Consider the following 54,190-nt stretch of genomic DNA (forward strand, 5'->3'; position numbering starts at 1 on the left):
CAGGTCGTCTTGGTAGTTGGGGTCTGAAGGATCAAGCGCGGCAATGTCGTCGGCAATGTCGTCGCTGCTGCGGCCGTCATAGCTTTCGTTCAGTTCCCTCAGCTCGCGCCGTGCGTCATAGAGATCTCCGCGCAGGTCATAGTAGGTTTCCGCAGCGGCCTGATAGGTCGCGATCTTGCCGACATTGCTGTTGGGAGACGCGTTGCGAAACGCCGGAGCTGCCGCTTTCGATGCGTTCAGATTGCGCAACTTGTCCGAGCCGTACGGGGCGGTAATCGCAGCCACAAGCGGATCGCGGTATCTACGCTTGTCCAGGTTTTGTTCGTCGTATCGCTTGGTGCGATAGTCCGAGCGAGCAACTGGTCGCGGGGAGTATTCGACCGGAGCAATGGACGCTTTGCGGTAGGCTTTGTTTACGCGTTTTCCGCTGGCCTTGGGTTTCACGCGTGAGCGTTTGCCGAACAGTTCTTCTACATCGCGTTTGAACTCTCGCCCAACGTTCGCGAGGGTTGTTTTCTGAACTTTGCCGCTTCGCGACTTGTTGTTGGAAGGTTTTTGGGACTTCGCTTTCTGCTTGTTGCCATTTCCGAATATGTTGCGAGCGCGTTGAGTTGTGGACTTGGCTTTTTGTTTTTTGCTATTTCCAAATAGGTTGCCAGAGCGTTGGGTTTTGGACTTCGCTTTCTGCTTGTTGCTACTTCCGAATTGGTTGCGAGAACTCAGGGTTTTGGATTTGGCTTTTCCATGATCCTTACCGGCATTTTTTGCGCCGTTGCTTTTGCCAGATTTTCCCTTTTCGCCGCTCTTGCCCCCGTCTTTTCCTCCCTTACCGGAATTCCCCTTGCCACCTCCGTTGCCCCTTCCGTTCCCCTTGCCTTTGCCGTTGCCTTTATCGTTTTTTGCGTAAGCCGCATCCGGCGCAAAGGCAAAAGTCGCAACGGTACCGGACGCCAGCACCAATGCAGAAATGGTCAAAAAAGATGTCAGGTAATTGCGAAGTTTAGATTTGGTCATCTCAGCCCCCCAGCATCGATCCATCTGGTTTATACCACGAATCTCAAAAATGTGGGGAGTATCGCTTCGATTGTTTCCTCTGAAGCTATTTCGAGGGCAAAATCTATGACTTTGTCTTGTTTTTAGCAGCGTTGATCTACTTCGGCGCGCAGTGACGTCTAGCGAGTCAACTCTCGCATGCCCTGTTCCAACCCGGCCAGCGTCATTGGCACCATGCGGTTTTCGAAAATCTCTTGAATCATGCCGATGGAGTGGGTGTAGCCCCAGTATTTCTCGGGCACCGGGTTGATCCACAGGTTTGAGGTCCACTGCTCGCGCGCGCGCTGCAGCCAGACTTGGCCTGCTTCTTGGTTCCAGTGCTCGTTGGCGCCGCCGGGATAGGCGATCTCGTAGGGACTCATCGAGGCGTCGCCGACAAAGATGCATTTGTAGTCGCCGCCATAGGTGCGCAGCACCTCGTGCGTTGGGATCTGTTGGTCCCAACGGCGGCGGTTGTCGCGCCAGACGCCTTCGTAGAGGCAATTGTGGAAGTAGTAATATTCGAGATGCTTGAACTCGGTCCGCGCGGCCGAGAACAGCTCTTCAACCACCTTGATATGCGGGTCCATGGAACCGCCGACGTCGAGAAAAAGCAGGACCTTGACCGCGTTATGTCGCTCGGGGCGGGTTTTGACGTCGAGATAGCCGTGTTCGGCAGTGGCGCGGATTGTGCCGTCCAGGTCCAGCTCCTCCGCCGCGCCCTCGCGGGCCCAGCGGCGCAGGCGCTTCAGCGCGACCTTGATGTTGCGCGTTCCCAGTTCAACAGTGTCGTCTAAGTTCTTGAATTCGCGCTTGTCCCAGACCTTAACCGCGCGCTGGTGGCGGCTTTCCTTCTGGCCTATCCGCACGCCTTCGGGGTTGTAGCCATAGGCCCCGAACGGAGAAGTCCCCGCCGTGCCGATCCACTTGTTCCCCCCCTGGTGACGGCCTTGCTGCTCTTTCAGGCGTTCGCGCAAAGTGTCCATCAGCTTGTCAAAGCCACCAAGGGCTTCGATCTTGGCCTTTTCCTCGTCCGACAGGTGTTTTTCGGCCATCTTGGCCAGCCAGTCCGCGGGGATGTCGACCGCCTCCAGCACCTGATCGAAACTGATCTCACCCAGCCCCTCAAAACTGGCGGCAAAAGCGCGGTCGAACTTGTCGATATTGCGCTCATCCTTCACCATCGAGACACGGGCGAGGTAGTAGAACGCCTCGACATCATACGTGGCCAAGCCCTTTTTCATCCCCTCCAGAAAGGTCAGATATTCCCGCAGTGAAACCGGGATGCCTGCTTTTCTGAGGTTTTCGAAAAAGGGCAGGAACATGGGCTACACCAAGAACCGCACAAGGATCAGAGACAGGATCAGGCCCAAAAGCGCAAAGGCGATGCCGTAACCGGCCGCGTATTGCGCCATGTCAGCCCGGTTGCCGTTGCGCTTGCGCGCGGCCATTACGCCAAGGATCGCACCCAAAACAGCCATTCCCACTACTACGAGCATTCGTCTGTCATCCGCCTGTATTGTTTCTCGACGTTCCAGCGTCGCCCTCTGCCAGAGACCGGGCCACCAGATCCGAGCCAAACCCGTATCGCGCCCATCCGATACTGTCCAGCCTGACCGCACGTGCTTGCTGCTCCTGTCCGGCTTGTTTCAGAGCCTCGGATTTCAACAGCAGCAACGTCGCCAGAAGTGACGCGTTCTCGGCCCGTGTTATCACGTCAATTGCGGAGTTCAGGTCGGGCAGGATTTCGGGCCCTCTGTCCTGCGCCAGCGCAAAAGAGGCCGTTTGGGCCGTGACATGCGCGCGGTGAACCTCGGTTCCGGGGGTGGCGTTTAGGAATTGCAGCGCGATCTGATAGTTCTGCAAGGCGGCGGCGGGGTCGCGAAACTGGATCATGCGGCCCATCAGGTAGTGCGGATAGGCGCGGCGGTGGTCGGTCCAGCCCTGTCGGCGCCCGATTTCGGCCGCGCGTTTTGCGGCGCGCAGCTGTCGGGGGGATCCGGGACCGGGGCCGAGGGCTTTATTGATCGCGTCGACCCATTCGCGCGGGGTTTCGGTCAACGGCTGCACCGGCAGCCGGTCGCCGCGCGGGTTGAGGCGGTTGAGCAGGCCGGGGATCACGGTCTCGACCTGTTCACGGGTCATGCCCGAGCGCAGCTCCGGCGAATAGGCCGCCCGCAGGATCAACATATCGAACCCGGTCAGAACGGTGTGGATATTGTCATCGTTGAACACGGAATCGGGCAGATGATAAAGGTCGTTGAGCGGCCCCAGCGCCTGCGCCAGTTCCTCATGCAGGCAATCGCGAATTTCCTGCGGGCTGACATCTGCAGGGATGAAAATGCCCAGACGCTCGCGCTGTTGTAACTCGGTCCAGCTGCTTTTGGGCTTGCGGCGGTCGCGGCGGTATTCCTCAAGGCTCGATGAATTGGGGACCACAAAGCAGGCAGCATTGGGCAGGATGCGTTGAATATCGCGCTGAGTGACGGCCTCAATAGTGATGTTGGCCTGACCTTCGGGAATTTGCCGGATGTCGATCCTGGCCTCGCGCCGAATGCGGTTCAACAGGCTGGTCAGGTCGCGCTGCATGCTGGCCGTGGGCGTGCCCGTCAGGCGCACGGTGACGGGTGTTTCGAACCGGGTGAAAACCGGCAGCTCAACGCCGCTTTCCAACGCAAAATGCAAGTCTAGGAAATCGGCAGCAATGTTGGTATTGGACCGCGCAGGGGGCGTTGGCCGCGACGCCGAGAACGACTTGGTGGGGGGCAGGGATTGCTCAACGACCTTGACGTTGTCCGGCAATTCGATCCGTTCGACCGTTGTACAGGCTGACAGCGCCAACACTGCAACGAAGGCGACAAACCGCTTCATGCGCGATTGTACTTTATGAACGGCGTCAGGGTGCCAATCCGATCATAGAGCTGGCGTGCGGTGTGATTGAACTCTTGCGTTAGCCAATAGACTGCCGGAGCGCCTTGGCGATCGGCCTCATCATAGACCGCCTGAATCAGGGCGCGCCCGACGCCGGTTCCGCGCGCCTCGGGGCGGGCGAACAGGTCCTGGAGATAGCAGACATTCTCCACCTTCCAGCCATGACGGTGAAACAGGAAATGCGTCAATCCCACCAGCTTGCCGTCCTGTTCGGCAACAAAGCCCGAGAAATCCTGCGGGTCATCGCCCAGCAGACGTTCGAATGCCGTCTCGTAGATCGTGTCGGGCAGGGTGGTTTCATAGAACGCAAGATAATCACGCCACATCTCGGCCCATTGGGCCTTGTCCTCGGCGGTCAGTGGGCGGATTTTGAGGTCTTTGGCCAAGCGATGCGTCCTGCTTATATGGTTTCTGGGATGCTGACACCCGGACCGCCAAGAAGCAAGCCGCGCTCACACCCTGTTCAACGTCGACTGCGTGCCATGAAGGCCAATCGCTCGAACAAATGCACGTCCTGTTCATTTTTTAGCAGCGCGCCGTGCAGTTTTGGAAGCGCGTTAGCCCCTTCGCGTTTGAGGTCTTCGGCACTCAGATCCTCGGCCAGCAGCAATTTCAACCAGTCCAGAACCTCGGAGGTTGAGGGTTTCTTCTTGAGGCCCTGGGTGTCGCGAATTTCGTAGAATTGCGTGAGCGCGGTGGTCAGCAGCGCGTCCTTGATACCAGGATGATGGACTTCGACGATGCGGCGCATCGTGTCCTCATCCGGGAAGCGGATATAGTGAAAGAAGCAGCGGCGCAGGAATGCGTCGGGCAGCTCTTTTTCGTTGTTCGAAGTGATGATCACGATCGGGCGGTTCTTGGCCTTGATCGTCTCGCCGGTCTCGTAGACGTGGAACTCCATTTTGTCGAGTTCCTGCAGAAGGTCATTGGGAAACTCGATATCCGCCTTGTCGATCTCATCAATCAGCAGCACGACCTTTTCGTCGGCCTCAAACGCCTGCCAGAGTTTGCCCTTGCGGATGTAGTTCGAGACGTCATGCACACGCTCTTCGCCCAGCTGGCTGTCCCGCAACCGGCTGACAGCGTCGTATTCGTAGAGGCCCTGCTGCGCGCGCGTGGTGGATTTCACATTCCACTCGATCATGCGCAGACCCAACGCGCCGGCGACCTGTTTTGCCAATTCGGTCTTGCCAGTGCCGGGTTCCCCTTTGACCAGCAAGGGGCGCTCCAGCGTGACGGCGGCGTTCACGGCGATGGTCAGATCATCAGTTGCGACATATTCGGCTGTGCCTTGAAAACGTGCGGTCATCGGGTCCTCTTGCTGTTTCCGGCGAAACTGTGGTGTCCGGGTTACAGAGCGATGGGGAATTTGACAAGCCGGGCCGCTGCGTCGGTGAATCAAATTTACCTGCGACTCCAACCGCTTTTGCATGATTCGCAGGCAGGTGCCTTTCTCGAGGGTTGAACAATGCCCTGAAATTGCCTGTCGATTTTCACAGAAAAACAAGGATTTGTTGTTTTAAGTCTCATATTTAGATGAAGGCTTGCGACGGGGCGTCGGTTCTACGTTTGTGTAGTGACATTCCAGTGCCCGTCGGCTAAACGCTGCGCAGAAGGGAGAGCCAAATGTCTGGTGAAGCAACCGTGACCGACGTTACAGGCCATACCGAGGGAGCAAATATGAAGCAGGAAGTTTTTCTGCCGGAGGACTACCGTCCGGCCGAAGATGAGCCTTTCATGAATGATCTGCAGCTTGAGTATTTTCGCCGCAAGCTGCTGGACTGGAAGACAGAACTACTCGCAGGCAGCCGCGACACGATCGAAGGGCTGCAGGACAACACCCGCAACATTCCGGACGTCGCCGACCGCGCCAGTGAGGAAACCGACCGCGCGCTGGAACTGCGCACACGGGATCGTCAGCGCAAACTGGTGGCGAAGATCGACTCGGCCCTGCGCCGGATCGACGAAGGCGAATACGGGTATTGCGAAAAAACAGGCGACCCGATCTCGCTGAAGCGCCTGGATGCGCGCCCGATTGCGACCATGACACTCGAGGCACAGGAACGGCACGAGCGTCGCGAAAAGGTCCACCGCGACGATTGATCGTCCTGAAATGTGAATAATTCAAACGCCGGGGCCTGTTGCTCCGGCGTTTTTGCGTTAAGGCAAGGCCATGAAGATCAACGGTTTGAAGTTTTGCGTGGTGGGCGGCGGCATTGGCGGCCTTGCGGCGGCGTTGGCCCTGCGCCAGCGCGGGGCGCAGGTGACCGTGTTAGAGCAGGCCCCAGCGCTGACCGAGGTCGGAGCAGGCCTTCAGATAAGCGCCAACGGGATGTGCGTTCTGCGCGCTTTGGGGGTTGCGGGAGATCAGCCTGAAGCCGCGCAATTCTCGTACGGAACTACTCTGCGCGACTATCGCACGGGCCGAGTGATCAGTCGTATTCCAGCCCCGGCGGCGGGCCCGACATTCTACTATCACCGCGCCGATCTGCTAGAGCTGTTGCGACAGGCATCAGAGGACGCAGGTGTCGACATACGCCTTGGTGCGCGAGTGCAGACGGTTCGCAAACACCCGTCCGAGGCCGAGATTGTGCTGGATGATGGACAGCGCCTTCGCGCCGAATGTGTCATTGCGGCAGATGGTGGACGCAGCGCCTTTCGCCCGATCCTGAATGGCCCCGAGGCTCCTGCCTTTACCCACCAGATCGCCTGGCGCGCCACGGTGCTTTGGGAGGACCGGGTTGAGAGACCGCAAGCCTCACTGACTATGGGGCCGGGGCGCCATGTGGTCACCTATCCGCTGCGCGATCAACGCCTGATGAACATCGTCGCAATTGAAGAACGCTCGGACTGGCAGCAGGAAAGCTGGCGCGTTAAGGGCGATCCCGACGACTTGCGCACGCGGTTTGCCGATTTTGGCGGGCCGGTGAGGGACATTCTGACAAAGGTCGAAGAAACGCATCTGTGGGCGCTGTTCCTGCGTCCGGTGGCCGAGAGATGGCAGAACGGACGCTTGGCCCTGTTGGGCGATGCCGCCCATCCGACGTTGCCCTTCATGGCACAAGGGGCGTGTCTGGCGCTTGAGGATGCCTGGGTTCTGGCACACTCTTTCGACAGCCAATCGGGTGTGAAGCAGGCTCTTGCAGCCTACGAATCCGCGCGCCAGCGCCGCGCGCAACATGTGGTCGCTGCAGCATCCGCTAACGCGCGCAACTTCCATCTGCGGGGTCCGATGCGTCTGGCCGCGCAAGCGGTTCTGGCAGCGATTGGTCCGCGCCTGACGCGAAAATACGACTGGATTTACAACTACGACCCGACCGTCTGATCTCAGATGTCCAGATCGACCCAAACCGGCACGTGGTCCGAGGGTTTTTCGTGCCCACGCACTTCTTTGTCGATCTGACAGTCCCGCATCAAATCTGCGGCCTGCGGGGTCAGTAGAAAATGGTCGATGCGAATGCCGTCATCCTTGTTCCACGCTCCGGCCTGATAGTCCCAGAAAGAATAGTGGCCCGCACCTTGCACGCGGGCACGGAAAGCTTCGGTGAAGCCAAGGTTCAGGATCTTGCGGAACGCAGCCCGGCTTTCGGGCCGGAACAAGGCGTCCTCGCGCCATGCATCGGGGCGTTTTGCATCTTCTGCTTGGGGAATGATGTTGTAGTCGCCCGCAATTAACGCAGGCTCTTCGCTGGCCAACAGGGCACGGGCGCGATCGTACAGACGCTCCATCCACGCCAGTTTGTAGTCGTATTTTGGCCCGGGCGTTGGGTTTCCGTTCGGTAGATAAAGGCCACAGACCCGCAGCGCCTGCTTGCCGACAACAGTTGCTTCGATCCAACGCGCTTGTTCATCTTCATCGTCACCGGGCAAACCGCGCGTCACATCCTCCAAAGGTAGCTTCGAGAGGATTGCGACGCCGTTAAAGCTCTTCTGACCATGTGTCTCGACATTGTACCCGCGCTCTTCGAAAATTTCGCGGGGGAAGTTCTCGTCGATGGATTTGATTTCCTGCAAAAGAACCACGTCTGGCTGGGCATCATCTAGCCAACGTGGCAAGGCTTCGGCCCGCGCTTTTATGCCATTGATGTTGAACGTGGCGATTTTCATGCGCGATCCTCCGAAGCTGTTTGCAACCTATCGCCCAGAATGATCGCAGCGGCAAGGTGGTGGACGGGGTTGCGAGGCTCTGCCTCGCGCTCCGAGGTATTTTTGGCCAGATGAAGAAGCGGATCCTTAACCAATTTGGTTGTAGAAAAGAGATGCGGTACAAGCGGAGGCGCCGATGACCGCGCCAGGTGAAGCTCTCCGGCGTTCAGGTCGGAGAGTGGATCCCCGCTTCATCTGGCTGAAAATACCTTGGGGGTGTGGGGGCAAAGCCCCCACGTGGCTTACATGGAAAACGATGTTCCGCATCCGCAAGAAGACGTCGCGTTTGGGTTTTCGATCACGAACCGCGCGCCGATAAGTTCCTGGGTAAAATCAATGACTGCATTTTCCAGAAAGGGCAGGGAGATCGAGTCGACAATCACCTTTTGGCCTTTGCCTTCCAGCACAAGGTCGTCCTCTTTCGGTTCGTCCAGCGCGATTTCGTATTGAAAACCGGAACATCCGCCGCCTTCAACGGCGACTCGAAGGGCCTGACCCTGATTGGCAGCACCGATTTCAGCAAGGCGCTCAAATGCTCGTTCTGTGACTGTCGGAGGCAGATTCATGCCAGACTCCAAAGGTTTATTTCCCAACCAACGTACAATATATGAAACCTATCGACAGGCGACAAGGACCAGACTTTTGGACAGAGCGGGTTTTGCCTCGGATCCAGGCCGCGCACGGGGGCGGTTGGTGCCTGAGGAGGAAAGCAGTTTCCGGTCATGCTTTCAGCGTGATCGTGATCGCATCATTCATGCCAGCGCGTTCCGGCGGCTCAAGCATAAGACGCAAGTTTTTGTCGAACATGAAGGCGATAGCTACCGCACCCGCCTGACGCATTCGATTGAGGTGGCTCAGGTCGCGCGCACAATTGCTGGGGCTTTGGACCTGAACCCAGAGCTTACCGAGGCCATCGCGCTTGCGCATGACTTGGGTCACACACCTTTTGGTCACACGGGTGAGGACGCGCTGCATTCTTTAATGGCCCCTTACGGCGGTTTTGACCACAACGCGCAGGCCATCCGCATCGTCACCAAGCTGGAGCGCCACTATGCCGAGTTCGACGGCTGCAATCTGACATGGGAATGTCTGGAAGGGATCGCAAAGCACAACGGACCGGTGACCGGAGAGCTGCCTTGGGCTCTGGCCGAATGCAACGGCGGATTTGATCTGGAACTGCACACCCACGCCAGTGCCGAGGCACAGGTGGCGGCCTTGTCGGACGATATTGCCTATAACAACCACGATCTGCTGGATGGGCTTCGGGCCGACCTGTTCTTTGACGATGAAATCCAGCTACTCCCGATTGTGGGAGAGTGCTATGCGGCGGTTGATCGGGCCTATCCCGGACTTGACCCGTATCGCCGCCGGCATGAGGCGTTGCGGCGGGTTTTTGGTGTTATGGTCTCGGATGTGATTGATACATCGCGAGAGCTCATTGCCAGATCGGGGGCGCAGTCGGTTGAGGATATCCGGCACTATGGTGCTCCGGTCATTCAATTTTCTGACGGGCTTTGGGCGCAACTTAAGGAGATCCGCGCTTTCCTGTTCGCGCGGATGTATCGCGCCCCCAGTGTGATGGAGGTTCGGGAAAAAGTGGCGCGTGTGGTCGAAGACCTGTTCCCGATCTATCTGAATGATCCCAAACAGATGCCGACCCGCTGGCATAACGATATCGAAGCCGCGCAGGATGAGACCGCGTTGGCGCGGATCGTTTCAGATTACATTGCGGGCATGACAGATCGGTTTGCGCTGCAGGATCACAAGCGCCTGACCGGCCAGTAACTATTCGATCCCGATATAGGCCAGCGCCCAGACCTGCTGACCGGCCTGTTCCGCAGCCAGATCAGCGTCGTCGGTAGGCGGGAAGACGATCATGGTAGGACCGTAGCCGCCAATGCCCATCGGGCTGCCGTCTGCATGGGTCGCGACAATCGGGTTGTGGGCCTCAATACTGCTCCAAGGAATTTCGGCCTGATACCCGTCCAGTGCCATGGGTTTGGCGGTTCTTCCCTCAGCTCCGGCCATTGACATCACCGCCGACAGAAGAGGGCCAGAGAACGTGATCTCGCGTTTGTTGCCTTCGGGGCCGTAGGGGATCGTGATTTCGGTCTGATCAAGCGCATCCAGCATCGCGGTGTCGAAACCGGCGGCTCCGTTATGCGTGACCTCAAGATATCCAAGAAGACCGCCGTCATTCTCACCGCGTGCTGGCAGGTTGGTCTCAGAGACTGCGCCACCCAATGTCAGCAAAACGTGCCCCTTGGGCGCAGGCATCTCGGCCCATACGGGCGTCGCTAAGGCAAGGACAAGGGGCAGGACTAGGCGCATGGGTCGTCTCCGGTTTTGCAATCCTGCCCAAATTAGCCTTGTTCGGGGACAATCCAAGCCCAAACCGACGCCTTCCATTGACCTTGACGCTTTGCGTGGTAAACCGCCGGGCAAGCAAAAGGACATCCGAAATGAACCTGTTTTCCGAGATCCGCGGCCTTGTACTGGACGCGTTGGCGCAGATGCAGTCCGAAGGCGCTCTGCCCGAGGGGTTGTGCTTTGACAACGTGGCGGTCGAGCCGCCGCGCGATGCCGCGCATGGCGATATGGCGACCAATGCGGCGATGGTGCTGGCGAAGCCAGCCAAGATGAAGCCGCGCGACATTGCAGACGCTTTGGCATTCAAGCTGGCCGCCGATGACCGGATCACCAGCGCTGAGGTTGCGGGGCCGGGGTTCCTAAACCTGCGTCTGGCCGCGACGGTCTGGCAGGGCGTTCTTGCGCGCGTGTTGGAGATGGGCACGGACTATGGCCGCTCGACCATGGGGCAGGGGCAGAAGGTCAACGTGGAATATGTCTCAGCCAACCCGACCGGGCCGCTGCATGTGGGACATACGCGGGGCGCGGTGTTCGGGGACGCTCTGGCGAGTTTGTTGGCCTATTCCGGCCATGACGTGACGCGTGAGTATTACATCAACGATGGCGGCGCGCAGGTGGATGTGTTGGCGCGCTCGGCCTATGAACGATATCGCGAGGCCAATGGGCTGAGCCCCGAGATTGCCGAGGGTCTTTATCCTGGTGACTACCTGATCCCGATCGGCGAGGCGCTGAAAGAGAAATACGGCGACAGCCTGATCGACAAGCCCGAGAGCGAATGGCTGGAAGATCTGCGCAACTTTGCGACCGACGGGATGATGGACCTGATCCGCGCCGACCTGAAGGCGCTGGGCGTTGAGATGGACGTTTTCTTCTCGGAGAAATCCCTCTACGGCACGGGCCGGATTGAAGCCGCGCTACAGTCGCTGACCAACAAGGGACTGATCTACGAAGGCGTGCTGGAGCCGCCCAAAGGCAAAAAGCCCGAGGATTGGGAGCCGCGCGAGCAGACCCTGTTCAAATCGACCGAACATGGCGATGACGTCGACCGTCCGGTCAAGAAATCGGATGGTGCATGGACCTATTTCGCCCCGGATATTGCCTATCACTATGACAAAGTCAGCCGTGGTTTTGACGCTCTGATCGACGTGTTTGGCGCGGATCATGGTGGCTATGTCAAACGGATGAAGGCCGCTGTTTCGGCGCTGTCTGACGGCAAGGTGCCACTGGATATCAAGCTGACCCAACTGGTGAAGCTGTGGAAAAATGGAGAGCCGTTCAAGATGTCCAAACGGGCCGGGAACTTTGTCACCCTGCGCGATGTGGTCGATCAGGTTGGCCCGGATGTGACCCGTTTCGTGATGCTGACCCGCAAGAACGACGCGCCTCTGGATTTCGATTTCGACAAGGTGCTGGAGCAGAGCCGTGAGAACCCCGTGTTCTACGTGCAATACGCCCATGCCCGCGTTATGAGCGTGCTGCGCCGCGCAGCTGAAGCCGAAATTGCCGCCGATGATGCGACCCTTGTGGGCGCCGATCTGGGCAAGATCGATCATGCCTCAGAGTTGACTGTAGCCAAGAAGCTGGCCGAATGGCCACGCTTGGTTGAGATCGCGGCCCGCACCAACGAACCGCACCGCGTCGCGTTCTATCTGTATGAATTGGCCGGGGATTTTCATGCTCTGTGGAATAAGGGCAACGAAGAAACTCAGCTGCGCTTCATCCAGGATGGCGATGTTGCCACAAGCCAGTCGAAAATCGCATTGGCCCGTGCCGTTTCTGTTGTGATTTCAGCAGGCTTGGGTATTCTTGGCGTTACTCCGGCGCAGGAGATGCGGTAACCAATACCGCCCGAACCGCCGGTCTGAGGCAGACAAGAAATGACCCGCGCGCTTTAATTTCAGGCGCAATCGGGCGGTGAGGCGGACATGACGAGTTACGATTACTCGGGGCATCAAAGCCCCGGGCAGATGCATTACCCGAATCAATCCTATGCCGATGATGGGTATGATTACCCTGACGAAATGGCCGACCATGCCGCGCCGCGCCGCGGGTTTGGTGTTAGTAAAGCGATGAATGTGTTGGGGGCGGTCGCTTCTCTGGCGCTTGTCGCCGGGGTCGGTATATGGAGCTACAAGCTGGTGATGCGCGATGTCAGCGGCGTACCGGTTGTGCGCGCCGCCGAAGGTCCGATGCGCATTCAGCCCGAAAATCCGGGCGGGCGCCCCGCAGATCATCAGGGTCTGGCCGTGAATGCGGTTGCTGCCGAAGGCTCGGCAGCCGCCCCTGCGGATCGTCTGATCCTGGCTCCGCGTCCGGTCTCGCTGACGGATGAGGACCTGCCCGCCGGTGAATTGAAGCCGACCAAAGCTGTTCATGTCGTCGAAGAGCCTATCTCGAGCGAAGAGGCCGCGGCGCTGCGGCAGAACGCAGTGGACGCACTGGTAGCCGAACTCGCGGGCGAGGCGGCTCGTGCCAATGATGAACAAACCGAGGATGGCGTGCAGTTGGCGTCTCTGGTGACGCCCGAGGAAGAGCCTGCGATTGACCCGGCGGATTTCGCCGCAGCCCTGCCAGACCCGGCCATTGCCGAGCTTCCGGGCGTGCGCCGCTCGTTGCGCCCGCAGACCCGCCCGGCCCGCCGTGCGGAGGTCACCGATACGTCTGAGACAGCGATCAACGCGGCCGTCAAATCCGCCGTTGGGTTGGATGTAGACCCTGACACGCTGAGCAAAGGCACTCGTCTGGCGCAGCTTGGCGCTTTTGAGAGCGCGGATGTCGCTATATCCGAATGGGCGCGTCTGAACGGTCAGTTCGGTGAGTATATGGATGGAAAACAGCGCGTTATCCAGAAAACCTCAAGCGGTGGCCGCACCTTCTACCGGTTGCGCGTGCTTGGCTTTGATGACCTGAGCGACTCGCGCCAGTTCTGTGCGGCGCTCGTTGCGCAAGGGGCCGACTGTATCCCGGTGGCCGTCAGGTGACGTTCGGGGCCGCGATTTCTGACGCAGAAGCGCTGCGGCTGACCGATGACGAAAGGACCCTGTTCCGTGAGATGAACCCGTTTGGGTTCATCCTGTTCGCCCGCAACATCGAAAGCGCCGATCAGGTCCGCGCCTTGTGCGACGACTTTCGCGAGGCCGTCGGACGAAATTGCCCTATCACGATTGATCAGGAGGGAGGCCGTGTTCAACGTCTGCGCGCTCCTCTGGCGCGCGAATGGATGCCGCCGCTCGATCATGCTGAACGGGCCGGAGAGCATGCCGAACGCGCCATGTACTTGCGCTATCGCCTGATTGCGCATGAGCTATTTGAGCTGGGGATCGACAGCAACTGCGCCCCGATGGTGGATGTTGCGCGCCCGGAAACGCACGCCTTTCTACGCAACCGCTGCTACGGCAGCGATGCAGAAAACATCGCTCAGCTTGGGCGCGCCGTTGCACAGGGGCATCTGGACGGCGGGGTATTGCCTGTCGTCAAGCACATGCCCGGTCATGGCCGCGCCACGCTGGACACACATTTCGACCTGCCGCGCGTCGACCTGCCGCTTGAAGAGCTGACACAGACTGATTTTGCCCCGTTCGAGGCTCTGAACGACCTGCCAATGGCGATGACCGCGCATTTGGTGTTCGAACAGATCGATCCGACTCCGGCCACGATCTCGGCCCCGATGATGAAGGTCATTCGCGAGGTGATCGGCTTTGACGGACTGGTCATGACCGATGACATTACCATGAAGGCGCTCAGCGGGTCGGTGCCCGAGCGCGCGGCACAGGCCTTGCAGGCAGGCTGTGATGTCGTGTTGCACTGCAACGGCAGCTTCGCCGAGCGTCGTAATGTGCTTGCGGCCGCGGGCCAGATGACCGAGGCGGCGCAGGTCCGCGCAGATCGGGCCTTGGCCATGCGCAAAAAGCCCGCCGAACTTGACATCGAGGCCACTGAGGCTGAACTATCTGCCCTAATGGGCGGGCAGGTATATGAACGATAATCTTTTCAGCGAAGATCCGGTTTCGGTCGCTGACCGGCTGGCAGCCGAAGCGCTGATCGTTGACGTCGACGGGTTCGAAGGCCCGTTGGACGTGCTGCTGACCCTATCGCGGACGCAAAAAGTCGACCTCCGCAAGATCTCGGTTCTGGCACTGGCGCAGCAATATCTGGCTTTTGTCGAAAAGGCGCGAGCGCTGCGGATCGAACTGGCCGCCGACTATCTGGTGATGGCCGCTTGGCTGGCCTTTCTCAAATCCCGCCTCCTGCTGCCGCCTGACCCGGACGATGAGGGGCCTTCGGGAGAGGAACTCGCCGCGCATCTGGCGTTTCAGCTCGAACGCCTGCAGGCCATGCGCGATGCCGCCGCCCGGCTCATGGCGCGCGACCAGTTGGGGCGTGATTTCTTCAAGCGTGGGCAGGCCGAAGACGTCACCCGCATTCGCACTGTCACCTATTCGGCTACGTTGTTGGACCTGATGCAGGGCTATGCGCGCATCCGCACCCGCGATGAATTCCGCCCCTTTGTGATGGACCGCGACTCGGTGTTCACGATGGAGCAGGCGCTGGAGCGTATGCGCCCTCTGATCGGGTTTGCCGGTGCCTGGACCGATATGGAGACCTATTTGCCCGACGGATGGGACGGTGATCCGGTGCGGCGACGCTCGGCTACGGCGGCAACCTTTGCGGCCTCGCTGGAGCTGGTGAAAGAAGGACATATGGAGATCAAGCAAAGCGACACCTTTGCCCCGATCCATCTGCGCAAGAGGACCGAGACCCGTGACTGACGCCCCCGAAGAAACCGGCACCCTGTTCGAAGCGCCCCCTCTGGCCGAGCAGGAGCGGATGGTCGAGGCGGTGTTGTTTGCCAGCGCCACGCCGGTGACAAATGCCGATCTTGAGGCGCGGATGCCGCATGGTAGCAATGCGGCGCAAGCCGTTGATTTGCTTCAGAAACGTTACGAGGGCCGCGGTGTACGCGTGGTCAAGGTGGGTGAGGCATGGGCGATCCGGACCGCCCCTGACCTTGGCTTTCTGATGCAGAAAGAAACGGTTGAGACGCGCAAACTGAGCCGCGCGGCAATCGAAACACTTGCCATCGTGGCCTATCACCAGCCTTGCACGCGGGCCGAGATCGAAGAGATACGCGGTGTCTCCGTCTCGCGCGGGACAATCGACCAATTGCTTGAGATGGAGTGGATCCGACTGGGCCGTCGCCGCATGACGCCGGGCCGCCCGGTGACATTCGTCGTCACACCCGAGTTTTTGGATCATTTCGGGCTGGAAAACGCCCGCGACCTGCCGGGCCTCAAGGAATTGCGCGCCGCTGGCTTGTTGGAAAATCGCCCGCCGCCGGGTGCAATCCCGCTGGGTGAAGGGCGCGAAGACGAAGTTGACGAAGATCAGACCGAACTCTTCGAGGAAGAGTGATCAGACAGCCCTTTTGCCGCCGCATGGATACCCTATCTTTAGGCGCAGGAAACGGAGTTGAACAATGAATGCAAATCGGATCATCGACATGATCGTCCGCCAGGTCACGCGCCGTCTTGTCAACAAAGGGATCGACAAGGGGTTTGATATGGCTAGCCGTATGGGCGGTTCGTCGGATTCAGGCGATACCCAACCGAAAGGGAAACCGGGGCCGGCCCAGTCGCAGAGTATCAAACAGGCCAAGCAGATGACCCGTCAGATGCGGCGGTTCATGCGGTTTTAGGTAGCTGCCTTGAAGTGTTTGGACAGTTTCAGGCCCTGTCCCTGATAGTTCGAGGCAATGCCTGCGCCATATAGTTGCGTGGGCATTTCGGACATCTTCTCATAGACCAAGCGCCCGACGACCTGACCGTGTTCCAGCACGAACGGGGCCTCGTGGCAGCGGACCTCTAGCACACCGCGCGATCCGGCACCCCCTGCGGCGGCATGGCCAAAGCCGGGGTCGAAGAAGCCCGCATAGTGAACACGGAACTCACCGACCATGGCCAGATAGGGGGCCATTTCCGCCGCGTACATGGGCGGGATATGCACCGCCTCGCGACTGACAAGGATATAAAAAGCGCCGGGGTCGAGGATGATGCAGCCATCACTCGTGCGCACCTCTTCCCAGTAGTCCTGTGGGTCGTATGCGCCGATCCGGTCCAGATCAATCACGCCGGTATGCGGCTTTGCGCGGTAGCCGACCAGATCGGTGTCGGGCAATTGCAGATCGACCGAAAAGCCCAAACCGTCCTGAATGACGGCAGGTCCATCGACCAGCGGGGATTCGGTGTGCAGGGCGGTCAATTCCGCGTCGCTCAGAACGGCCTGACCTTCACGGAAGCGAATCTGGTTCAACCGCATACCGGGCCGGACAAGAACCGAGAAGGACCGCGGGCAGATCTCGGCGTAAAGCGGACCGGTATAACCCGCGGGCACCCGGTCGAACTCGGTGCCGCCATCGGTGATGGTGCGGGTCAGCAGGTCCAGCCGCCCGGTTGAGCTTTTGGCATTCGCCACCGCGCTGGTCTCGGCGGGCAGGGCGAGTGATTCCATCAACGGCACCAGATAGACGCAGCCTTTCTCGAGGACGGCCCCATCGGTGATATCGATCCGGTGCATTTCGAACTCGGCCAAACGGTCGGCGACCGATCGCCCTTCGCCCGCAAGGAACGAGGCGCGGACGCGGTAAGCCACTGTTCCCAAACGCAGATCAAGGCTGGCGGGTTGCACCTGTGCCGGGATCACATCCGGGCTGGCACTGATCTCGCCACGCGCAATCATCGCTTCGATCTGCTGGTTTGGGCATACACCTGTCATTTCGATCCCCCCTGATGCCAGAGCGGGATCTGGCCTGTCTGCCATAAACGTCGGTGTGATTTGGTCGGGCTAGCAGGACTCGAACCTGCGACCTTCCGTCCCCCAGACGGACGCGCTACCAGGCTGCGCCATAGCCCGACGTTGGAGTGTTCATAACGGTTTTCCCGGCAGGGGCAAGAGGAAAACATTGCCTTTTTTCTATCCTGCCGCCCGTGTTTCCACCCGGTTCAACCATGCGCGCAAATCCTTGGCCAAGGGCGCGATACGGCTGAGTAGTTCATCGTCGAATTCGGACCTATTCCATGCCAGTGAAGCGATGCCTCCAACCAAAGGCGCGGCATCCAACTCGGCTGGTTCGGCGCTTTCCTCTGGTGCCTCAGCCTCTCGCGGTGCGTCGAGGTCCATCGGGATTTGTTCGGTCTGAGGTGCAGGTTTGGCGGAAAAGGGAACAACGGTGCTGTCCGTTTCCTCGACTGCAGGCTCATCCAGAGACGGCGAGAGCGCTGCGACATGGGCGACACCCTGTTCGCGCAAAATCCGCTGTACGCCCTTGATGGTGATCCCATCCTCGTGCAGCAGCTTTTTGATACCGCCCAGCAGACGCATGTCATTAGGGCGATAGTACCGGCGCCCTCCGGCCCGTTTCACGGGTTTGACCTGGGTAAACCGGCTTTCCCAAAAGCGCAGGACATGGGCCTGTACTCCGAGCCAATCCGCAACTTCACTTATGGTGCGAAATGCGTCGGGGGATTTGCTCATGTCCGCGAGTTCCTAGGATTACTTGCGATTCCCGGCGGCGACGCGATCCTTCATCAGGTGCGACGGACGGAAAGTCAGCACGCGGCGGGGTTGAATGGGAACCTCTTCGCCGGTCTTGGGGTTGCGACCGATACGAGCGGTTTTGTCCCGAACGCTGAACGTGCCGAATGAGGAAATCTTAACCTGTTCACCGCGAACCAGCGCGTCGGACATGTGGTTCAGAACGCTTTCCACCAGCTGCGCGCTTTCGTTGCGTGATAGGCCAACTTCACGAAAGACGGCTTCGCTTAGATCCATTCGGGTCAGTGTTTTGTCGCTCATACCTTTTCCCCTGTTGATGTCAAAGCATAGGGCGGGGGCAAATTCACTGTCAATATCAATGAATTGCAGGTGGGGGCGTAAGCTGAATTGCGCCGGTTACCAGCGCAGAACAACCGCGCCCCAAGCTAGCCCGCCGCCAATGGCTTCGGTTACGATCAGATCGCCTTGCTTGATTTGCCCACGCTGTTTGCCAACCGACAGGGCCAGAGGGATCGACGCGGCCGAGGTATTGCCGTGATCCTGCACGGTGACCACAACATTCTCCATCGGCAGGCCCATCTTCTTGGCTGTGCCTTGAATGATGCGGATATTGGCCTGATGCGGCACGATCCAATCCACGTCCGAGGCCGTCAGCCCGGCGCGATCGAGTGCGGTGTTAGCGGTTTTGGCAAGCTTTTCAACGGCATGACGGAAGACCTGGTTGCCTTGCATCCGCAAATGACCGGTCGATTGCGTTGACACGCCACCATCCACATAGAGCAGGTCCTGATACCGCCCGTCCGAGTTTAGATCGGTTGCCAGAACGCCGCTGTCGTCCGACGTGCCGGTGCTTTCCTGTTCCTCAAGGATCAGGGCACCTGCGCCGTCGCCGAACAACACGCAGGTCGAGCGGTCGGTCCAATCCATGATTCGGGAAAACGTCTCGGCCCCGATGACCAGAACGCGTTTGGCCTGACCCGAGAGGATCAGCGCGTTTGCGTTGCTCAGCGCGAAAACGAACCCGGCGCAGACGGCTTGCACATCGAACGCAAAGCCGCGGGTCATGCCAAGGCGGGCCTGAACCATCGTTGCTGCAGAAGGAAAGGTCAGATCAGCGGTCGAGGTCGCAAGAACGATGGCGTCGATGTCGTCTGCCTCCAGCCCTGCGTCTGCAAGGGCGGCTTTTGCGGCATTGGTCGCCAGATCCGAGGTGGTTTCGCCTTCGGCAGCAAAGTGGCGGCGTTCGATCCCCGACCGGGTTCGGATCCATTCATCCGTCGTATCCAAAGTCTGTTCAAACTCGGAATTCGGGACAACACGTTCGGGCAAATAATGTCCGACACCTACAACGACTGAACGGCCTGCCATGTTTGAGGTACTGCCTTCTTTGTTATTTTTCCGCCTGCGGCGCGGCATGCGCGGCATCTTGTGCAAGCTGGGCCGTTGATGCAACCCGTGCTGCCAATTTTTCGGCAAAACCTGATTGGGCCAGCGTGAAGGCCAGCTTGACTGCGGCTGACACTCCGGTCGCGTCCGCGCCGCCGTGGGATTTCACCACAGTTCCGTTCAGCCCCAGGAAAACGCCTCCGTTCACCCGACGCGGATCGATGCGTTTTTTCAGGCGGTTCAGCGAGGTGATCGCCAGCACCGATGCAAGTCGAGAGAGGGGTGTGTATTTGAATGCTTCGCGCAGAAGATCGCCGATCAGGCTGGCCGTGCCTTCGCCGGTCTTGATCGCGACGTTGCCGGTAAACCCATCGGTCACAATGACATCTGCCTTGTCGCCAGGAATATCGCTGCCTTCGACAAAGCCCACGAAATCGAAATTCGCGGAGTCGGCGAAGTCGGTGATCATTGCATGCGCTTCTTTCAGCTCTGCCCGACCTTTATGTTCCTCGGTGCCGACATTCAAAAGCCCGATACGAGGGCGCTGCAGCGCCATACCGTTGCGCGCGTAAGAGGCGCCCATCAGCGCATATTGCAGCAGATCCTTGGCGTCGGCGCGTACATCGGCACCGACATCCAGCATCACGTTGAATCCCTGAGGGTTGCGCGAGGGCCACAGAATCGCAATCGCCGGGCGGCTGACACCGGGCAGCTTGCGCAGACGCATCATCGACAGCGCCATCAGCGCGCCGGTGTTGCCACAGGATACCGCGCCATGGGCATCACCCTGACGCACGGCCTCAAGCGTGGACCACATCGAGGTCTGTTTGCCGTTGCGCACAACCTGGCTGGGCTTGTCCTCCATCGTGACGACGTCAGGACAATCACGAAAATCGACGCGCCCATCAAGGACGCGCCGTTTCGCTACGAGCTTGCGCAGCTTGTCTTCCGGACCGTGCAGCAGAAACCCGATATCGGGGTTCTTCTTCGCCGATTGCGCCAAACCTGCAACAACGGCTACGGGACCATCGTCCCCCCCCATGGCATCAACGGAAATGATGATCCGTCCGGCGTGCGTGGGTTGTTCCGTCATGCGAAGGCTTGCGCTCGATCAGGCTTAGGCTGCGTCTTCGTCCAGGTCGATTTCGTCGGCCTGAGCGACGACTTCACGGTCGTCATAGTGGCCGCAGGATGCGCAAACGTGGTGCGGGCGCTTAAGCTCGCCGCAGTTCGGGCATTCGTTCGGGTTTGCAGCAACCAGAGCGTCGTGTGCGCGGCGGTTGTTGCGACGCGACTTGGAAACTTTGTTCTGTTGGACGGCCATGGTCTCAACCTTTGTCTACTGAGGGTCAGCAGAATCGCCGCCGACCGGGTTTCATATTTCGTTTATCGTGGTTTGACGCGCGTTTAGGGTACATGCCCCACGTTGTCCAACCCTAAATCCGATGAGCGCGCGAAAATACTGCGATTCTCGACATGTTCAAGCGATTTTTCTGACCGCTTGCTATGACAGGAAATCTCTGCCCTGTCACTCGTCTTTTTTCAGCGCATCGCGCAAACCTGCCAGTCCGGCGAAGGGTTTGGCATCTTCGTCCGTCATCGCCTGTTTGCCCGGCTCGGTATAGTCGGCCTGCTCCAGTTCCGCACCCTCTTTGCGTGGATAGAGGGGGAGGGCCAGCGACAGCGCCTCGATCATCACCTGGGTGGGGTCAATTTCGACGCCCAGAGCCTCGGTTTCGTCGCCTTCGGGGATTTCGAACTCTTCATCCTCGGGGTCTGCCCATTCGGCCAGAAAGGTACGAGTGACGGGGACGTCGATACGTGTGGTCACCGGTTCCAGCGTCACGACACAGGGTTGCACGACCGTTGCGCCCAGTTTGGCGGTTAGGACCCAGTCCTTCTTTCCTTCGGCCTCAACTTGGCCGACAAAGCTGAGCTTGCGAAGGCCCAGCAGGTCAAGCTCGGCTTTGATGTCATCCAGTTCCGTCGCGTTTGGGCGCAATTCGAAGGATGTGGGCGTGTTTTGGGGCAGGTCGGCCACCCGCAGAGATGTCGTGTTGCTCATTCGTGACCCTTTCCTGTGTTGAACCGGGGCATCGGTTTCTGTAAGCGGATAGGGGCCGTTACGGATCAAGGCAAGAGGGTGTATATGGTGATGGGTGTAAACAAGGTGAAACGAGCAGCGAAATCGCTCGTCTTTATTGCCTGTCTGGCTGCGATTGCGGCCTGTACGCCAACCTTCAAGAATCACGGCTATATTCCGCCTGCCGAAGATCTGGCCGAGATCAAAGTGGGTGTCGATACCCGCGACACCGTGGCCGAAGCCATCGGCGCGCCCGGCATTTCCGGCGTTGTGCAAGACTCGGGCTATTACTACGTCGCCTCTCGTGTGCGCTTCTATGGCCCCAAACGGCCCGAGGTCGTCTCGCGCGAGTTGGTTGCCATCAGCTTTGACCAGCGCGGCGTCGTCCGCAATATCGAGAGGTTCGGTCTGGAGGACGGAGTCGTCGTGACCCTTGAACGGCGCGTGACCGAATCCAGTATCCAGAACAACGGCTTCCTGCGTCAGCTGCTTGGTAACATCGGCAACTTCAACCCAGCTAACATTCCGGGCGCCACCAACTAAGTCACAGGACTGTCGTGTCGTCTTCACAAGGCGGTCACATCTGCCGTGATAGCAGAGCCATAAGGTTGAAATCCGGTCGGCAAGGGCGGAGGATGCGGTCATGGCTGTTTTGTTGAGCAAAGGGCGCTTTCGGGCGCGTCTGGCGCAGAGTGACGAAGATCTGGCGGCGGCGCAGGCGCTCCGAACGCGGGCGTTTGGCACCGGCGCATTGGATGCTGACGCGTTCGATCCGGTTTGCGCCCATGTTCTGGTCGAAGACCTGCAGGACGAGGGCGCTCTGGTCTGTTGTTTCCGTATGCTGACCATGGATAGCGGGGCTGAGATCGGGCGCAGCTACTCGGCGCAGTTTTACGATCTATCCAGCCTCAAGGGGTTCTCGGGCCGTATGGTCGAGATGGGGCGGTTCTGTATCCACCCCGACTGGACAGACCCGGACATCCTACGTGTGGCGTGGGGTGCAATGACGGCCTATGTGGACCAGAACGGGATCGAGATGCTGTTTGGATGTTCCTCATTCGCAGGGACCGAGACGGCCGAGTATCTGGACGCGTTCGCGATGCTCAAACACCGTCATTTGGCCCCGAAACGCTGGCTGCCGCGGGTGAAGGCTCCGGATGTGTTTCGGTTTGCGTCCAAGCTGCGGCGCAGGCCGGACGTCAAGAAAGCGATGCTGCGGATGCCGCCATTGCTGCGCACCTATCTGATGATGGGCGGCTGGGTCAGCGATCATGCGGTGGTGGATCGGCACATGAACACGTTGCACGTTTTCACCGGGTTGGAGATTGGGGCGATTCCCCCGGCCCGCAAACGGTTGCTGCGGGCGGTGGCTCGGTAACTCCGGATTTTCGACGAGAAGAAGGTGTGGGCGTTGACGCGCCAGCCCTGCCGGTTTAGCTGGCGGGCATGGCGAGAATTCCTTTGTTGCAGATGTCCGGCATTTCCCTGACCTTCGGGGGTGATCCGGTGTTTTCCGGTTTGGATCTGGTGGTCCAGCCGGGTGATCGCGTTGCGCTTGTGGGGCGCAACGGCTCGGGCAAATCCACCCTGATGAAGGTGATGGCGGGGCTGGTTGAGGCCGATCAGGGCGAGATCGTTGTGCCTCCCGGTAAATCCGTTGGGTATATGGAGCAGGACCCAGGGATGGAGGGGTTCCCGACGCTGGGCGACTATGCCTCAAGCGGGTTGGAGCCGGGCGAGCTGTACAAGGTCGAACGCGCCGGTGAGGGGCTGAAATTCGATCCGTCACGCCCTGTTGAGACCGCCTCGGGCGGGGAACGGCGGCGGGCGGCCTTGGCCAAACTGATGGCCGAAGCGCCGGACCTGATGTTGCTGGACGAGCCGACCAACCATCTGGACATCGAAGCCATCGCTTGGCTGGAGCGCGAATTGGGCGCGACGCGGGCCGCCTATGTGCTGATCTCGCACGACCGCGCGTTCCTGCGGACATTGACCCGTGCAACCTTGTGGATTGATCGCGGAATGGTGCGGCGGCAGGAGCAGGGGTTTGAGGCATTCGAGACTTGGCGCGACAAGGTTTGGGAAGAGGAAGATCAGCAGCGGCACAAATTGAACCGTCTGATCCAGTCCGAGGCGAAATGGGCGGTCGAAGGCATCAGCGCGCGGCGCAAGCGCAACCAAGGGCGGGTGCGCGCGTTGCAGGCCCTTAGGGCCGAAAAAGCGGCGCAGATCAAGCGTCAGGGCTCGGCGGCGATGTCACTTGAGGCCGGGCCGAAGTCCGGTCGCAAGGTGATCGAGGCCAAGGCTTTGTCGAAAGCCTATGGCGACAAGCAGATCGTGCGCAGCTTTGATCTATTGGCGCAGCGCGGCGATCGGGTTGCTTTTGTTGGGCCGAACGGGGTGGGCAAAACCACTCTGCTGAAGATGCTGCTGGGGCAGGAGACTCCGGATGAGGGCTCTGTGACCCTTGGCACCAATCTGGAGATCGCGGTGTTTGACCAGACCCGCGCGCAGTTGGGCCCCGAGATGAGCCTCTGGGACAGCCTGACCGGCGACCCAGAGATGCGGGTGTCGGGCAAGGCCGATCAGGTCATGGTTGGCGGGCAGCCCAAGCATGTTGTGGGTTACCTCAAAGAGTTCCTGTTCGATGAACGTCAGGCAAGAGCGGCTGTTAAGTCCTTGTCCGGTGGAGAAAAAGCGCGTTTGCTGTTGGCGAAGCTGATGGCTAAACCGTCGAACCTACTGGTGCTGGACGAACCGACCAACGATCTGGATGTGGAAACTCTGGACCTGCTGCAAGAGCTGTTGGACGACTATGACGGCACGGTTCTGCTGGTCAGCCACGACCGGGACTTTCTGGACCGCGTTGCCACCATAACCATCGCGATGGAGGGCAATGGCCGCGCGACCGTCTATGCGGGCGGGTGGTCGGACTATATCGCTCAGCGGGGTGATCTTGCCCCTAAGAAAGAAGAGAAAACAAAAGCTTCCAAGCCAAAGGTGAAGAAAGGGGCCAAGCCGAAACTAGGCCTGTCCTTCTCGGAAAAGCACCGGCTGGAGAAGCTCCCGGCCGAGATTGCGCGGCTGGAGGCCGAGATTGCCAAGCTGGAAGAGCTGATGGCAGACCCCGACCTGTTCACGCGCGAGCCGGTCAAGTTCCAGAAAGCCACCGAAGCGCTGGTCGAACGGCAGGAGAAACTGTCGGCCTCCGAGGAAGAGTGGTTGATGCTTGAGGAGAAGGCCGAAGGCGGGTAGCAAACGAACCGAAGCCCGTTTCCTCAGACTTTGAGCGTCGTCTTATGCGCGTCCCCGGATCGGGCGTGCGGGGTTGCCAACGACCGTTTCATCGGGTGCGACAGATTTGGTCACGACACTGCCCGCGCCGACAATGGCGCGGTCGCCGATTGAAACACCAGGCAGGATTATGGCGCCGCCGCCAATCCAAACATTCTCTCCAATCGTGACCGGATGCGCGATTTCAAGACCGTCTGCGCGCAGGTCGGGGTCCTTGGCGTGTTCAGCGCAATAGATCTGGACGTTAGGGCCCAGCATTGTGTCGCTGCCGATCCTGACAGGCGCGGTATCCAATATGGTACAGCCCGCGTTAAAATAGACACGATCGCCCAGAGATAGGTTGAATCCATAGGCGCAATGAAACGGGGCTTCGATGAAGCACATATGCCCGGTTTCGGCGAAAAGTGCGAGCAGCTCGGGCGCGATGGGGCCGCGATCATCGGGTTGGCATGTGTTGTGGGCGTAAACGGCGCGACGGGCGGTCTGGCGCAAGTCTTCCAGTTCCGGATCGAGGCAGGTGTACCACGCACCTGCCGCCATTTTCTGTCGCTCGCTCATGTTTTTAGGGTTAGCGCATCCTTAGAGCGCCGTCGATGCGGATGACCTCTCCGTTCAGATATCCCATCTCGACGATGAAGGCGGCGAGGCGTCCGTATTCCTTCGGGTCCCCCAAGCGGGGTGGGTTCGGGACGTCGGCGGCCAATTGGGCTTGCACCTCTTCCGGCAGACCGGCCAGCATGGGCGTCATGAAAATGCCGGGCGCGATGGTCATCACCCGGATACCGGTTGAGGCCAGATCGCGTGCCATAGGTAGGGTCATACCAACCACGCCGCCTTTTGAAGCCGCGTAGGCCGCCTGACCCTTTTGCCCGTCGAACGCCGCGATAGATGCGGTGTTGATGATGACTCCACGGGCCCCGTCTGCATCGGGTTCATTCAAGGCCATTTGAGCCGCAGCCAAACGGGCGACATTGAAACTGCCCACCAGATTGATGTCGATGGTGCGCTGGAACGCGTCCAAAGGGTGCGGGCCGTCGCGCCCGAAGGTCTTGATACCGTCCGCAATACCGGCGCAATTCACGGCAGCGGTGATCTTGCCCATTTTATCCGTGGCCAGCCCGACCGCTGCTGCGACCGAGGCTTCTTGGGTTACATCGGTCTCATTGAAATGCCCTCCGATCTCGGCGGCGACCTTCGTGCCTCGGTCGGCATCGCGATCCAGCAGCGTGACCTGAGCGCCTTGCGCGGCAAAGTACCGGGCGGTGGCTTCGCCCAAACCGGACGCACCGCCGGTGATGATGGCTGCGGTGTCGGACAGGTTCATGATGGGCCTCCTCGCGGGTTAATGAACATATGTTCAATAAACAGTTTAGCCGCGTCCTGTCTATAGGTTTGGCTTTGGACCCCGCGTTGGGTTCTGAAGAAATCCTCAGAAAGTTTTCAGATCGGCTTCACGGAAGATCGCCAACTCGTGAATGAACAACCTGACGCGGTCGGGTGTTTTTTCGTCAGGAGGTGCTGAAATGTTAAAGAGTACAAAGCAAAAACTTGGCGCGCTTGCGATGGCGCCGTTTGTCGGGGTGTTCATGGTCGGAAGCGCAGCAGCCGCGCCGGAAACCTGCAACTGGAAAACAGCGCGTGATCTCGCCAATGCCGGAGACTACGCAGGTTTGTGCGATTGCGCGCAGGTTACGCCCAGCTTTCTGGAGCGTCTGCAGAGGCGGACCGATTTCGAAATCACTCTAAGCGTTACAGGTGCGCAATGCCCGGGATTGGCAACTTTGCTGACCGATTTGCCCACGGCGACTGTGCAGGCCGCTTCGAACCAAGGCGAGGACAGGTCTTCTAGCGGTCCGGGCAACAGTGGCGGAGTAGGTTCGGCAGGTGACGGTGGTCCAGGCGGCGATGACGGCCCCGGTGATGGGGGCGATGGTCCCGGAGATGGCGGCGGCGATGGACCGGGTAACGGCGGCGACGGCCCCGGTAACGGTGGCAATGGCGGCAACAACGGCGGTCCCGGCAACGGCAATGGAAATGGTGGAAACCCCGGAAACGGTGGTGGAAATAACGGAGGTTCAGGGCCGGGCACCGGTAATGGTGGCGGCAACAATGGACAGGGCGGCGGCTCCGGAAACGGCGGCGGCGGCTCCGGAAATGGAGGAAGCAGCGGCGACGGCAAAGGCGGTGGTGGCAAAGGCGGCGACGGTAAGGGTGGCGGCAAGAACGGCGGAGGAAAGGGCAAGAAGTAGCCCATCGTGACGCAGCCCCTGAGCCTTTTGTAGGTCGCCACATCCGGCGACCTACACCAGCATATCAAACTCCGGATACAGCTAGCGCCATCTCGGTAATTTACAGCGCCAGCGGGTAGGTGACCGGTTTAGCGCCAGTCGCTTTAGGCATCTTCTTTGCTGCCGATGCCGGTAATTTCGACTTTGCGATCCGCTCGCCAGGTTTGCCGTCTTTGAAAAAGCTGTCGACCCGCCAGCTTGCTTTCAGGGTTCTCGGCAGCTTGCTCAACATGCGCGAGGTTTCCTTCGACGCACTGCTCCACCAGGGTTTCATGCCGCCGCTGCACTTTGCATGAAACCGGACGCGGACCCGATAGCCCGAGGCTTTCTCTTCTTTTCTGAAGTCCTGCAAGCTCTTGATCAGTTTGGATTCAAAGGCGCTGTAGTAGGTCGAGTTTGAGCTGGCAGACATGGGCGTCAGATTAACATTAGTGCCGGGACCACCAAGTTTTTCGCTTAGGATATGGCCTTTGATGTATGTCTGTGCCTGCAGTTCCGAGTAGTCGGACAGCATCTGAATTTCTGTCAGCGCCAGAAGCTCCAAAATCTTGTCGACCGAATTTGCCTTGGCAAGCTTTTGGAGCGTCGACTTGCTGGACAGGGCCTTTTGCACCGCGGCCAGATCAATCAGGTCTTTTACATCCCAGCGCGAGTTGAACCGTTCGACAATCGCGCAATGGCCGGTAGCCGGAGAGCTTCCCTTTTGCTTCAAGCTGTCGGTTGTCAGGATGCAGGTGACCTCATCCGCGCCGGTCGAGAATTTTTCGCCCTCAAAGACAACATCGGCGCGGCGGGAAGATGTGAATTTGTTCGCAACTACCATGTTCAAATCATACTAAAACGCTTCAATAGTCAGCAGTTTAGCATAGATTTGGGCTTCGACGAAACAAGGCGCTCCGGGCGCAGGTGTTTGCGCCCGGAAACGAGAAAGATCAGCCTAGCTGAACCAGAGCGTGGCGTTTCTTGCCTGCGCTCAGCTTGATGGGAGAGGAAAGCGCGCCTGCGTCAATCATCAAGCCTGCATCCGTCAGCGGCGCATCGTCCAGCTTGGCGCCGTTTTCCGAGATCAGGCGCTTGGCCTCTTTCCCGGACTTGGCCAGACCGGATTTCACGATCAACTGCACGATCGACATGCCATCGCCCAGCTCATCCGCGCTGAGCGTGAGGGTCGGAAGGTCTCCACCCACGCCGCCCTTTTCGAACACTTCACGCGCGGTGGCCTCGGCTGTCGCTGCGGCCTCACACCCATGCAGAAGGGTCGTGACTTCGTTGGCGAGGCGGATTTTGGCCTCGTTGATCTCGGACCCCTGCAACGCACCCATGCGGTCGCATTCATCGACCGGAAGCTCGGTGAAGATCTTCAGGAAGCGGCCTACATCGGCGTCGGTCGTGTTGCGCCAGAACTGCCAGAACTCATAAGGCGACAGCATATCGCCGTTCAGCCAGATCGCACCGCCCTGCGATTTGCCCATCTTGCGGCCGTCGCTGGTGGTCAGCAGAGGCGTCGTCAGGCCGTAGATTTCCTGATCCAATACGCGGCGGGTCAGGTCGATGCCGTTGACGATATTACCCCACTGATCTGAGCCGCCCATTTGCAGAACGCAGCCATAGCGACGGTTCAGCTCAAGGAAGTCGTAGGCCTGCAGGATCATGTAGTTGAATTCGAGGAAGCTCAGCGATTGTTCGCGGTCCAGCCGGGATTTCACGGACTCGAAGGACAGCATTCGGTTGACCGAGAAATGCCGCCCGATATCGCGCAGGAAATCGAGGTAGTTCAGGCTGTCCAGCCATTCGGCATTGTTCAGCATCAGCGCGCCGGTCTCGCTGTCATCGTAGGACAGGTATTTCGAGAATACCTGCTTCATGCCTGCGATATTGGCGTCGATCTGTTCAGGGCCCAGCAGGGGGCGTTCGTCCGAGCGGAACGAGGGGTCGCCCACCTTGGTGGTGCCGCCGCCCATTAGGGTGATCGGCTTGTGGCCGGTCTTTTGCAGCCAACGCAGCACCATGATGTTCATCAGGTGGCCCACATGCAGCGACTGCGCAGTGGCGTCATAGCCGATATAAGCCGTCTGCACCCCGTCGATCAGCGCGTCGTCAAGGCCCTGATAATCGGTGCAGTCGGCGAGAAAGCCGCGCTCGATCATCGTGGCGATGAAATCCGATTTGGGGTGGTAGGTCATATCGTGCCCTCGGGGTTACTGTTGCGGGGCACTGTATAGGCGGCGGCGTAGGGAAGGGGAAGGTGCCTTTTGTGCTGAAAAACACCTCGGGCCAGCGTCGCATACATGGCGCTCGGGGCAGAATTCTTTGCAGCTTGGGCGCAAGGCGCTTGCCTTGTCTGCCATAGGCGGGGCAGGTTGGCGCCGTTGCACGCTCTGATTGTTCAGAAGGCAGGTGCAACGTCTGATACAGGCAGGAGGCAGCCGTGCGGCAGTCCAACAACAAACAAGGGCCGATCCGTGCGCTTGGGGCGATGTCCGGAACGTCAATGGATGGCGTGGATGCGGCCGTGGTCGAAACCGATGGTCATCGGATCTTCAGCTTTGGTGAAACCGGCTATCGCGCCTATTCCGAGGCTGAACGTGCGGTGATCCGGGCCGCCTTGGGGCAATGGCAAGGCCCAGATGTGGAGGTCGCGGGCGAGTTGGTGACCGTGGCCCATGCCGAGGCCCTGTCGGAATTCGAAGAGGTGGATTTGATCGGCTTTCACGGTCAGACCCTTGCGCATGAGCCGCGAGGGCGCGGCACCTTGCAGGTGGGCGATGGTGTCGGGCTGGCACAGTCGCTCGGTTTGCCGGTTGTCTGGGACTTCCGCAGTGATGACGTGGCTTTGGGGGGCGAAGGCGCGCCTCTGGCCCCGTTTTTTCATTTCGCCTGTGCCAAATGGATCGATGCGCAGAAGCCGTTGTGTTTTCTGAACCTCGGCGGTGTCGGCAACCTGACCTATGTAGACCCGTCTTTTGATGGCCCCGAAGCGCCTGGGGCGTTGCTTGCTTTTGACACCGGCCCGGCAAATGCGCCTGTGGATGATCTGATGCAAGCTCGCCTGGGCCAACCGATGGATCGCGATGGCGCAGTAGCCCGCGGCGGCTCCGTGGAAACCGGTGCGCTGGAGCTGTTTTTGGCCGAACCATTCTTTGCGCGCATGCCGCCCAAATCCCTGGATCGAAACGACTTCGCCGAGATGGTACGACTGGTGCAGGAGTTGAGCGATGCGGACGCGGTCGCGACCCTGACCGCAATGTGTGCGGCAGGTGTGGCGCAGGGGATGCAGCATTGTCCCAAATCTCCGGCGCGCGTGCTGGTGACCGGCGGCGGGCGGCATAACCCCGTTCTGATGGAGATGCTGCGCGTCTCGTTGGATTGCCCGGTTGAGCCGGTCGAGGCCGTAGGACTGGACGGCGATATGTTGGAAGCACAGGCCTTCGCCTATCTGGCGGTCCGCGTGGCGCGAGGTCTGCCGACTTCATGCCCCGGAACGACGGGCGTACAGGCCCTGGTGGGCGGCGGCATTGTCAGCCGTGTCTCGGTGGATCAGGCCAGCTGAGCTGGGAACTCGGACCAAGTGGTTCAAAAGCGGACACAAATGTGCAACGCTTGTGTGAACGTGTTTCAACAAAGGTCTTGTTTCATGGCGACAAAAGCGGAACTGGAAGCCGAACTCGAGGCGTTGCGTGCTCGTAACGCGAAATTGGAGGAGAGCGCTGAGGCGGGCACCGAAGAAAAAGCCTCGACCAAAACGAGCGATGAGATTCGGCGGTTGCTGAAGGAGCATGGCGTTGATCTATCCGGGGCCGAGGCCATGGGTGAGGACGTCGTTGCCGAGTTTGGTCGTTTGCAGAAGGACTATCCGATTACAGTTCTGCTGATTGCGTTCTCGCTTGGGTATGTGGTCGGTCGGGCCAGTAGATAGAGAGGGTGAGATGAGCAGGTTTAGCAGAAATCTTGTAACGATCTATCGCACGGAACGCCTGATCGCGCGTCGTCGTCTTGCGGTGATGCAGCAGCAGACGATCCTGATGGTGCTGGCGGGTATCGCTGCACTGGCCGGTCTGGTTGCCCTGAATGTTGCCATTTTTTTCGCACTGGACGCGTTGATGTCTTCCGCAGGTGCAGCAGCGGTTCTGGCGGCCGGGAACCTGGTTTTGGCGGCGCTACTGGTTCTGTTTGCGCGGCGGACCAGTGTCGAGGATGAAATCGCCCCAGCGGTAGAGGTACGCGACATGGCAATCGCGGACGTTGAAGACGAGATGGAAGAGATGGCCACTGAAGCACGTGAGGTGGTTCAGGCGGTCAAGAGCATTGGCGCAAATCCGTTGGGCTCTTTACCAGCGTTGCTGGTGCCTTTGTTGACTGCGCTTTTGAAGAACCGGGCCGAGAAATAGGTGGGTGCGGGGTTGGGGGCTCTGCCCCCGCCGCGCTTTGCGCGACCTCCCCCGAGGTATTGTTAGCCAGATGAAGTTTGGATCCCTTGCGCTATCGGCTGCGAGGGATGTCGAAGCCGGGGGCGGCGAGGTCGAAACCTTCGAATTCGAAACCGGGAGAGACGGTGCAGCTGACCAGAGTATAGTCTCCGGTCGTTCGGGCGGCTTGCCAGTGATTTTCAGGAACGATCAGTTGCGGCGCGCCTTTGGACAGGTCTGGGCTGAGAAGGTGGTCGGTGGCAGGGCCTTGGTCGGTTTCACTGATCGACAGGATCAGAGGGGCGCCTGCGTGATAAAGCCAGATCTCGGTCGCGTCGACGCGGTGCCAGTGACTGGATTCCTCGGCCTCGAGCAGGAAATAGATGCAGGTGCCCGTGGCGCGGCCTTGGTTTTGGGCGCGCCATGTCTCGCGGTACCAGCCGCCTTCGGGGTGTTTTTGCAGGTTCAGGTGATCGATGATCTCTTGCGCGGTCATGTTTGGCCCTTTGGGTTTTTACGCGATTATGCATGGGTTCGCGCGATCCGCTATGGCAATCATCGCGTCAGGTCATATGTTTGCGCCATGACCCTTACGATCCCCTTTGATAACTCCTACGCCCGTTTGCCGGATGCCTTTTACACGCGGCAGTCTCCGGTCCCTGTGAAAGAGCCTCAGTTGATTGCGTTCAACGAGGGGTTGGCGCGGATTTTGCGCATCTCACCTGGAGATGTCACCGAGATGGCGCAGGCTTTTGCAGGGAATACGGTACCCGACGGAGCAGAGCCTTTGGCGCAGCTGTATTCGGGGCATCAGTTCGGGACTTATAATCCTCAGCTCGGGGATGGGCGTGCAGTTTTGCTGGGTGAGACTGTGGGCGAAGACGGGATACGCCGTGACATTCAGCTAAAGGGCTCGGGCCGGACGCCTTATTCGCGGCAAGGCGACGGGCGGGCATGGCTGGGGCCGGTGTTGCGGGAATACATTGTCTCAGAAGCGATGCATGCGCTGGGCATTCCGACCACGCGCGCTCTGGCGGCTGTTGAAACGGGTGAAGCCGTTTACCGCGAAGGGCCGATGCCTGGAGCGGTTCTGACCCGTGTGGCGCAGAGCCATTTGCGCGTGGGCACATTTCAGGTCTTTGCCGGGCGCGGGCAGGTCGAAAGTTTGAAACAACTGACCGACTATACCATCCAGCGCCACTACCCCGAAGCTGAAGGGCCAATGGGTCTGTTGCGGGCCGTGCGCGATGCGCAGGCGAAGCTGATCGCGGCGTGGATGAGCGTTGGGTTCATTCACGGGGTGATGAATACGGACAATTCCTCGATCGCGGGGGAGACCATCGACTATGGTCCTTGCGCCTTCATGGACAGCTACCATCCGAATACGGTCTACAGTTCGATCGACCGGATGGGGCGTTATGCCTATTCTAACCAGCCCGAAATCGCAGTGTGGAATCTTGCGCAACTGGCGACGGCCTTGATCCAACAATACGATGATCCTCAGGACGGCGTCGAAGAAGCGACCGAGATCGTACACGCCATGCCCGATTTGTTGCAGCAGGAGTGGTTGAGCCGCTTCCGTGCCAAGCTGGGTTTAACGCGCGTAGAGGATGTGGATCTTGAGTTGATCACCGACCTGTTGAAGCGCATGGCCGAAGAGCAGGCGGATTTCACCAACACGTTCCGGGCACTGGGCGGAGAGACCGCGCGGGATCAGTTCACGAACCCCGAGGCGTTTGATGGCTGGGCTGAGGGTTGGCAGGCCCGCAAGTCGCGCGAGTCGGATCCACAAGGGATTATGGCAGCGGCAAACCCGGCCTTCATCCCGCGCAACCACCGCGTTGAGCAGATGATCGAAGCTGCGGTGAAGGGGGACTATGCGCCGTTCCATCGATTGAACGATGTGTTGTCACGCCCCTTTGAGGATCAGCCCGAGGATGTCGATCTGACACGGCCCCCCAGTGCAAATGAGGTGGTTCACGCCACGTTCTGCGGAACCTGATTGCGTCCCAGCAGCTCAAATTGAAGGCAGGTTTCGGACATGTCGATGGGCAGAGTTGGAGAGATCAGGCCGCTATCGGCCAGCATGACCGATTCCCGTTTCAGTTGGATTTCGCGTCCGGATTCCGATTTCACGTAGGTCCCTGAGGTGCTGCGATCTGTAAGGATCAGCTTACCTGCTTTCATGGCAAGGACCGCATGAAGGCGCGAGATCCAGGGCTGCGGCAATACCACATCACAGTCAGGCGCACGGCCGATCTTGAACTCTCCATTGCCTAAACAACGCCAGACTCGGTCTTCATGGCGCAGGATCAGGGTCAGACCTTCGCGGGGCTGCCAGTTCTCCTCGGTGCGGCCAAAACTCTGTGGCAGGCGCGTCTGCGAGATAGAGTCGGATTCGGGGTGGATCAGGGAATAGGCCGTCTGAGGCTCGGTCAGACCTTTCAGGCTGAGCTGGCCCAAAGGTGTCAGCGTGCGCCGAAGATCGGCAGGAAGCAAAACAGCGATCCCCTGGCTGAAACAGGCCTCGCCCGGATTGGCAGCGGTTGCAAAGCGGGCGGTCACGTTGACGGCCTCGCCATAGATGCCGCGCTTCCCAATCACGATGGGGCCGCAATGCACGCCGACATGAACCGATAGCGGCGTATGTGTCGAAGGTTCAATCAGTTTCAGGGCTGCATTGTAGGCCGCACTTGGGTTCTCGAAATAGCTGAGAACATCGTCGCCCTTTTGCCCGACCGGAATGCCGCCAAACTCCTGCAGGACCGAGCGCAGCCGATCGATCTCTAGCTGGATCAGGCGCTGGGCTTCGTCATCGCCCACCGCCTTGTAGAGCGGCGTACTGCCCACGATATCGGCAATGATCATCGTGGCGAATGTGGATTCAACGTCCAAGGGCGAGTTTCCTTTTTGCGGCAGTTTAACCCCGCTTGATTTCGTGTAAACTTATTTAATGTAATGCTCATAAACCTTTGAGGGAACGCGCTGAGAATTGCAACACCGCGCGCATTCCAAAGGTTCCAAATCGGTGCCGTTGACCCTGAAAAGCGACATGAAAATACCCTCAGTTCTCCGGCTTGCCAGCTACAATATCCAGAAATGTGTCGGCCTTGATCTCCGGCGTCAGCCACAGCGTATCCTTCAGGTTCTCGAAGGAATGCGCGCCGATATCGTCGTGTTGCAGGAGGCTGACAAACGCTTGCCGCCACGGCCTGCAGCGCTGCCTCAGTTCATGTTGGATGAGGCCGGATGGCAGATCGTCGATCTCGGCGGGGCAGGCAGTTTGGGATGGCATGGAAATGCGGTGATCTGGCGCGGCGATGCGATCTCGGTCCGTCAAACCGGCCATCACGAATTGCCGGGGTTCGAGCCGCGCGGCGCGGTGCGGGTTGAGTTCGATACTCCCATTGGGCCGCTTCGGGTGATGGGCATGCATCTTGGGTTGCTGTCCGCTTCGCGTCGCCGGCAGATCACTCACATCCGCCAGTTCGGCGCGGATCTGGAGGATATGCCGACGGTCTGGGCCGGGGATTTCAACGAATGGTCGCGCTCACCGGTGTTGGACAACCTCGTGCCCGAGATGCGGTTTCTGCCTCCGATACCCAGCTTTCCCGCCGCCCAGCCCTTGGGCGCTTTGGACCGGATTGCCCTGGGGCAGGGGGTCGAGGTGCATGCGCATGGCGTGCACGAGGATCGCCCGGCCCATATCGCCTCGGACCATTTGCCTATCTGGGCCGATCTGCGCCTTGAAGGATGATCTGCGCAGGCATGTCGAATTCTTGTGGCGCGGCGCGTGCGGACATACTAAGACAGACACCCGGGTAGTTTCTGAGGGGCATCATGCCGGATACGATCATTTCGCGTTGTGAAGCCAAGGGCCTTCGCATGACCGGCCAGCGGCGCACCATTGCGCAGGTTCTCGAGGAGAGCGCGGACCACCCGGATGTCGAAGAACTCTACGCCCGCGCGTCCGCTTTGGATTCGGGTATCTCGATCGCAACGGTCTACCGCACGGTGAAACTATTCGAAGAGGCTGGCATTCTGGAGCGTCTGGAATTCGGCGATGGCCGCGCCCGTTATGAAGATGCCGAGAGAGATCACCATGATCACCTGATCGACATGCAATCGGGGGAAGTGATCGAATTCGTCGACCCCGAGATCGAAGCCCTGCAGGAAAAGATCGCGGAAAAGTTGGGCTATCGCCTGAAGGGGCACCGGCTGGAGCTGTATGGCGTTCCCATCAAGCCTGAGTGATCCATCACCAAACGCGATGGGTGGCAACAAGACAATTCATCGCCCGCGATGTGATAGGTCTTGATTTAACGCAATACATACGGTTTTGCTGAAGCGAGAAGGCGGCAATTGGTGCCGCCCATTTCTTTACGGACAGACCCATGAACAACGTCAACGGCATTTTGCTGGTCATTGCGTCTATGGCGGCTTTCACGCTTGAGGATGTGTTCATCAAGCAGCTGACGTCATCCATCATGCCTGGCCAGATTCTTGTCATGCTGGGGCTGGTCTGCTCTGTCGTATTTCTGGTCATGGCCATCGCAACCCGCAAACGGATTTTTGTGCCCGAGGCGTGGCAGCTTTTGCCGATGATCCGCGCTATGTCCGAGGCCGTCGCTGCGGTGGCCTTTGTGACGGCGCTGGCCCGTGTGGACCTTTCGACCGTCGCGGCCGTGTTTCAGGCAATGCCACTAGCGGTCACCATGGGGGCAGCGCTGTTTCTGGGTGAACAGGTCGGCTGGCGACGCTGGAGCGCGATTGGCGTTGGCTTTATCGGCGTGCTGATGATCATCCGGCCCGGGCTTGAAGGGTTCCGCCCGGAATCCCTCTATGTGGTGGCTGCGGTGATCGGCGTGGCGGCGCGTGATCTGATTACGCGGCGGTTGGACAGCAAGGTCTCGTCAGCGGTGGTGTCGTTACAGGCCTATCTGGCTTTGGCTGTCGGCGGTGCAGCCTTGATGATCATGAGCGGCCATCCACTGGAAGCCATGCAAAGCGCTGAGATCTGGCCTTTTGCTGGAGCGGCCTTTTTCGGTGTTCTGGGCTACTATGCGATCGTGATCGCAATGCGCGTCGGCGAAGCCTCGGCCGTCACGCCGTTTCGCTACACGCGGCTGTTGTTCTCGATCCTTGCGGGTGTCCTGGTCTTTGGCGAACGTCCGGACCTGATGACACTGGCCGGGGCGTCCCTGATCATCGGCTCGGGCCTGTATACCTTTCTACGCGAACGCAAGTTGGCGCGCGAAATGGCATTGGCCGCCGCGTAGCCCTGTTGGCGCAAACATGACGCTGTTAGCCCTAAAGGGCCGGGAATGTACGTGTTAGCGATAACGGAAATGGTTTACTTTTAGTTCCGTGCTGCTATGACGCGTGCAACGGAATGCAGCCACAGGGACCGCCCTCATGAGTACCATCATCGACATTCACGCACGCGAAATCCTGGACAGCCGGGGCAACCCGACGGTTGAGGTCGACGTGATTCTGGAAGACGGCACAATGGGCCGCGCGGCTGTGCCCTCGGGTGCCTCCACCGGCGCCTATGAGGCGGTTGAAAAACGCGACGGTGACACGGCGCGTTACATGGGCAAGGGCGTGCTCGAGGCCGTTGCTGCCGTCAACGGTGAGATCGCTGAGGAACTGGTGGGCTTTGACGCGACCGAACAGGTCGCCATCGACCAGGCGATGATCGAGTTGGACGGGACCGAGAACAAGGGTCGTCTGGGCGCAAACGCTATTCTGGGTGTTTCGCTTGCGACGGCCAAGGCGGCGGCGGATTTCACCACGCAACCCTTGTATCGCTATGTCGGTGGTACCTCGGCCCGCGTCCTGCCGGTTCCGATGATGAACATCATCAACGGGGGCGAGCACGCCGACAACCCGATCGACATTCAGGAATTCATGATCATGCCGACCTCGGCCGCGAATATCCGCGAGGCGGTCCGCATGGGCTCCGAGGTGTTCCACACGCTTAAGCGTGAGTTGTCGGCTGCCGGTCTGGCCACCGGAGTGGGGGACGAAGGAGGCTTTGCCCCCAACATCGCGTCGACGCGCGAGGCATTGGATTTCATCCTGCAGGCGGTCGAAAAAGCGGGCTACAAGCCGGGTGAGGAAATTCACCTCGCGCTGGATTGCGCCGCGACCGAATACTTCAAGGACGGCAAATATGTGCTGGCGGGTGAGAATATCTCGCTGACCTCAGAGGAAAACGCCGAGTATCTGGCGACCTTGGTCAAAGACTATCCGATCATCTCGATCGAAGACGGCATGTCCGAAGACGACTGGGATGGCTGGAAAGCACTGACCGACGCGATCGGTGACAAGGTTCAGCTGGTCGGCGACGACCTTTTCGTTACCAACCCGGAACGTCTGGCCGAAGGGATCGAGCGCGGCTGCGCTAACTCGATGCTGGTCAAGGTGAACCAGATCGGCTCGCTGACCGAGACCCTACGCGCCGTCGATATGGCCCACCGCGCGCGCTATACCAACGTGATGTCGCACCGCTCGGGCGAGACCGAAGATGCCACCATCGCCGACCTAGCCGTGGCGACCAACTGCGGACAGATCAAAACCGGATCGCTGGCGCGTTCGGACCGGTTGGCCAAGTATAACCAACTGATCCGTATTGAAGAATCTCTGGGTGAAATTGCGGAATACGCGGGAGCATCGATCCTGAAACGGTGATTTCAAACCCTGTTCTGAGCACTGCTGGAGGCCCTCTTTCCCCGGAAAGAGGGCCTTTTTGATAGCAAAAGGACGGCTGCGACTGTTAATTCCTCTCGCTAGGAGAATTCGCCTTATTTGCAAGTATTTAGCGGGTTAACGGATGTTATGTGTGAACTTAATCACACAGCGCTCACGGTTTCGTGTTCTATACTGAAGTCATTACAGAAAGGAGCACACCATGACTGGTTCGAAATTCCTTCTCGTAGCGACAGTTCTCAGCACTGTATTTCTGGCGGCCTGTGCAGGGCCCGGGACCTATCCGATCACAGGGCAAAAGGTCTCCTCCGACGATCCGGTGCAGGAGATGAACTACAACCCGAATGTGGTTTTCCGGGGCGAGTCGCGCTAGAGCGCTTTGCTCATCAGCATATAGCGCTCGCGTGGTTTGAAGCCGGTGCGCAGATATAGTTTCTGTGTCGCCTCATGCGTGCGATCGACTTCAAGGTGCAGGGCGGTCAGCCCTGCCTCGGCCAGGGCCTTGGGTAGTTCCAGCAGGACCTCGGTCGCGATGCCCCGTCCACGAACGGCGGGGCGGATGTAGATTTCGTCCACGAACCCATCCATGCCGCCAAACTCAACCGACCAGCCGAAGGTCAGGATGATATAGCCCAAAGGCGCGCGGCCTGGGCCGATCAGGTAGATGCAGCCATGGGGGATGCCCTCAAGCAGAGGCATCAGCGCCTCGCGCCGTTGGTCGGCGTCCTGTGAGATCCCTTGTTCGGCATGAAACGCAGAAACCAGCCCAATCAGGCGGTCCAGATCTTCAGGGCGAGCCAGTCTTAAAGCGGCGGTCATAGGCGGGCCAGCCTTTCCGTGAGGAGGGTGAAGAATCCTTGGGCGTCTACGTCGCCCATGAACATAGCGTTCGGTTTTCGGTCTGTTACACGCCACCAGTCAGCGACTGTCATGCCCAGCGTTAATTCTGATTTGGTTTCGATCTCAACATTAATGTGGCGACCCGAGAACAGTTCTGGCTGAATCAAATAGGCGGTAACGCAGGGATCGTGCAAAGGTGCGCCTTCCGAGCCGTACTTTTCCTTGTCAAAGCGCTCGAAGAAATCGGTCATTTCAGCGACGGCATGACCGACCTTACTGTCCAGCGATCTGAATGCGTCATTGCGATGCGGTGTAACTAAAGCGTCATGGGTCACATCAAGAGGCATTACGACAATATGAGCGCCAGATTTGAACACTATATCAGCAGCTTCCGGGTCGACATAGATGTTGAACTCTGCGGCTGGCGTGATGTTCCCAACCTCGAAATAGGCACCGCCCATCAGCACGATTTCCTGCACCCGGTCGACGATATCGGGGGCCTTCTGGAAAGCCGTAGCGATGTTCGTCAGCGGCCCCAGCGGACAGAGCGTGACTGTCCCCGCTGCCTCAGCACGCAGGGTGTCGATGATAAAGTCAACCGCATGACCCTCGGCCAAAGGCATCTGTGGGTCCGGCAGAACGGGACCGTCCAGCCCGGTTTTGCCATGCACATGCTCGGCCGTGATCAGCGGGCGATTCAGCGGACGGTCGCATCCGGCATAGACCGGCACCTCGGTGTGACCGGCCAGTTCACAGACGATCCGCGCGTTCTTGGCGGTCAGTTGAAGCGGCACATTTCCGGCGACGGCAGTGATACCCAGAACCTCGATCTCTTCGGGGCTGGCGAGCGCTAGAAGAATTGCGACGGCGTCGTCCTGACCGGGGTCGGTGTCGATGATGATCTTGCGGGGCATTGGAGTCTCCGGGGGGCGTGAAGGTCGGACAGTCGCAAGTGTCACGCGACTTGTCCACCTGATTCAGGCCCCAACTGGCGGGAGTTTGCCATTGGCGCGATGTTCCTCGGTCTTCACCTCATCCCACAGCGCATCCATCTCGGCCAGATCGCTTTGTGAGGGGGTTTTGCCGCGCGCGGCCAGGCGAGCCTCAACCTGCTCAAATCGGCGGGTAAACTTGGCGTTAGTGCGGCGCAGGGCAGCCTCGGGCTCGATCCCCAGATGGCGCCCGAGATTGACCATCACGAACAGCAGATCGCCGAATTCGTCTTCAAGCGCGTCAGCATCCTTGGCGTTGCGCGCTTCTTCCAACTCGGCGGCTTCTTCGGTGATCTTGGCGAGGACATGGCTGGCATCGGGCCAGTCGAATCCCACCCGCGCTGCCCGTTTCTGCAGCTTGTGCGCGCGCAGAAGGGCGGGCAGGTTGGCGGCCACGCCATCCAACGCACCTTTCTGTTCTTTGCCCGCGCGTTCGGCAGCCTTGATGGCTTCCCAATCCTTGGTTTGCTGGTCGGCGGACTTTTCACGAGATTCGTCGCCGAACACATGCGGGTGCCGGCTGACCATCTTGTCCGACATGGTGCGGACCACGTCCTGAAAGGTGAAATGCCCGGCTTCCTCAGCCATTTGCGCGTGAAAGACAGATTGGAAGAGAAGGTCGCCCAGCTCTCCCTTCAACTCATCATAGGCCTGCCGTTCGATGGCGTCGGCGACCTCATAGGCTTCCTCGATCGTGTAGGGGGCGATGGTCGCGAAATCCTGTTCGATGTCCCACGGACAACCGCTTTGCGGGTCGCGCAAGAGGCGCATGATTTCCAGCAGGCGCTCGATACCCGCATCACTGTCATGGATCAGAGGATTTTCAGCCATTGCGAACCCTTTCGTTCCGGTGTCAGATGCATCCATTCCGCAGTCCCGATCAGGAGTCCACCCCAGATGCCCGTCGTCAACCGAATTGCCGATTTTGCCGCCGATATGGCCAATTGGCGCCAGCACTTGCACACGATCCCTGAACTGGAGTTCGAATGCTACGAGACAGCCGCTTTCGTGGCTGAGCGTCTTCGGGAGTTCGGCGTGGATGAGTTGCACGAAGGCATTGCCAAGACCGGGATGGTGGCGATCATCAACGGACAGGGCGACGGCCCGACCATCGGTTTGCGGGCCGATATGGACGCGCTGCCGATCCCCGAGGAGACGGGCGTTGAATACGCCTCGAAGAACCCCGGCAAGATGCATGCCTGCGGGCATGACGGGCACACGACGATGCTGTTGGGGGCTGCGCGCTATCTGGCCGAGACGCGGAATTTCGCAGGCCGTGTGGCGCTGATCTTTCAACCGGCCGAAGAAGAAGGCGGCGGCGCGGATGTGATGGTGCAGGAAGGCATCATGGACCGGTTCGAAATCTCTCAGGTCTATGGCATTCACAATGATCCGGGAAACCCCGAGGGGGCTTTCTACACGACCGCGGGGCCTCTGATGGCAGCCGTGGACACGTTCGAGATTCACGTGCAGGGGCAGGGCGGGCACGGAGCACTGCCGCACCAGACGAAGGACCCGGTGATGGCGGCCTGCGGGATTGCGCAGGCGATCCAAACGATTGTCAGCCGGAACCACTATGCGGTGCAGGATCTGGTGATTTCCGTCACGCAGATTCACGCCGGGACGGTGAATAATGTGATCCCGGACACGGCTTACCTGAACGGCACCGTTCGCACGTTTGATCCAACTGTTCAGAAGATGGTGATCGAGCGGATGGAGCAGATCGTGGCTGGCCAGGCGGCCTCTTACGGGGTTGAGGCTAGGTTGGACTATCAGATCGGCTATCCGGCGACGATCAATGACGCCGAGAAAACAGCCTTTGCCGCGGATGTGGCGCGCGAGGTCTCAGGCGAGGACCGCGTTGTCGACAATATGGGCCGCGATATGGGGGCCGAGGATTTCTCATACATGCTGCAGGCGCGTCCGGGGGCTTACCTGTTTCTGGGTCAGGGTGAGGGTGCCGGGCTGCACCACCCGAAATACAACTTCAACGATGATATCGCACCGGTCGGGGCCTCGTTCTTTGCCCGGATCGTGGAAAAGGCGCAGCCGCTGGGCTGAGGGGACAAGACATGGCACTGGAAGACGCAAAACATCAGGTCGATGAGGCCTTTACCAACCCCGACCTCAAGGGCCTGTCCTATGAGAACACCTTTGGCGGCGCGACCTCGTTCCTGCGACGGCTTTACACCAAGGACTTGAAGGGTGTGGATATCGCTGTCACCGGCGTGCCGTTCGATCAGGCAGTGACGAACCGCCCCGGCACAAGGCTCGGCCCCCGCGCGATCCGCGAGGCGAGTGCGCTGCAATCCCCCGATGCACCATACGGTTGGCCTTTTGACGCGCTGAGCGAGCTGGCGATCGTTGACTATGGCGATATGGCCTATGACTACGCCAATATCCCGGCCTTTCCGGATACGCTGACCGATCATATCCGCACGATTCTGGCGGCTGACGTGGCCTCGGTCACCTTAGGCGGCGATCACTATATCAGTTTTCCGATCCTGAAAGCTTATGCCGAGAAATACGGCCCGATGTCCTTGCTGCAATTCGATGCGCATACGGACACCTGGGCGGACGATGACATGTCCCGCGTCGATCACGGGACCATGTTTTACAAGGCCGTGAAATCGGGGATCGTGGACCCGAAACGCTCGGTTCAGGTTGGTATCCGTACCAGCAACGAGGACACGCTGGGCGTCAACATCATCGACGCGCGTGAAGTTTACGAATCCGGCCCCGCTGCCGTGGCGCAGAAGATCAAATCCATACTCGGCGACCGCCCCGTCTATCTGAGCTTCGATATCGACGGTCTGGACCCAGCCTTTGCGCCGGGGACCGGGACGCCGGTTTGGGGCGGTTTGTCCTCGATTCAGGCGCAAATCATTCTGCGCGACATCGCCGGGATCAACATCAAAGGCGGGGATGTGGTCGAGGTGTCTCCGCCCTATGACACCTCCGGGGCGACTGCCATTGCGGGCGCTCATGTGGCCACGCAAATCATCTGCCTGCTGGGGTGGAACCGGCTGATGGCCGAGAAAAAGTAAACGGGGATCGAAGCGCGTTAACCAATGGTTAGCCAAGTTTCCGTTATGAGCTGAGAAACGTGATCTGAAGGGATGGGAAACAACCGCACATGACTGAATACAATCAACCGATCAGCGGCAATGATCTGGCGCGGTTCTCCGGGCCGAACACGTTTATGCGGCTGCCGCAGGCGACCTCGCTGGCTGGGCTGGATGTGGCGCTGTTGGGGATACCGATGGATATCGGTACCTCGTGGCGGTCGGGCACGCGGTTCGGACCCAAGCAAATCCGCAGCGAAAGCGCGATGATCCGGCCCTACAACATGGCTACATCGGCAGCCCCGTTCGATACGTTGCAGATTGCGGATATCGGCGATCTGGCGATCAATACGTTTTCGTTGTCGGAAAGCCTCAAGATCATCAAGGACAGCTATGACGGTATCCTCGCGCAGAATGTGGTCCCTGTGGCGATGGGCGGAGATCACTCCATCACCCTGCCGATCCTGCGTGCGATTGCCACGAAACACGGGCCGGTCGCTCTTGTGCATGTGGATGCCCATGCAGATGTAAACGACGAGATGTTTGGCGAGCGTGAGACCCATGGCACCGTCTTCCGCCGCGCCTATGAGGAAAAGCTGATCGTTCCAGACAAGACCTTTCAGATCGGCATTCGCGGCTCGGGCTATGCCTCAACCGATTTTACCGAGGCTCAGGGCTGGGGATTCCAGCAATTCCCCGCGTGGGAGTTGTGGCAGCAGAACCTTACGCAGATCGGTTCGCAAATCCGCAAGACGGTCGGCGATCACCCGGTCTATATCACCTATGACATAGATAGTCTGGACCCGGCCTATGCCCCCGGCACCGGCACGCCCGAGATCGGAGGGCTGACAACCCCGCAAGCCTTGCAACTGATCCACGCGTTGCAAGGGGTGAACGTGGTGGGCTGCGATCTGGTGGAGGTCTCTCCGCCCTACGACTCGTCAGGGAACACGGCGCTGACGGCGGCCAATCTTCTGTTCGAGCTTCTTTGCATCCTGCCCGGTGTGACGTCACGGTAGCTGGCCGGGTTTGCCTTGAAACGGCATCTGTTCCGCATAGGGTTCAGGAAAAGGACAGGGACGGAATGAAACGCATGCTGACTTTGGGTGTTGTTGGTCTGGTGATCGCGCTGGGGGCCTATATCCGGCTTGCGCCCTCCGATCCGGCGGACTGGCACGTTGCCCCTCAGGCCGAGACCAACCAGGATCTGCAAGGCGGCGTACTGCGCGTGGTCGAAACAGGGCCAGAGGGGTTGGCGAGGCTGGATGCCGTTGCCCGCAACGCGCCGCGTACAACCGTTCTGGCTGGGTCGGTGGGTGAGGGGCGGATCACCTATATCACCCGCACCAAGATCATCGGCTTCCCCGACTACACCACAGTCCAGCAGGACGGAGACGTGTTGCGCCTCCATGGCCGCTTGCGCTTTGGCCGCAAGGATTTCGGGGTGAACAAGGCCCGCGTTGATGGGTGGCTGGCGCAGATGTAGGCAGCGTTTAGGACGCCGATGTCTTGAGGGTCTGATCCAGATCGGGCCAATCCAAATCCGAGGACAGGCATCCTTCCTGCACCTCGCGCCACATCGGCACATTCAACGACATCTGGCATTGCGCGGTGAAAATCCGGCCATCAACCTGCAAGCAGATCATTTGGCCCAACTCGATCCGCGAGCCTGACTTGTCAGTGCAATAGCAATCGCGAACTTTGCCATCCGGCCCGACATAATCGGCCATGGCGGGTAGTGCGAACAGCGATAAAATGAAAACCAACCCCTTCATGCCGGGAACCTTAGCACAAGGCTGGCTCTTGACCAAAGCCCCAGATTAAGAGACACCCGCCGGATGATCCCCGAAGAACGCCTTGAGCAGATAACCCAGCGATTCCAATACCTCGAAGCCGCCATGGCCGATGGCGCCTCGGGCGGGGATATTGCGACCCTGGCAAAAGAGTATTCCGACCTCAAACCGGTGGTCGATCAGATCCTGTCCTGGCGTCAGCTGGTCTCGGATTTGGCTGAGGCAGAGGTGATGCTGGCCGACCCGGATATGAAGGAACTGGCCGAGGAGGAAATCCCCCAGCTTCAGTCCCGTATCCCCGAGGCCGAACATGCGCTGCAACTGGCGCTGCTGCCCAAGGACGCAGCGGATGCGCGACCGGCCATGCTGGAAATCCGTCCCGGCACCGGCGGGGATGAAGCGGCGTTGTTCGCTGGGGACCTGCTGCGCATGTACCAACGCTATGCCGAAGCACGGGGATGGCGGTTCGAGATCATCGAAGAACAGGCCTCGGACCTTGGCGGCATCAAAGAGGTTGTGGCCCATATCAAAGGCGACAACGTGTTTGCGCGGATGAAATACGAATCCGGCGTGCATCGGGTGCAACGCGTGCCCGAAACCGAAAGCGGTGGGCGTATTCATACCTCGGCGGCGACGGTTGCGGTTCTGCCCGAGGCCGAGGATGTCGACATCCAAATCGACGCCAATGACATTCGCATTGATACGATGCGGTCGTCCGGAGCCGGGGGGCAGCACGTGAACACCACCGACTCGGCGGTGCGGATTACCCACTTGCCGACCGGTCTCGTGGTGACCAGCTCCGAGAAATCGCAGCACCGCAACCGCGAGATCGCAATGCAGGTGCTGAAAACTCGCCTCTATGATCTGGAACGGCAGCGGATCGACAGCGAACGCTCGGCGGATCGGGCCAGTCAGGTCGGCTCGGGTGATCGGTCCGAGCGGATCCGGACCTATAACTTCCCGCAAGGTCGCATGACGGATCATCGCATCAACCTGACGCTCTACAAACTGGATCAGGTTATGCAGGGCGATCTGGACGAGGTGATCGATGCCCTGACTGCGGATGATCAGGCCCGGTTACTGGCCGAGATGGCGCAATGATAGCGGCCCTGACCGCCGCCAAGGCGATGGCTGCCGCAACAGCCCGCCTGCGTGCTGCTGGTGTCGATGACCCGGCCCGCGACGCGCGGGTCCTTTTGGCGCATGCGGCCCGAATTGAGGCCAGCCGCGTCACTCTGATCGCGCCCGAGGAATTGTCGCCTGACATCGCCGAACGCTATGAGCAACTGGTATCGCTGCGCGCGATCCGGGTGCCTGTGTCGCATCTGCTGGGAGAACGGGAGTTCTACGGTCGCAATTTCCGCGTCAGCCGCGATGTGCTGGACCCGCGCCCGGAAACCGAAACGCTGATCGAAGCCGCGCTGAGCGAACCGTTTGACCATGTTCTGGACCTTGGGGTTGGCTCGGGCTGCATCCTGGTGACGCTGCTGGCCGAACGCGCCAGTGCTACGGGCCTGGGTGCAGATCTGAGCGAAGCGGCCTGTTTACAGGCCAGCGCCAACGCGGTTCAGCATAACGTACAGGACCGGGCCGAGATTTTGCGCTCGGATTGGTTCGAGCGGATTGAAGGGCAGTTTGATCTCATCGTCTCGAACCCGCCCTATATCGCGCTGTCAGAAATGCAGGACCTGTCGCCCGAAGTGCGCGAGCATGAACCTCGCATGGCTTTGACCGATGAAGGGGACGGGCTGGACGCCTATCGCCGGATCGCGGCGGGTGCACCTGATTTCTTGATGGCGGGCGGGCGCTTGCTGGTAGAAATCGGACCGACACAGGCCAAGGACGTGTCGGCTTTGTTCGATGCCGCTGGCTTGTCGGATATCCGCGTCATCCCTGATCTGGATGGGCGAGACCGTGTTGTTTTGGGCAGAATCCCGGGTTGAACGCAGCGTTAGAGGCCGAAAAGCGCCGGTCTTTGTAAAAAAGCTGCGAAATATCCCAGAAACCTCTTGTCTGAGGCGGCAGGACATGTTTACTCAGGAATGGTCGGAGAGGTTGACGCTGCTTCAGCGCGCCCCTGACGCCAAGCCCAAAAAAGCCGATGACACGTTACGGGACAGGCCTCTGAGCAGCGTAAGGTACGGGTTGATCGGCAGCGAATTGATAAGGCTGACGTAAAGTAAGATGAGATCTTCCAAATCCCGCTCGCGGGCCAAAAATAACCGCAATCGTCCTTCTGGCGGCAACGTCGTCAACCGTGTGTTCGACAGCTCGGGCCCCGAGGGTAAGGTGCGTGGCACACCGCAGCAGATCATTGACAAATACAACCAGCTTGCGCGCGACGCACAGCTGTCCAACGACCGTGTCGCGGCTGAGAACTTTCAGCAGCATGCCGAACACTATCTGCGGATGCTGAGCGAGGCGCAGCGCGAGATTGAAGCGCGCCGCGAAGAGCAGGAGCGCCAGAACCGCGAACGTCAGGCCGAGCGCGACCGTGAACGCGCCGAACGTCAGGAGCGTGAAGCCGCCCGTCAGGCCGACCCGGCCGAGGCGCCCCAGCCTGATGTAATGGATTTCAGCGCGCCCGAGCCTGCGCCGGAAAGCGGGTTGGTTGAGACCCCTGAGAGCAAAGACAAAGGTGCTCAGGCCCCTGAGAAGAAGGAAAAGCCGCCGCGTAAACCGCGCGCGCCTCGCAAGCCCAAAGCTGCACCTGCGGCTGAGGAAGCGCCAAAAACCGACGGGGACGCGCCCGAAGCGGCTGAGTAAGCCCTGCACGGATACGAAGTAAGCCCCGGTTTGATCCGGGGCTTTTTTGTTGCGCCTAGATCGCTTTGCGTTTGATTGGAATCGAAATACGCTGCCTCCCCTGCGGTCGTACGCGCATTTCGGTGGCTTTGCCTCAGCTAAAACGCAAAACGCTTTAGGTTTTTTTGACTTCGCGCGCGAGGGCACAAAAGGCCTCAAGCGGGACCTGTTCGGCCCGCTCGGTAGGCTTGATGCCGGCTGCGATCAGGCGGTCCTCGATATCAGGCGTCACGCCTTTCAGGGAAGCGCGCAGCATTTTGCGGCGTTGATTGAATGCGGCGGCCACGACGCGGGACAGGGTGCTGGCGTCGGCGGGATAGCGCGGCTCGGGCAGGGCGGTCAGGTGAACCACTGCGCTGGAGACTTTCGGTGGTGGGGTGAACGCACCAGGGGGTAGAGACATGGCGATGCGCGCCTCGGCCCGCCATTGGGCCAGAATCGCAAGTCGACCATAGGCTTTGCTTCCGGGTTGGGCGACGATGCGTTCGGCCACTTCGCGCTGGAACATGAGCGTCAGGCTTTGCCAGAAGGGCGGCCATTCCGGCGGGGTCAGCCAACGCACCAGCAGCTCGGTACCGACGTTATAGGGCAGGTTGGCCGCGACGCGGATGGGCGGGGTCAGGTGCTCCAGCGGGTTAATTTCTAGCGCATCGCCGTTGATCACCTCCAACTGGCCGGGATAGGCGGCGGCGATGTCGTTCAGGGCGGCGATGCAGCGGGTGTCTTTTTCCACCGCCACAACCTTGCGCGCGCCCTCAGAGAGCAGCCCACGGGTCAGCCCTCCGGGGCCGGGGCCGATTTCCAGAACGTCACAGGTGCTGAGGTCTCCTGCCTGGCGCGCGATCTTGGCGGTCAGGTTCAGGTCGAGCAGAAAGTTCTGGCCCAGCGATTTGCGGGCGGACAGCTGGTGGGTCGCGATGACTTCACGCAGGGGGGGGAGGGTGTCGATAGCGCTCATGATCCGGTTACCGTGACGCGTTTGAGGGTGTCAGCGCCAGTGATTTTTTGCCTCCGGCGGGGATATTTCCAGCCAGGTGAAGCATCAAGCGCTTTGTGCCATCTTCTGCGCGAGTTTCAGTGCTTCGATCAGGCTGGTTGGGTTGGCGATGCCTTGCCCTGCGATGTCCAGAGCAGTGCCGTGATCGGGCGAGGTGCGGATGAAAGGCAAGCCCAGGGTGACATTCACGCCCCGGTCAAAATCCAGCGTTTTAATCGGGATCAGGGCTTGATCGTGATACATCGCGATTGCTGCATCATAGCGGCTGCGCGCGGCAGCGTGGAACATAGTGTCGGCGGGATGTGGGCCGGTCACGCTGTAGCCCTCGGGCTGCAGGTTCGCTAGCATCGGGGCGATCCAGTCCAGTTCCTCGGTTCCCATCTTGCCGCCTTCGCCCGCATGGGGGTTCAGGCCAGCCACTGCGATGCGCGGGGCCTCAATGCCGAATTGGGAGCGTAGGCCGGTGGCGGTGATCTCGATCGTGTCGTGCAGCAGGGCCGGGGTCAGCTCTTGCGGGACACGGGAGAGGGGGATGTGAATGGTCGCGGGCACGACGCGCAATTGATCGCTGGCCAGCATCATCACCACCCGTTCTCGGCCCGCCAGCGCGGCCAGGAATTCGGTATGACCGGGGTATGAAAAACCTGCTCCGTCGATGAGCGCCTTTTTATGGATCGGGGCCGTACACAGGGCTGAGGCCGCTCCGGATTGCACAACGGAAACGCCCTGTTCGATGGCATCAATGACCGACGGTGCATTGGCTGGGTCGGGTTGGCCGGGCGTGTTGGGGGCTGGGAAGTCCAGTTTCAAAACCGGTAGCGCGGTTTGGGAAACCGAGATGGCCTCGGCCGGGTCGCTGATCAGCTGGGCCTGTGTGTCTGCGGGCAGGTGCGCGACGTCGCCGATGTAGAAAAAGGGGCAGGTGTCGCGCAATTCCGCCCATGCCTTGGCGGCGATCTCGGGGCCTATGCCCGCCGGATCGCCGCAGCTAAGCGCGATGGGCGCGCTCATTGTTCGATGATGCTGGCGTCGGCGCGCAATTGTTCCAACAGGCTGTCAGCAAAGGCTTGCAGGCGCTGTTGCGTCAGCGCATTCGCGACGTCCGCGCGAGAGGTATTTTCGCCCAGATTGCGGGTGCGATTGCACAGCATCAGGAACATCAGTGTTTGGCCGTTGTTGCGTGTCAGCGTGGTCGAGACGTCGTTCGGGTCCAGCTTTGCCAGCTCGACCGCGATGTCGCGCGGGATCTCGGAAGGGGCAGCGTCCACACGCTCCAGCACCTCGGTCGGTTGCTCCTGCGCGATACCGTAAAGGTCATCACAGGTGTCGATTTCTTCGCGCAGTTTCGCGGCGGCGGCCAGTGTTTCGGCGCTACGGCCGCCGGCCATGTAGTAAATGGCGTAGTCGATCTTGGAATAGGAGGGCGTGCCGGTTGAAACTTCACGCAGGCCGCGCATCTGGAACAGAGCGATGGCGTTGGGCAGGGCGATCGGGCTGGTGATCTCACCATTCTTCAAGCCAAGAACCACGGGCTGGAGAGCTGGGGGCAGGCCGGACAGGTTCAGCCAGTCGAGGCGGCCGCCATTGCTGCGGGTTTCTGCAGCCGAGTATTGCGCAGCCGCAGCCGAAAACGCGTCAAACCCTTCGAGATTGGCGATTTCTTCAGCGAGAAGCTCGGTCTGGGCGAGGGTCTGCTGGTTCACGGGAATGATGATTTCAGACAACAAGACCTGAAGCCCACCGCCGCCGCCCTGACCCAGAGCGCGGTTGATCTCTTCCTCGGAGGGGTTGGCCTGAGACAGAAAACGAGCGCTGATATAGTTGCGCCATGTTAGCTGATCGGCGACAAAGTCGCGGACCGTTTCGGGGTCTACCCCCTCGTTGGCCAGCAATTGCAGGAACTGCTCGGTGCTGAGGCGCCCTCGGGCCGCAAATTCATCGACGCCGGCCTGAATCGCTTCTGGCGGGACCTCGATCCCGGCTTCTCGCACCGCTTGTTTGCGCAAGCGGTCATCAATCAGTGCTTGCCGGACTTCGGCCTCGGACCCGCCAGAGATACCGAGTGCGTTTATGAATTGTTGACGTTGCTCCAACTCATACCAAGTTACCACGTCCTGATTGACCCGGATCGCTGGCGAAAACAGGCTTTGCGCAAACGTCTGGGGCGCGGTGAAAGTCAGAATCGTAGCGGCCAGGGCCGGAAGCACCAGCCGGATCGAAGCGGAACGAAGAAACCGTGAGAAAGTTGAAATCAACTGCATGTTCTCTTGTAAGTGTTACCAGCGCCTTCGAGGGCGTATCCTGTCAAGGATACCGTAAAGCCGAATTCGGTCGAAGGCTCAATAGTTGATGTTGAAGTAAAGCGCCGCCTTACGGACATGTTAACCCGAACGCATTCGTTTTGGTATGTCACGCCGAAGCCCAGGCGGATCGGCTCGGATTCGTTCAGGTCATAGCGGGCCTCGGCCCGGGTCAGCCAGTTCTGGTCAACCTGATATCGCCCGCGCAGCCAGATCTCCGAGACCTCCTCGTCGATGTTTTCAGCCGGGTCGGGTTCCAGCCAGATATAGCTGCCGGTGAAGGCTGAACCTTCTTTCGCCCACTCTCCACGCAGCTCGGCCTTGGCAAAGCTCAGGTCACCGTTGAGAATTCCGCGCCCGGCCAAAGACCAGCCATTGGCGGTTTTGAGCTGACCGGCCAGCAGGATATCGGACGATGTGCCCTGCAGTCCCGAAGTCAGAGTGAAATCCGGATCGGCATCCGCACGAAAGACTTGGCCCACCGTGGCAAGCGCCTGCCAGCCTCCGAGACCATAGCGCGCCCAGTTGACGCCGACAGCGGCGGTTGCGCCATCCTCGCGGCGATCCTCTGCCGGAAAGCGCGACAGAGACAGTAGGTTGCCCTCGTCGAATTCCTGAAACGTGCTTTCGTCGATCGGCACGTCATTGTCGGAAACATTCGTCCAGCCGAACTGAACGATGGGTTCCAGAAACTGCGTCGCTCCGGATTTTTCGCGGCGTGTCATCGGATAGCGCAAGGTCAGAGCGGCGCGAGGGGTTGTCCGGGTGGCCTGCGTGGGGAAATTGCTGTCGTGGCGGATGTTGAACGCGTCAATGGAGGCGCCGAACAAAGCATCAGCGCGCAATCCGGTCGCAAAGGTCCAACTTCGAAGCCATTCGGCATCAAATGTTGTGCGGGCAACGTCGCGTCCGACCACGTCCTCATCGCTGGTGCGCTCATGCGCGTGGGCGATGACGTTCACCCGGACCTCTCCGCCGACGGAGGTTGGGAAATAGCGCTTTTGGAAGTTCAGATCGAATATGCGCGAGGGGATTTCATCCTGATCTTCGCTGTCACGCAGAGTCTTGTAGTGAATGAAACTGGTCCGGAACGCTGTGTCGCGCTTGATCCGTTCCAGCGCAACTTCGCTGCGGAGGCGGTCCAAATCGGGCAGACCGTAATCGGCCAGATAGGAATCGTCCGAGGTCGTCTGCAGATCGAAGGTAAAGCGATAGTCATTTTTAAAGTCGAACCAGCCTTCGGCGAACAGATAACCGCGATCCTGATCCGGTTGTATGTCGTCCCGGGTCTGCGCGCCGTTGATCTCGATCCGACCATTCACGAAAGCCTGTCGATAGCGATAGCCAAGCGTCGTGGTTTTGGACGAGAGATAGGGCGTCAGGGTCAGGTCCTTGTGGTCACCAATTTTGAAGAAATACGGCACCTGAACCCCGGTTCCGAGCTGCGAGGTGGTACGAATGGACGGCACCAGGAAACCGGTCGCACGCTCCAGCGTCGGGTCGGGCAGGCGCAGATAGGGGAAGTAGAAAACGGGAACGTCCAGCACCCGCAGCTGAGCTCCCTCAAAGTAAAGCTGCCGCTCTAACGAGTCATGCGTGACCTTACGCGCCCGGATCTGCCACAGAGGCGGACGGCCATCGGTGCAGACATGGCACGAGGTCGCGGCGATCTTGCTGAATTGCGTATAGCGCCCACCGGCGCGGCGGGCCTGAACGGATGCGATTTGCACCTGCTGCTCGAACACCATCCGCGCGCCCACTAGCAGGCCATTCTGAAGCCCGTTGTCCAGCTGCGCCGACTCCGCCAGTACAGTCGTTTGCCCACCCTGATCAATGCGGACGGGGCCATCCAACGTCAGCTCTCCGGTTTCGCGATCATAGACGATGCGATTGGCGCTGAGTTTGACGTTGCCCTGAAACGCCTCGACATTGCCTTCGGCCACAAGTTTGCGTTCGGGCGTGATAAAGATCTTATCGGCCACAAGCAGCGCCGGTTCTTCCTCTTGGGCCGGGCTTTGGGTGACAGTCGGGTCGGACAGATTCTGCGCGGCCAGGCCAAGGGGCAGGGTCAGGGCCAGCAGGCTGGTCGCTGCAAACGGCATAAAACGTCGCATCAGCCGTCCTCCGCGTGCAGCAACAGGCCAAGCGAGAGTAGGATCGCCGCAAAGGGCGGTGCCCAGGCGGCGACGTAGATCGGAAGCTGGCCGTTTTCGCCCAGAATCTGCGCGAAGTTGCGCACGAAATAGATCGCAAAGCCCAGCAGAACAGCCGTCAGCACCGCCACACCGGTTCCACCAAAGCGCACATGGCGCATGGTGAAGGCGGCTCCGATCAGGACCATGGCGACCAGAAACAGCGGCCGGGCAAGTTGGACATGCAACCAGACCTCATATTGCTTGGTCGAGAACCCGGCCTCACCCAAATCACGGATCAGCTTGGGCAGATCATAGACCGAGACCGAGTCCTGCTTACCCAGCGTGTCCAGAATGCGTTCCCGCGTTAGTGTGGTCGGCAGCTCAAGACGTTCATGCGAAACAGCGTTTGTTTCAGGGTTCAGGTCGTCCCGCAGCGGCCAGAGTTTGGCGTCGGTCAAAACCCAGGTTCCGTTGGTTAGCTCCGCGCGTTCGGCCACGATCTGCTGGTTTGGCTTTCCGCCGCCCGAAAAGGTGATGATGGTCACATCGTCAAGACCCAGAGTATCCCCGTTCGATGTACCCCTGGCGTGGATCACGGATTGGCCATTGTCCGAGCTTTGACGCAACCACAGCCCCTCGCGGCTGATCGACAGGGCAGAGCTGCCATCGTCGCGATAGGCATCCGATAGACGCTCGAACTCTTCCGAGGTCGCGGCGGCGATCGGGTTCAGCAAAGCAACGGCCAGAATGCCAATCATCAGGGCCAGGATGACGGGGGCCACCAGCGCCCGCAGCCCCGAGCGTCCGGTGGCGCGGGTCACCACAAGTTCCGAGGTGCGCGCCAGCCCCACGAACAGCGCGATGGTGGACAGGATAATCAGCAGGGGCAGCATCTCGCTGATCGCGGCAGGGGTGTTCAGCAGTGTCAGACCCAGCAATTGGCCGACGGACAGGTCATAGTCGTCAAAGCGGCGCAGCTGTTCGATCAGGTCGATCAGAATCATCAGGGTCAGAAAGATGCCGCCGATGACCACAAAGCTTTGAAGAAAGCGGCGCGCGAAATAG

59 protein-coding genes and 1 tRNA gene (1 of these 60 cut by a window edge) are annotated in these 54,190 nt (G+C 59.7%); 29 read left to right on the plus strand and 31 right to left on the minus strand.

The genetic code is table 11. The features are described from left to right. Window positions 1–1,172 precede the first annotated feature (1,172 nt). The 5 genes from ACR0B5_RS02385 to ACR0B5_RS02405 form a co-directional block, all read right to left on the minus strand. Complete coding sequence (locus tag ACR0B5_RS02385) at window positions 1,173–2,357, minus strand: vWA domain-containing protein (protein ID WP_480538163.1); 1,185 nt, start codon at window positions 2,355–2,357, stop codon at window positions 1,173–1,175. 3 nt (window positions 2,358–2,360) lie between these two features. Next, window positions 2,361–2,531, minus strand: a complete 171-nt coding sequence (locus ACR0B5_RS02390; protein ID WP_170373958.1) for a hypothetical protein — start codon at window positions 2,529–2,531, stop codon at window positions 2,361–2,363. Window positions 2,532–2,538: 7 nt separating this feature from the next. Next, window positions 2,539–3,903, minus strand: a complete 1,365-nt coding sequence (locus tag ACR0B5_RS02395) for a DUF2927 domain-containing protein (protein ID WP_480538165.1) — start codon at window positions 3,901–3,903, stop codon at window positions 2,539–2,541. Further along, complete coding sequence (locus ACR0B5_RS02400; protein WP_480538167.1) at window positions 3,900–4,349, minus strand: N-acetyltransferase family protein; 450 nt, start codon at window positions 4,347–4,349, stop codon at window positions 3,900–3,902. The genes ACR0B5_RS02395 and ACR0B5_RS02400 overlap by 4 nt, the downstream gene beginning before the upstream one ends. 77 nt (window positions 4,350–4,426) lie before the next feature. After that, complete coding sequence (locus tag ACR0B5_RS02405) at window positions 4,427–5,272, minus strand: AAA family ATPase (protein WP_480538168.1); 846 nt, start codon at window positions 5,270–5,272, stop codon at window positions 4,427–4,429. Between the two features lie 371 nt (window positions 5,273–5,643). Between ACR0B5_RS02405 and dksA the strand changes: the two genes are divergently transcribed. Continuing rightward, the gene (gene dksA, locus ACR0B5_RS02410) at window positions 5,644–6,066 is read left to right on the plus strand and encodes an RNA polymerase-binding protein DksA (RefSeq protein WP_170374347.1); all 423 of its coding nucleotides are present in this window, start codon (window positions 5,644–5,646) and stop codon (window positions 6,064–6,066) included. A gap of 70 nt (window positions 6,067–6,136) precedes the next feature. Beyond that, a complete protein-coding gene (locus ACR0B5_RS02415) occupies window positions 6,137–7,288 on the plus strand; it encodes an FAD-dependent oxidoreductase (protein ID WP_480538170.1) in 1,152 nt (383 codons plus the stop codon). A gap of 2 nt (window positions 7,289–7,290) precedes the next feature. On the opposite strand, the gene xth is transcribed toward ACR0B5_RS02415, so the two are convergent. Together xth and ACR0B5_RS02425 are read right to left on the minus strand one after the other, a co-directional pair. Beyond that, a complete protein-coding gene (xth, locus tag ACR0B5_RS02420; protein ID WP_480538172.1) occupies window positions 7,291–8,070 on the minus strand; it encodes an exodeoxyribonuclease III in 780 nt (259 codons plus the stop codon). A 281-nt stretch (window positions 8,071–8,351) separates the two neighbouring features. Continuing rightward, the gene (locus ACR0B5_RS02425; protein WP_170373953.1) at window positions 8,352–8,675 is read right to left on the minus strand and encodes a HesB/IscA family protein; all 324 of its coding nucleotides are present in this window, start codon (window positions 8,673–8,675) and stop codon (window positions 8,352–8,354) included. A gap of 76 nt (window positions 8,676–8,751) precedes the next feature. Between ACR0B5_RS02425 and ACR0B5_RS02430 the strand changes: the two genes are divergently transcribed. Beyond that, entirely contained in the window at window positions 8,752–9,894 is a 1,143-nt protein-coding gene (locus tag ACR0B5_RS02430; protein WP_480538173.1) for a deoxyguanosinetriphosphate triphosphohydrolase, read from the plus strand. Here the strand turns inward: ACR0B5_RS02430 and ACR0B5_RS02435 are convergent, their stop codons facing one another. After that, window positions 9,895–10,440 carry a putative pterin-binding protein gene (locus ACR0B5_RS02435; protein ID WP_480538175.1) on the minus strand — a complete coding sequence of 182 codons (546 nt, stop codon included), beginning with the start codon at window positions 10,438–10,440 and terminating at the stop codon, window positions 9,895–9,897. It abuts the gene before it with no gap. Window positions 10,441–10,571: 131 nt separating this feature from the next. Here ACR0B5_RS02435 and argS point away from each other — a divergent pair, with 131 nt between their 5' ends. The 6 genes from argS (at window position 10,572) to ACR0B5_RS02465 (ending at window position 16,174) form a co-directional block, all read left to right on the plus strand. Further along, the gene (argS, locus tag ACR0B5_RS02440; RefSeq protein ID WP_480538177.1) at window positions 10,572–12,317 is read left to right on the plus strand and encodes an arginine--tRNA ligase; all 1,746 of its coding nucleotides are present in this window, start codon (window positions 10,572–10,574) and stop codon (window positions 12,315–12,317) included. An 87-nt stretch (window positions 12,318–12,404) separates the two neighbouring features. Continuing rightward, window positions 12,405–13,460: an SPOR domain-containing protein gene (locus tag ACR0B5_RS02445; protein WP_480538179.1), complete on the plus strand. Its 1,056-nt coding sequence runs from the start codon at window positions 12,405–12,407 to the stop codon at window positions 13,458–13,460. Beyond that, the gene (gene nagZ, locus ACR0B5_RS02450; protein ID WP_480538181.1) at window positions 13,457–14,464 is read left to right on the plus strand and encodes a beta-N-acetylhexosaminidase; all 1,008 of its coding nucleotides are present in this window, start codon (window positions 13,457–13,459) and stop codon (window positions 14,462–14,464) included. The genes ACR0B5_RS02445 and nagZ overlap by 4 nt, the downstream gene beginning before the upstream one ends. Continuing rightward, window positions 14,454–15,248 carry a segregation and condensation protein A gene (locus ACR0B5_RS02455; protein ID WP_170483405.1) on the plus strand — a complete coding sequence of 265 codons (795 nt, stop codon included), beginning with the start codon at window positions 14,454–14,456 and terminating at the stop codon, window positions 15,246–15,248. The genes nagZ and ACR0B5_RS02455 overlap by 11 nt, the downstream gene beginning before the upstream one ends. Beyond that, on the plus strand, window positions 15,241–15,891 hold the full coding sequence (scpB, locus tag ACR0B5_RS02460; RefSeq protein WP_170676278.1) for an SMC-Scp complex subunit ScpB: 651 nt from the start codon (window positions 15,241–15,243) through the stop codon (window positions 15,889–15,891). Before ACR0B5_RS02455 ends, scpB begins: the two co-directional genes overlap by 8 nt. 64 nt (window positions 15,892–15,955) lie before the next feature. Continuing rightward, window positions 15,956–16,174 carry a hypothetical protein gene (locus ACR0B5_RS02465; protein WP_170466411.1) on the plus strand — a complete coding sequence of 73 codons (219 nt, stop codon included), beginning with the start codon at window positions 15,956–15,958 and terminating at the stop codon, window positions 16,172–16,174. On the opposite strand, the gene ACR0B5_RS02470 is transcribed toward ACR0B5_RS02465, so the two are convergent. The 8 genes from ACR0B5_RS02470 to ACR0B5_RS02505 form a co-directional block, all read right to left on the minus strand. Further along, on the minus strand, window positions 16,171–17,250 hold the full coding sequence (locus ACR0B5_RS02470) for a 2'-deoxycytidine 5'-triphosphate deaminase (RefSeq protein ID WP_480538183.1): 1,080 nt from the start codon (window positions 17,248–17,250) through the stop codon (window positions 16,171–16,173). The two genes, ACR0B5_RS02465 and ACR0B5_RS02470, sit on opposite strands and share 4 nt — an antisense overlap. A gap of 61 nt (window positions 17,251–17,311) precedes the next feature. After that, a tRNA-Pro gene (locus ACR0B5_RS02475) sits at window positions 17,312–17,388 on the minus strand. A 60-nt stretch (window positions 17,389–17,448) separates the two neighbouring features. Beyond that, window positions 17,449–18,009: a MerR family transcriptional regulator gene (locus ACR0B5_RS02480; RefSeq protein ID WP_480538185.1), complete on the minus strand. Its 561-nt coding sequence runs from the start codon at window positions 18,007–18,009 to the stop codon at window positions 17,449–17,451. Window positions 18,010–18,027: 18 nt separating this feature from the next. After that, window positions 18,028–18,330, minus strand: a complete 303-nt coding sequence (gene ihfA / locus ACR0B5_RS02485) for an integration host factor subunit alpha (protein WP_037316145.1) — start codon at window positions 18,328–18,330, stop codon at window positions 18,028–18,030. Between the two features lie 96 nt (window positions 18,331–18,426). Beyond that, on the minus strand, window positions 18,427–19,398 hold the full coding sequence (locus ACR0B5_RS02490; RefSeq protein WP_480538187.1) for a beta-ketoacyl-ACP synthase III: 972 nt from the start codon (window positions 19,396–19,398) through the stop codon (window positions 18,427–18,429). A gap of 22 nt (window positions 19,399–19,420) precedes the next feature. Beyond that, window positions 19,421–20,509 (minus strand): phosphate acyltransferase PlsX, encoded by a 1,089-nt coding sequence (plsX, locus tag ACR0B5_RS02495; RefSeq protein ID WP_480538189.1) that lies wholly within the window; start codon window positions 20,507–20,509, stop codon window positions 19,421–19,423. Window positions 20,510–20,533: 24 nt separating this feature from the next. Further along, entirely contained in the window at window positions 20,534–20,740 is a 207-nt protein-coding gene (gene rpmF / locus ACR0B5_RS02500; RefSeq protein ID WP_008756996.1) for a 50S ribosomal protein L32, read from the minus strand. A gap of 204 nt (window positions 20,741–20,944) precedes the next feature. Further along, entirely contained in the window at window positions 20,945–21,481 is a 537-nt protein-coding gene (locus tag ACR0B5_RS02505) for a YceD family protein (protein ID WP_480538191.1), read from the minus strand. Window positions 21,482–21,565: 84 nt separating this feature from the next. On the opposite strand from ACR0B5_RS02505, the gene ACR0B5_RS02510 reads away from it, so the two are divergent. The 3 genes from ACR0B5_RS02510 (at window position 21,566) to ACR0B5_RS02520 (ending at window position 24,754) form a co-directional block, all read left to right on the plus strand. Then, on the plus strand, window positions 21,566–22,042 hold the full coding sequence (locus ACR0B5_RS02510) for an outer membrane protein assembly factor BamE domain-containing protein (protein ID WP_170641953.1): 477 nt from the start codon (window positions 21,566–21,568) through the stop codon (window positions 22,040–22,042). A gap of 100 nt (window positions 22,043–22,142) precedes the next feature. After that, window positions 22,143–22,877 (plus strand): GNAT family N-acetyltransferase, encoded by a 735-nt coding sequence (locus tag ACR0B5_RS02515; protein ID WP_480538193.1) that lies wholly within the window; start codon window positions 22,143–22,145, stop codon window positions 22,875–22,877. 68 nt (window positions 22,878–22,945) lie between these two features. Further along, window positions 22,946–24,754 (plus strand): ABC-F family ATP-binding cassette domain-containing protein, encoded by a 1,809-nt coding sequence (locus ACR0B5_RS02520; RefSeq protein WP_480538195.1) that lies wholly within the window; start codon window positions 22,946–22,948, stop codon window positions 24,752–24,754. A 42-nt stretch (window positions 24,755–24,796) separates the two neighbouring features. Here the strand turns inward: ACR0B5_RS02520 and ACR0B5_RS02525 are convergent, their stop codons facing one another. Then, window positions 24,797–25,351: a sugar O-acetyltransferase gene (locus ACR0B5_RS02525; RefSeq protein WP_480538197.1), complete on the minus strand. Its 555-nt coding sequence runs from the start codon at window positions 25,349–25,351 to the stop codon at window positions 24,797–24,799. 10 nt (window positions 25,352–25,361) lie between these two features. Further along, window positions 25,362–26,117: a 3-hydroxyacyl-CoA dehydrogenase gene (locus ACR0B5_RS02530; RefSeq protein ID WP_480538199.1), complete on the minus strand. Its 756-nt coding sequence runs from the start codon at window positions 26,115–26,117 to the stop codon at window positions 25,362–25,364. A 199-nt stretch (window positions 26,118–26,316) separates the two neighbouring features. Between ACR0B5_RS02530 and ACR0B5_RS02535 the strand changes: the two genes are divergently transcribed. Further along, the gene (locus ACR0B5_RS02535; RefSeq protein ID WP_480538201.1) at window positions 26,317–27,042 is read left to right on the plus strand and encodes a hypothetical protein; all 726 of its coding nucleotides are present in this window, start codon (window positions 26,317–26,319) and stop codon (window positions 27,040–27,042) included. Window positions 27,043–27,142: 100 nt separating this feature from the next. Here the strand turns inward: ACR0B5_RS02535 and ACR0B5_RS02540 are convergent, their stop codons facing one another. Both ACR0B5_RS02540 and tyrS read right to left on the minus strand, forming a co-directional pair. Beyond that, entirely contained in the window at window positions 27,143–27,904 is a 762-nt protein-coding gene (locus ACR0B5_RS02540; RefSeq protein ID WP_170664970.1) for a DNA/RNA non-specific endonuclease, read from the minus strand. 109 nt (window positions 27,905–28,013) lie between these two features. Then, window positions 28,014–29,264 carry a tyrosine--tRNA ligase gene (gene tyrS / locus ACR0B5_RS02545; RefSeq protein WP_480538203.1) on the minus strand — a complete coding sequence of 417 codons (1,251 nt, stop codon included), beginning with the start codon at window positions 29,262–29,264 and terminating at the stop codon, window positions 28,014–28,016. Between the two features lie 293 nt (window positions 29,265–29,557). Between tyrS and ACR0B5_RS02550 the strand changes: the two genes are divergently transcribed. The 3 genes from ACR0B5_RS02550 (at window position 29,558) to ACR0B5_RS02560 (ending at window position 31,469) form a co-directional block, all read left to right on the plus strand. Further along, window positions 29,558–30,631 (plus strand): anhydro-N-acetylmuramic acid kinase, encoded by a 1,074-nt coding sequence (locus ACR0B5_RS02550; protein WP_480538726.1) that lies wholly within the window; start codon window positions 29,558–29,560, stop codon window positions 30,629–30,631. A gap of 84 nt (window positions 30,632–30,715) precedes the next feature. Further along, complete coding sequence (locus tag ACR0B5_RS02555) at window positions 30,716–30,997, plus strand: hypothetical protein (protein WP_480538205.1); 282 nt, start codon at window positions 30,716–30,718, stop codon at window positions 30,995–30,997. A 10-nt stretch (window positions 30,998–31,007) separates the two neighbouring features. After that, on the plus strand, window positions 31,008–31,469 hold the full coding sequence (locus ACR0B5_RS02560; RefSeq protein ID WP_480538207.1) for a hypothetical protein: 462 nt from the start codon (window positions 31,008–31,010) through the stop codon (window positions 31,467–31,469). A gap of 91 nt (window positions 31,470–31,560) precedes the next feature. Here the strand turns inward: ACR0B5_RS02560 and ACR0B5_RS02565 are convergent, their stop codons facing one another. Next, entirely contained in the window at window positions 31,561–31,983 is a 423-nt protein-coding gene (locus tag ACR0B5_RS02565; RefSeq protein WP_480538209.1) for a cupin domain-containing protein, read from the minus strand. Window positions 31,984–32,070: 87 nt separating this feature from the next. Here ACR0B5_RS02565 and ACR0B5_RS02570 point away from each other — a divergent pair, with 87 nt between their 5' ends. Continuing rightward, window positions 32,071–33,489, plus strand: coding sequence for a protein adenylyltransferase SelO (locus tag ACR0B5_RS02570; RefSeq protein ID WP_480538211.1), 1,419 nt, complete (start codon window positions 32,071–32,073; stop codon window positions 33,487–33,489). On the opposite strand, the gene ACR0B5_RS02575 is transcribed toward ACR0B5_RS02570, so the two are convergent. Then, window positions 33,465–34,382: an adenylate/guanylate cyclase domain-containing protein gene (locus ACR0B5_RS02575; RefSeq protein ID WP_170466490.1), complete on the minus strand. Its 918-nt coding sequence runs from the start codon at window positions 34,380–34,382 to the stop codon at window positions 33,465–33,467. The two genes, ACR0B5_RS02570 and ACR0B5_RS02575, sit on opposite strands and share 25 nt — an antisense overlap. 157 nt (window positions 34,383–34,539) lie before the next feature. On the opposite strand from ACR0B5_RS02575, the gene ACR0B5_RS02580 reads away from it, so the two are divergent. From ACR0B5_RS02580 to ACR0B5_RS02600, 5 genes are all read left to right on the plus strand, one after another. Then, window positions 34,540–35,244, plus strand: coding sequence for an endonuclease/exonuclease/phosphatase family protein (locus ACR0B5_RS02580; protein WP_480538213.1), 705 nt, complete (start codon window positions 34,540–34,542; stop codon window positions 35,242–35,244). A gap of 83 nt (window positions 35,245–35,327) precedes the next feature. Next, window positions 35,328–35,741 carry a Fur family transcriptional regulator gene (locus ACR0B5_RS02585; RefSeq protein WP_170373928.1) on the plus strand — a complete coding sequence of 138 codons (414 nt, stop codon included), beginning with the start codon at window positions 35,328–35,330 and terminating at the stop codon, window positions 35,739–35,741. Window positions 35,742–35,881: 140 nt separating this feature from the next. Beyond that, window positions 35,882–36,766, plus strand: coding sequence for a DMT family transporter (locus ACR0B5_RS02590; protein WP_480538215.1), 885 nt, complete (start codon window positions 35,882–35,884; stop codon window positions 36,764–36,766). 136 nt (window positions 36,767–36,902) lie between these two features. Next, a complete protein-coding gene (gene eno / locus ACR0B5_RS02595) occupies window positions 36,903–38,180 on the plus strand; it encodes a phosphopyruvate hydratase (RefSeq protein ID WP_480538217.1) in 1,278 nt (425 codons plus the stop codon). Window positions 38,181–38,400: 220 nt separating this feature from the next. After that, window positions 38,401–38,571 carry a hypothetical protein gene (locus ACR0B5_RS02600; RefSeq protein WP_480538219.1) on the plus strand — a complete coding sequence of 57 codons (171 nt, stop codon included), beginning with the start codon at window positions 38,401–38,403 and terminating at the stop codon, window positions 38,569–38,571. Here ACR0B5_RS02600 and ACR0B5_RS02605 read toward each other — a convergent pair. The 3 genes from ACR0B5_RS02605 to mazG form a co-directional block, all read right to left on the minus strand. Further along, window positions 38,568–39,017 carry an N-acetyltransferase family protein gene (locus ACR0B5_RS02605; protein WP_480538221.1) on the minus strand — a complete coding sequence of 150 codons (450 nt, stop codon included), beginning with the start codon at window positions 39,015–39,017 and terminating at the stop codon, window positions 38,568–38,570. The genes ACR0B5_RS02600 and ACR0B5_RS02605 overlap by 4 nt on opposite strands. Then, window positions 39,014–39,952: a nucleoside hydrolase gene (locus ACR0B5_RS02610; RefSeq protein ID WP_480538223.1), complete on the minus strand. Its 939-nt coding sequence runs from the start codon at window positions 39,950–39,952 to the stop codon at window positions 39,014–39,016. Before ACR0B5_RS02610 ends, ACR0B5_RS02605 begins: the two co-directional genes overlap by 4 nt. Window positions 39,953–40,015: 63 nt before the next feature. Next, the gene (gene mazG, locus ACR0B5_RS02615; protein ID WP_480538225.1) at window positions 40,016–40,861 is read right to left on the minus strand and encodes a nucleoside triphosphate pyrophosphohydrolase; all 846 of its coding nucleotides are present in this window, start codon (window positions 40,859–40,861) and stop codon (window positions 40,016–40,018) included. Between the two features lie 66 nt (window positions 40,862–40,927). On the opposite strand from mazG, the gene ACR0B5_RS02620 reads away from it, so the two are divergent. From ACR0B5_RS02620 to ACR0B5_RS02635, 4 genes are all read left to right on the plus strand, one after another. Continuing rightward, window positions 40,928–42,091, plus strand: coding sequence for a M20 aminoacylase family protein (locus tag ACR0B5_RS02620; RefSeq protein ID WP_480538227.1), 1,164 nt, complete (start codon window positions 40,928–40,930; stop codon window positions 42,089–42,091). Window positions 42,092–42,102: 11 nt separating this feature from the next. After that, on the plus strand, window positions 42,103–43,077 hold the full coding sequence (speB, locus tag ACR0B5_RS02625) for an agmatinase (RefSeq protein ID WP_170458640.1): 975 nt from the start codon (window positions 42,103–42,105) through the stop codon (window positions 43,075–43,077). A gap of 89 nt (window positions 43,078–43,166) precedes the next feature. Continuing rightward, entirely contained in the window at window positions 43,167–44,114 is a 948-nt protein-coding gene (gene speB, locus ACR0B5_RS02630) for an agmatinase (protein WP_480538229.1), read from the plus strand. Window positions 44,115–44,179: 65 nt separating this feature from the next. Next, entirely contained in the window at window positions 44,180–44,581 is a 402-nt protein-coding gene (locus tag ACR0B5_RS02635) for a DUF1499 domain-containing protein (RefSeq protein ID WP_480538231.1), read from the plus strand. A gap of 7 nt (window positions 44,582–44,588) precedes the next feature. Here the strand turns inward: ACR0B5_RS02635 and ACR0B5_RS02640 are convergent, their stop codons facing one another. Beyond that, window positions 44,589–44,870, minus strand: coding sequence for a hypothetical protein (locus ACR0B5_RS02640; RefSeq protein WP_170373917.1), 282 nt, complete (start codon window positions 44,868–44,870; stop codon window positions 44,589–44,591). A 63-nt stretch (window positions 44,871–44,933) separates the two neighbouring features. Between ACR0B5_RS02640 and prfA the strand changes: the two genes are divergently transcribed. The 3 genes from prfA (at window position 44,934) to ACR0B5_RS02655 (ending at window position 47,654) form a co-directional block, all read left to right on the plus strand. Next, window positions 44,934–45,989: a peptide chain release factor 1 gene (prfA, locus tag ACR0B5_RS02645; protein WP_480538233.1), complete on the plus strand. Its 1,056-nt coding sequence runs from the start codon at window positions 44,934–44,936 to the stop codon at window positions 45,987–45,989. Then, entirely contained in the window at window positions 45,986–46,831 is an 846-nt protein-coding gene (prmC, locus tag ACR0B5_RS02650) for a peptide chain release factor N(5)-glutamine methyltransferase (RefSeq protein WP_170638534.1), read from the plus strand. Before prfA ends, prmC begins: the two co-directional genes overlap by 4 nt. Window positions 46,832–47,072: 241 nt before the next feature. Then, a complete protein-coding gene (locus ACR0B5_RS02655) occupies window positions 47,073–47,654 on the plus strand; it encodes a DUF4167 domain-containing protein (protein ID WP_170466528.1) in 582 nt (193 codons plus the stop codon). Window positions 47,655–47,808: 154 nt separating this feature from the next. Here the strand turns inward: ACR0B5_RS02655 and rsmA are convergent, their stop codons facing one another. The 5 genes from rsmA to lptG form a co-directional block, all read right to left on the minus strand. Next, a complete protein-coding gene (rsmA, locus tag ACR0B5_RS02660; RefSeq protein ID WP_480538236.1) occupies window positions 47,809–48,651 on the minus strand; it encodes a 16S rRNA (adenine(1518)-N(6)/adenine(1519)-N(6))-dimethyltransferase RsmA in 843 nt (280 codons plus the stop codon). An 84-nt stretch (window positions 48,652–48,735) separates the two neighbouring features. Continuing rightward, a complete protein-coding gene (gene pdxA / locus ACR0B5_RS02665) occupies window positions 48,736–49,701 on the minus strand; it encodes a 4-hydroxythreonine-4-phosphate dehydrogenase PdxA (protein WP_480538238.1) in 966 nt (321 codons plus the stop codon). Further along, on the minus strand, window positions 49,698–50,951 hold the full coding sequence (locus ACR0B5_RS02670) for a peptidylprolyl isomerase (protein WP_170664992.1): 1,254 nt from the start codon (window positions 50,949–50,951) through the stop codon (window positions 49,698–49,700). The genes pdxA and ACR0B5_RS02670 overlap by 4 nt, the downstream gene beginning before the upstream one ends. Next, window positions 50,942–53,104, minus strand: coding sequence for an LPS-assembly protein LptD (locus ACR0B5_RS02675; protein WP_480538240.1), 2,163 nt, complete (start codon window positions 53,102–53,104; stop codon window positions 50,942–50,944). Before ACR0B5_RS02675 ends, ACR0B5_RS02670 begins: the two co-directional genes overlap by 10 nt. Beyond that, window positions 53,104–54,190, minus strand: partial view of an LPS export ABC transporter permease LptG gene (lptG, locus tag ACR0B5_RS02680; protein ID WP_480538242.1) — the 3' portion only. 14 nt of this gene lie beyond the right edge of the window; 1,087 of the gene's 1,101 nt are visible here — the last part of the coding sequence; its start codon lies off the right edge, out of view; its stop codon occupies window positions 53,104–53,106. Before lptG ends, ACR0B5_RS02675 begins: the two co-directional genes overlap by 1 nt.

Source organism: Ruegeria sp. AG1, from assembly GCF_056541705.1.

Bases quoted from the DNA above. Each gene is read 5' to 3' on its own strand.
- ACR0B5_RS02385 (WP_480538163.1), bottom strand. From the start codon at position 2,357: ATGTTCCTGCCCTTTTTCGAAAACCTCAGAAAAGCAGGCATCCCGGTT.
- ACR0B5_RS02390 (WP_170373958.1), bottom strand. From the start codon at position 2,531: ATGCTCGTAGTAGTGGGAATGGCTGTTTTGGGTGCGATCCTTGGCGTA.
- ACR0B5_RS02395 (WP_480538165.1), bottom strand. From the start codon at position 3,903: ATGAAGCGGTTTGTCGCCTTCGTTGCAGTGTTGGCGCTGTCAGCCTGT.
- ACR0B5_RS02405 (WP_480538168.1), bottom strand. From the start codon at position 5,272: ATGACCGCACGTTTTCAAGGCACAGCCGAATATGTCGCAACTGATGAT.
- dksA (WP_170374347.1), top strand. From the start codon at position 5,644: ATGAAGCAGGAAGTTTTTCTGCCGGAGGACTACCGTCCGGCCGAAGAT.
- ACR0B5_RS02415 (WP_480538170.1), top strand. From the start codon at position 6,137: ATGAAGATCAACGGTTTGAAGTTTTGCGTGGTGGGCGGCGGCATTGGC.
- xth (WP_480538172.1), bottom strand. From the start codon at position 8,070: ATGAAAATCGCCACGTTCAACATCAATGGCATAAAAGCGCGGGCCGAA.
- ACR0B5_RS02425 (WP_170373953.1), bottom strand. From the start codon at position 8,675: ATGAATCTGCCTCCGACAGTCACAGAACGAGCATTTGAGCGCCTTGCT.
- ACR0B5_RS02435 (WP_480538175.1), bottom strand. From the start codon at position 10,440: ATGCGCCTAGTCCTGCCCCTTGTCCTTGCCTTAGCGACGCCCGTATGG.
- argS (WP_480538177.1), top strand. From the start codon at position 10,572: ATGAACCTGTTTTCCGAGATCCGCGGCCTTGTACTGGACGCGTTGGCG.
- ACR0B5_RS02445 (WP_480538179.1), top strand. From the start codon at position 12,405: ATGACGAGTTACGATTACTCGGGGCATCAAAGCCCCGGGCAGATGCAT.
- ACR0B5_RS02455 (WP_170483405.1), top strand. From the start codon at position 14,454: ATGAACGATAATCTTTTCAGCGAAGATCCGGTTTCGGTCGCTGACCGG.
- ACR0B5_RS02465 (WP_170466411.1), top strand. From the start codon at position 15,956: ATGAATGCAAATCGGATCATCGACATGATCGTCCGCCAGGTCACGCGC.
- ACR0B5_RS02470 (WP_480538183.1), bottom strand. From the start codon at position 17,250: ATGACAGGTGTATGCCCAAACCAGCAGATCGAAGCGATGATTGCGCGT.
- ACR0B5_RS02480 (WP_480538185.1), bottom strand. From the start codon at position 18,009: ATGAGCAAATCCCCCGACGCATTTCGCACCATAAGTGAAGTTGCGGAT.
- ihfA (WP_037316145.1), bottom strand. From the start codon at position 18,330: ATGAGCGACAAAACACTGACCCGAATGGATCTAAGCGAAGCCGTCTTT.
- ACR0B5_RS02490 (WP_480538187.1), bottom strand. From the start codon at position 19,398: ATGGCAGGCCGTTCAGTCGTTGTAGGTGTCGGACATTATTTGCCCGAA.
- plsX (WP_480538189.1), bottom strand. From the start codon at position 20,509: ATGACGGAACAACCCACGCACGCCGGACGGATCATCATTTCCGTTGAT.
- rpmF (WP_008756996.1), bottom strand. From the start codon at position 20,740: ATGGCCGTCCAACAGAACAAAGTTTCCAAGTCGCGTCGCAACAACCGC.
- ACR0B5_RS02505 (WP_480538191.1), bottom strand. From the start codon at position 21,481: ATGAGCAACACGACATCTCTGCGGGTGGCCGACCTGCCCCAAAACACG.
- ACR0B5_RS02510 (WP_170641953.1), top strand. From the start codon at position 21,566: ATGGTGATGGGTGTAAACAAGGTGAAACGAGCAGCGAAATCGCTCGTC.
- ACR0B5_RS02515 (WP_480538193.1), top strand. From the start codon at position 22,143: ATGGCTGTTTTGTTGAGCAAAGGGCGCTTTCGGGCGCGTCTGGCGCAG.
- ACR0B5_RS02520 (WP_480538195.1), top strand. From the start codon at position 22,946: ATGGCGAGAATTCCTTTGTTGCAGATGTCCGGCATTTCCCTGACCTTC.
- ACR0B5_RS02525 (WP_480538197.1), bottom strand. From the start codon at position 25,351: ATGAGCGAGCGACAGAAAATGGCGGCAGGTGCGTGGTACACCTGCCTC.
- ACR0B5_RS02530 (WP_480538199.1), bottom strand. From the start codon at position 26,117: ATGAACCTGTCCGACACCGCAGCCATCATCACCGGCGGTGCGTCCGGT.
- ACR0B5_RS02535 (WP_480538201.1), top strand. From the start codon at position 26,317: ATGTTAAAGAGTACAAAGCAAAAACTTGGCGCGCTTGCGATGGCGCCG.
- ACR0B5_RS02540 (WP_170664970.1), bottom strand. From the start codon at position 27,904: ATGGTAGTTGCGAACAAATTCACATCTTCCCGCCGCGCCGATGTTGTC.
- tyrS (WP_480538203.1), bottom strand. From the start codon at position 29,264: ATGACCTACCACCCCAAATCGGATTTCATCGCCACGATGATCGAGCGC.
- ACR0B5_RS02550 (WP_480538726.1), top strand. From the start codon at position 29,558: ATGTCCGGAACGTCAATGGATGGCGTGGATGCGGCCGTGGTCGAAACC.
- ACR0B5_RS02555 (WP_480538205.1), top strand. From the start codon at position 30,716: ATGGCGACAAAAGCGGAACTGGAAGCCGAACTCGAGGCGTTGCGTGCT.
- ACR0B5_RS02560 (WP_480538207.1), top strand. From the start codon at position 31,008: ATGAGCAGGTTTAGCAGAAATCTTGTAACGATCTATCGCACGGAACGC.
- ACR0B5_RS02565 (WP_480538209.1), bottom strand. From the start codon at position 31,983: ATGACCGCGCAAGAGATCATCGATCACCTGAACCTGCAAAAACACCCC.
- ACR0B5_RS02570 (WP_480538211.1), top strand. From the start codon at position 32,071: ATGACCCTTACGATCCCCTTTGATAACTCCTACGCCCGTTTGCCGGAT.
- ACR0B5_RS02580 (WP_480538213.1), top strand. From the start codon at position 34,540: ATGAAAATACCCTCAGTTCTCCGGCTTGCCAGCTACAATATCCAGAAA.
- ACR0B5_RS02585 (WP_170373928.1), top strand. From the start codon at position 35,328: ATGCCGGATACGATCATTTCGCGTTGTGAAGCCAAGGGCCTTCGCATG.
- ACR0B5_RS02590 (WP_480538215.1), top strand. From the start codon at position 35,882: ATGAACAACGTCAACGGCATTTTGCTGGTCATTGCGTCTATGGCGGCT.
- eno (WP_480538217.1), top strand. From the start codon at position 36,903: ATGAGTACCATCATCGACATTCACGCACGCGAAATCCTGGACAGCCGG.
- ACR0B5_RS02600 (WP_480538219.1), top strand. From the start codon at position 38,401: ATGACTGGTTCGAAATTCCTTCTCGTAGCGACAGTTCTCAGCACTGTA.
- ACR0B5_RS02605 (WP_480538221.1), bottom strand. From the start codon at position 39,017: ATGACCGCCGCTTTAAGACTGGCTCGCCCTGAAGATCTGGACCGCCTG.
- ACR0B5_RS02610 (WP_480538223.1), bottom strand. From the start codon at position 39,952: ATGCCCCGCAAGATCATCATCGACACCGACCCCGGTCAGGACGACGCC.
- mazG (WP_480538225.1), bottom strand. From the start codon at position 40,861: ATGGCTGAAAATCCTCTGATCCATGACAGTGATGCGGGTATCGAGCGC.
- ACR0B5_RS02620 (WP_480538227.1), top strand. From the start codon at position 40,928: ATGCCCGTCGTCAACCGAATTGCCGATTTTGCCGCCGATATGGCCAAT.
- speB (WP_170458640.1), top strand. From the start codon at position 42,103: ATGGCACTGGAAGACGCAAAACATCAGGTCGATGAGGCCTTTACCAAC.
- speB (WP_480538229.1), top strand. From the start codon at position 43,167: ATGACTGAATACAATCAACCGATCAGCGGCAATGATCTGGCGCGGTTC.
- ACR0B5_RS02635 (WP_480538231.1), top strand. From the start codon at position 44,180: ATGAAACGCATGCTGACTTTGGGTGTTGTTGGTCTGGTGATCGCGCTG.
- ACR0B5_RS02640 (WP_170373917.1), bottom strand. From the start codon at position 44,870: ATGAAGGGGTTGGTTTTCATTTTATCGCTGTTCGCACTACCCGCCATG.
- prfA (WP_480538233.1), top strand. From the start codon at position 44,934: ATGATCCCCGAAGAACGCCTTGAGCAGATAACCCAGCGATTCCAATAC.
- prmC (WP_170638534.1), top strand. From the start codon at position 45,986: ATGATAGCGGCCCTGACCGCCGCCAAGGCGATGGCTGCCGCAACAGCC.
- ACR0B5_RS02655 (WP_170466528.1), top strand. From the start codon at position 47,073: ATGAGATCTTCCAAATCCCGCTCGCGGGCCAAAAATAACCGCAATCGT.
- rsmA (WP_480538236.1), bottom strand. From the start codon at position 48,651: ATGAGCGCTATCGACACCCTCCCCCCCCTGCGTGAAGTCATCGCGACC.
- pdxA (WP_480538238.1), bottom strand. From the start codon at position 49,701: ATGAGCGCGCCCATCGCGCTTAGCTGCGGCGATCCGGCGGGCATAGGC.
- ACR0B5_RS02670 (WP_170664992.1), bottom strand. From the start codon at position 50,951: ATGCAGTTGATTTCAACTTTCTCACGGTTTCTTCGTTCCGCTTCGATC.
- ACR0B5_RS02675 (WP_480538240.1), bottom strand. From the start codon at position 53,104: ATGCGACGTTTTATGCCGTTTGCAGCGACCAGCCTGCTGGCCCTGACC.